General features: G+C 53.4%; 46 protein-coding genes and 1 tRNA gene (1 of these 47 only partly in view). 28 read left to right on the top strand and 19 right to left on the bottom strand.

The genetic code is table 11. The features are described from left to right. Positions 1 to 141: 141 nt before the first annotated feature. From JQC75_RS09610 to dnaQ, 3 genes are all read right to left on the bottom strand, one after another. Positions 142 to 218: transfer RNA gene (locus JQC75_RS09610), tRNA-Asp, on the bottom strand. Positions 219 to 329: 111 nt separating this feature from the next. Beyond that, positions 330 to 1,571, bottom strand: coding sequence for a TIGR03503 family protein (locus tag JQC75_RS09615; protein WP_239002144.1), 1,242 nt, complete (start codon positions 1,569 to 1,571; stop codon positions 330 to 332). Between the two features lie 59 nt (positions 1,572 to 1,630). Further along, positions 1,631 to 2,359 (bottom strand): DNA polymerase III subunit epsilon, encoded by a 729-nt coding sequence (dnaQ, locus tag JQC75_RS09620; RefSeq protein WP_203323910.1) that lies wholly within the window; start codon positions 2,357 to 2,359, stop codon positions 1,631 to 1,633. 71 nt (positions 2,360 to 2,430) lie between these two features. Here dnaQ and rnhA point away from each other — a divergent pair, with 71 nt between their 5' ends. Next, a complete protein-coding gene (gene rnhA, locus JQC75_RS09625) occupies positions 2,431 to 2,901 on the top strand; it encodes a ribonuclease HI (RefSeq protein WP_203323911.1) in 471 nt (156 codons plus the stop codon). Between the two features lie 41 nt (positions 2,902 to 2,942). On the opposite strand, the gene JQC75_RS09630 is transcribed toward rnhA, so the two are convergent. Next, entirely contained in the window at positions 2,943 to 3,851 is a 909-nt protein-coding gene (locus tag JQC75_RS09630; protein ID WP_203323912.1) for a LysR family transcriptional regulator, read from the bottom strand. Beyond that, a complete protein-coding gene (locus JQC75_RS09635) occupies positions 3,848 to 4,570 on the bottom strand; it encodes a class I SAM-dependent methyltransferase (RefSeq protein WP_203323913.1) in 723 nt (240 codons plus the stop codon). The genes JQC75_RS09630 and JQC75_RS09635 overlap by 4 nt, the downstream gene beginning before the upstream one ends. 181 nt (positions 4,571 to 4,751) lie before the next feature. On the opposite strand from JQC75_RS09635, the gene gloB reads away from it, so the two are divergent. Together gloB and JQC75_RS09645 are read left to right on the top strand one after the other, a co-directional pair. After that, entirely contained in the window at positions 4,752 to 5,528 is a 777-nt protein-coding gene (gene gloB / locus JQC75_RS09640; RefSeq protein ID WP_203323914.1) for a hydroxyacylglutathione hydrolase, read from the top strand. A 131-nt stretch (positions 5,529 to 5,659) separates the two neighbouring features. Continuing rightward, positions 5,660 to 7,147 (top strand): lytic transglycosylase, encoded by a 1,488-nt coding sequence (locus JQC75_RS09645; RefSeq protein WP_203323915.1) that lies wholly within the window; start codon positions 5,660 to 5,662, stop codon positions 7,145 to 7,147. A gap of 532 nt (positions 7,148 to 7,679) precedes the next feature. Here JQC75_RS09645 and JQC75_RS09650 read toward each other — a convergent pair. The 3 genes from JQC75_RS09650 to JQC75_RS09660 are packed head-to-tail and all read right to left on the bottom strand — an operon-like array spanning position 7,680 to position 10,525. Next, positions 7,680 to 8,207 (bottom strand): BsuPI-related putative proteinase inhibitor, encoded by a 528-nt coding sequence (locus JQC75_RS09650; RefSeq protein WP_203323916.1) that lies wholly within the window; start codon positions 8,205 to 8,207, stop codon positions 7,680 to 7,682. Next, the gene (locus JQC75_RS09655) at positions 8,204 to 10,018 is read right to left on the bottom strand and encodes an AsmA family protein (protein ID WP_203323917.1); all 1,815 of its coding nucleotides are present in this window, start codon (positions 10,016 to 10,018) and stop codon (positions 8,204 to 8,206) included. Before JQC75_RS09655 ends, JQC75_RS09650 begins: the two co-directional genes overlap by 4 nt. Positions 10,019 to 10,030: 12 nt before the next feature. Then, positions 10,031 to 10,525, bottom strand: a complete 495-nt coding sequence (locus JQC75_RS09660) for a putative 4-hydroxy-4-methyl-2-oxoglutarate aldolase (RefSeq protein ID WP_203323918.1) — start codon at positions 10,523 to 10,525, stop codon at positions 10,031 to 10,033. Positions 10,526 to 10,696: 171 nt separating this feature from the next. On the opposite strand from JQC75_RS09660, the gene JQC75_RS09665 reads away from it, so the two are divergent. From JQC75_RS09665 to JQC75_RS09675, 3 genes are all read left to right on the top strand, one after another. Continuing rightward, a complete protein-coding gene (locus JQC75_RS09665) occupies positions 10,697 to 11,017 on the top strand; it encodes a hypothetical protein (RefSeq protein ID WP_203323919.1) in 321 nt (106 codons plus the stop codon). Positions 11,018 to 11,518: 501 nt separating this feature from the next. Beyond that, complete coding sequence (locus tag JQC75_RS09670) at positions 11,519 to 12,517, top strand: ABC transporter substrate-binding protein (RefSeq protein WP_203323920.1); 999 nt, start codon at positions 11,519 to 11,521, stop codon at positions 12,515 to 12,517. Further along, complete coding sequence (locus JQC75_RS09675; RefSeq protein ID WP_203323921.1) at positions 12,514 to 13,821, top strand: diguanylate cyclase domain-containing protein; 1,308 nt, start codon at positions 12,514 to 12,516, stop codon at positions 13,819 to 13,821. The genes JQC75_RS09670 and JQC75_RS09675 overlap by 4 nt, the downstream gene beginning before the upstream one ends. Here the strand turns inward: JQC75_RS09675 and msrQ are convergent. Then, positions 13,774 to 14,400: a protein-methionine-sulfoxide reductase heme-binding subunit MsrQ gene (gene msrQ / locus JQC75_RS09680; RefSeq protein ID WP_203323922.1), complete on the bottom strand. Its 627-nt coding sequence runs from the start codon at positions 14,398 to 14,400 to the stop codon at positions 13,774 to 13,776. The two genes, JQC75_RS09675 and msrQ, sit on opposite strands and share 48 nt — an antisense overlap. Then, a complete protein-coding gene (gene msrP / locus JQC75_RS09685; RefSeq protein ID WP_239002145.1) occupies positions 14,400 to 15,383 on the bottom strand; it encodes a protein-methionine-sulfoxide reductase catalytic subunit MsrP in 984 nt (327 codons plus the stop codon). The genes msrQ and msrP overlap by 1 nt, the downstream gene beginning before the upstream one ends. 210 nt (positions 15,384 to 15,593) lie before the next feature. Here msrP and rmuC point away from each other — a divergent pair, with 210 nt between their 5' ends. The 11 genes from rmuC (at position 15,594) to JQC75_RS09740 (ending at position 36,328) form a co-directional block, all read left to right on the top strand. Beyond that, positions 15,594 to 17,156 carry a DNA recombination protein RmuC gene (rmuC, locus tag JQC75_RS09690; RefSeq protein WP_203323923.1) on the top strand — a complete coding sequence of 521 codons (1,563 nt, stop codon included), beginning with the start codon at positions 15,594 to 15,596 and terminating at the stop codon, positions 17,154 to 17,156. Positions 17,157 to 17,175: 19 nt separating this feature from the next. Beyond that, positions 17,176 to 19,095 (top strand): transglycosylase SLT domain-containing protein, encoded by a 1,920-nt coding sequence (locus JQC75_RS09695; RefSeq protein WP_203323924.1) that lies wholly within the window; start codon positions 17,176 to 17,178, stop codon positions 19,093 to 19,095. Between the two features lie 147 nt (positions 19,096 to 19,242). After that, positions 19,243 to 20,031 (top strand): EAL domain-containing protein, encoded by a 789-nt coding sequence (locus JQC75_RS09700; RefSeq protein ID WP_203323925.1) that lies wholly within the window; start codon positions 19,243 to 19,245, stop codon positions 20,029 to 20,031. Positions 20,032 to 20,067: 36 nt separating this feature from the next. Next, positions 20,068 to 20,997 (top strand): AAA family ATPase, encoded by a 930-nt coding sequence (locus JQC75_RS09705; protein ID WP_203323926.1) that lies wholly within the window; start codon positions 20,068 to 20,070, stop codon positions 20,995 to 20,997. Positions 20,998 to 21,008: 11 nt separating this feature from the next. Beyond that, entirely contained in the window at positions 21,009 to 22,028 is a 1,020-nt protein-coding gene (locus JQC75_RS09710; RefSeq protein ID WP_239001990.1) for a DUF58 domain-containing protein, read from the top strand. Continuing rightward, positions 22,028 to 24,091 (top strand): transglutaminase TgpA family protein, encoded by a 2,064-nt coding sequence (locus tag JQC75_RS09715; protein WP_239001991.1) that lies wholly within the window; start codon positions 22,028 to 22,030, stop codon positions 24,089 to 24,091. The genes JQC75_RS09710 and JQC75_RS09715 overlap by 1 nt, the downstream gene beginning before the upstream one ends. Before the next feature lie 92 nt (positions 24,092 to 24,183). After that, entirely contained in the window at positions 24,184 to 27,681 is a 3,498-nt protein-coding gene (gene recC, locus JQC75_RS09720; protein ID WP_203323929.1) for an exodeoxyribonuclease V subunit gamma, read from the top strand. A gap of 1 nt (position 27,682) precedes the next feature. Further along, on the top strand, positions 27,683 to 31,348 hold the full coding sequence (recB, locus tag JQC75_RS09725; RefSeq protein ID WP_203323930.1) for an exodeoxyribonuclease V subunit beta: 3,666 nt from the start codon (positions 27,683 to 27,685) through the stop codon (positions 31,346 to 31,348). Further along, entirely contained in the window at positions 31,345 to 33,240 is a 1,896-nt protein-coding gene (gene recD / locus JQC75_RS09730) for an exodeoxyribonuclease V subunit alpha (RefSeq protein ID WP_203323931.1), read from the top strand. Before recB ends, recD begins: the two co-directional genes overlap by 4 nt. 99 nt (positions 33,241 to 33,339) lie before the next feature. Continuing rightward, positions 33,340 to 34,350, top strand: coding sequence for a D-alanine--D-alanine ligase (locus JQC75_RS09735; protein ID WP_203323932.1), 1,011 nt, complete (start codon positions 33,340 to 33,342; stop codon positions 34,348 to 34,350). A 256-nt stretch (positions 34,351 to 34,606) separates the two neighbouring features. Then, complete coding sequence (locus tag JQC75_RS09740; protein WP_203323933.1) at positions 34,607 to 36,328, top strand: AMP-binding protein; 1,722 nt, start codon at positions 34,607 to 34,609, stop codon at positions 36,326 to 36,328. 111 nt (positions 36,329 to 36,439) lie between these two features. Here JQC75_RS09740 and JQC75_RS09745 read toward each other — a convergent pair whose 3' ends face one another. From JQC75_RS09745 to dapA, 4 genes are all read right to left on the bottom strand, one after another. Next, on the bottom strand, positions 36,440 to 39,544 hold the full coding sequence (locus JQC75_RS09745) for an efflux RND transporter permease subunit (RefSeq protein ID WP_203323934.1): 3,105 nt from the start codon (positions 39,542 to 39,544) through the stop codon (positions 36,440 to 36,442). Then, a complete protein-coding gene (locus tag JQC75_RS09750) occupies positions 39,541 to 40,626 on the bottom strand; it encodes an efflux RND transporter periplasmic adaptor subunit (protein WP_203323935.1) in 1,086 nt (361 codons plus the stop codon). Before JQC75_RS09750 ends, JQC75_RS09745 begins: the two co-directional genes overlap by 4 nt. A 385-nt stretch (positions 40,627 to 41,011) precedes the next feature. Next, a complete protein-coding gene (gene bamC / locus JQC75_RS09755) occupies positions 41,012 to 42,076 on the bottom strand; it encodes an outer membrane protein assembly factor BamC (protein ID WP_203327190.1) in 1,065 nt (354 codons plus the stop codon). Positions 42,077 to 42,118: 42 nt separating this feature from the next. Continuing rightward, positions 42,119 to 43,000, bottom strand: coding sequence for a 4-hydroxy-tetrahydrodipicolinate synthase (dapA, locus tag JQC75_RS09760; RefSeq protein WP_203323936.1), 882 nt, complete (start codon positions 42,998 to 43,000; stop codon positions 42,119 to 42,121). 172 nt (positions 43,001 to 43,172) lie between these two features. On the opposite strand from dapA, the gene JQC75_RS09765 reads away from it, so the two are divergent. Both JQC75_RS09765 and bcp read left to right on the top strand, forming a co-directional pair. Then, positions 43,173 to 43,700, top strand: coding sequence for a glycine cleavage system transcriptional repressor (locus tag JQC75_RS09765; RefSeq protein ID WP_203323937.1), 528 nt, complete (start codon positions 43,173 to 43,175; stop codon positions 43,698 to 43,700). Positions 43,701 to 43,726: 26 nt separating this feature from the next. Then, complete coding sequence (gene bcp / locus JQC75_RS09770; protein ID WP_203323938.1) at positions 43,727 to 44,191, top strand: thioredoxin-dependent thiol peroxidase; 465 nt, start codon at positions 43,727 to 43,729, stop codon at positions 44,189 to 44,191. Positions 44,192 to 44,273: 82 nt separating this feature from the next. On the opposite strand, the gene JQC75_RS09775 is transcribed toward bcp, so the two are convergent. Then, entirely contained in the window at positions 44,274 to 45,392 is a 1,119-nt protein-coding gene (locus JQC75_RS09775) for an AI-2E family transporter (RefSeq protein WP_203323939.1), read from the bottom strand. Positions 45,393 to 45,436: 44 nt separating this feature from the next. After that, positions 45,437 to 45,667, bottom strand: a complete 231-nt coding sequence (locus tag JQC75_RS09780) for a sulfurtransferase TusA family protein (protein WP_203323940.1) — start codon at positions 45,665 to 45,667, stop codon at positions 45,437 to 45,439. A gap of 103 nt (positions 45,668 to 45,770) precedes the next feature. Here JQC75_RS09780 and bepA point away from each other — a divergent pair, with 103 nt between their 5' ends. The 3 genes from bepA (at position 45,771) to JQC75_RS09795 (ending at position 48,072) form a co-directional block, all read left to right on the top strand. Beyond that, positions 45,771 to 47,240: a beta-barrel assembly-enhancing protease gene (gene bepA, locus JQC75_RS09785; protein WP_380798283.1), complete on the top strand. Its 1,470-nt coding sequence runs from the start codon at positions 45,771 to 45,773 to the stop codon at positions 47,238 to 47,240. Between the two features lie 92 nt (positions 47,241 to 47,332). Further along, the gene (arsC, locus tag JQC75_RS09790) at positions 47,333 to 47,683 is read left to right on the top strand and encodes an arsenate reductase (glutaredoxin) (protein ID WP_203323942.1); all 351 of its coding nucleotides are present in this window, start codon (positions 47,333 to 47,335) and stop codon (positions 47,681 to 47,683) included. 8 nt (positions 47,684 to 47,691) lie between these two features. After that, on the top strand, positions 47,692 to 48,072 hold the full coding sequence (locus JQC75_RS09795) for a DUF2069 domain-containing protein (protein WP_203323943.1): 381 nt from the start codon (positions 47,692 to 47,694) through the stop codon (positions 48,070 to 48,072). Positions 48,073 to 48,222: 150 nt separating this feature from the next. Here JQC75_RS09795 and hda read toward each other — a convergent pair whose 3' ends face one another. After that, entirely contained in the window at positions 48,223 to 48,933 is a 711-nt protein-coding gene (hda, locus tag JQC75_RS09800; protein ID WP_203323944.1) for a DnaA inactivator Hda, read from the bottom strand. 87 nt (positions 48,934 to 49,020) lie between these two features. Then, positions 49,021 to 50,172: a DUF2066 domain-containing protein gene (locus JQC75_RS09805; protein WP_203323945.1), complete on the bottom strand. Its 1,152-nt coding sequence runs from the start codon at positions 50,170 to 50,172 to the stop codon at positions 49,021 to 49,023. Between JQC75_RS09805 and JQC75_RS09810 the strand changes: the two genes are divergently transcribed. Continuing rightward, entirely contained in the window at positions 50,171 to 50,344 is a 174-nt protein-coding gene (locus JQC75_RS09810; protein WP_203323946.1) for a hypothetical protein, read from the top strand. The two genes, JQC75_RS09805 and JQC75_RS09810, sit on opposite strands and share 2 nt — an antisense overlap. Before the next feature lie 36 nt (positions 50,345 to 50,380). Continuing rightward, entirely contained in the window at positions 50,381 to 51,610 is a 1,230-nt protein-coding gene (locus tag JQC75_RS09815; protein ID WP_203323947.1) for a uracil-xanthine permease family protein, read from the top strand. Positions 51,611 to 51,710: 100 nt separating this feature from the next. Here JQC75_RS09815 and grxD read toward each other — a convergent pair whose 3' ends face one another. After that, entirely contained in the window at positions 51,711 to 52,043 is a 333-nt protein-coding gene (grxD, locus tag JQC75_RS09820) for a Grx4 family monothiol glutaredoxin (protein ID WP_011760032.1), read from the bottom strand. Positions 52,044 to 52,285: 242 nt separating this feature from the next. On the opposite strand from grxD, the gene sodB reads away from it, so the two are divergent. The 4 genes from sodB to JQC75_RS09840 all read left to right on the top strand — a co-directional run. Beyond that, positions 52,286 to 52,870, top strand: a complete 585-nt coding sequence (gene sodB / locus JQC75_RS09825) for a superoxide dismutase [Fe] (protein ID WP_203323948.1) — start codon at positions 52,286 to 52,288, stop codon at positions 52,868 to 52,870. Positions 52,871 to 53,123: 253 nt separating this feature from the next. After that, positions 53,124 to 55,058, top strand: coding sequence for a PrkA family serine protein kinase (locus tag JQC75_RS09830; protein WP_203323949.1), 1,935 nt, complete (start codon positions 53,124 to 53,126; stop codon positions 55,056 to 55,058). A 51-nt stretch (positions 55,059 to 55,109) separates the two neighbouring features. Next, positions 55,110 to 56,381: a YeaH/YhbH family protein gene (locus tag JQC75_RS09835; protein ID WP_203323950.1), complete on the top strand. Its 1,272-nt coding sequence runs from the start codon at positions 55,110 to 55,112 to the stop codon at positions 56,379 to 56,381. A gap of 9 nt (positions 56,382 to 56,390) precedes the next feature. Further along, positions 56,391 to 57,671, top strand: partial view of a SpoVR family protein gene (locus JQC75_RS09840; RefSeq protein WP_203323951.1) — the 5' portion only. The gene runs 243 nt beyond the window's last position; 1,281 of the gene's 1,524 nt are visible here — the first part of the coding sequence; its start codon is at positions 56,391 to 56,393; the stop codon falls past the right edge of the window.

Here is a 57,671-nt window from a genome sequence, read left to right on the forward strand (position 1 = left end):
ACACTGAGAGGCAGCGATTAAAGCGTGGGTTTGAGTCACCCACTGGTCACGAGATGGTCACGGTCACGGACCGTGATATTAAAAGTATGAGACGTAAAAACAAAAAAGCCCCGCTATTTCTAGCGAAGCTTCTTCTGACATTGGCGGAGCGGACGGGACTCGAACCCGCGACCCCCGGCGTGACAGGCCGGTATTCTAACCAACTGAACTACCGCTCCCCAATTGATGCGCGAATCATACCCGCAACATTTTAGCTTGGTCAATAGATCTGCTTTTCACTTCAAACCATTAGCTCAAATTTCAACCAGTGCTATTGCCACGCTTCACCCTTAGTCTTCTGGCAGGGTCAAGTCGATGTCGTCCAAGGTTTCTTTCATGGATTTGGATGATTTGTCCTGATTGGCGGCCTCAAGAGCTGCTGCCTCAAGGGCTTTTTTCAATGCCTGACGTTTACGCCAGAAAATGATTGCGACTATGCCCAGCAGCAGTAACACCAGGTTAACGCCAATGATGACCATCATGGCACTTTCTTTGGCCTTGGCCTCCTCGGCAGCGGCAATTGCCGCTTCCCGGGCAGCAATTTCCTCCGGATTGGGAGGCGGAGCTGGTGGCTCGATGAGATTAAAGAATTTTTCCGGCAAACTCAGGACAATCTCACGGCCGGTCACAGTGGTAGAAAACGCTTCACCTTTAATGCGATAGCTGCCGAACTCATGTACTTCCGGGAGCAAAAATTCATTTTGCCCTTCTGTGAGTCCTGAAAACGTAATTGGCAGCTGGAGTCCCGCAGGGCCAACCAATTCCAGCTCAAGATGGGTTTCAGCAAGTTGCAGTGATTCGGCATCGATGCTGACACTCATACGATAGGGCGACGTGAGCGGGTCATCCGGTTCAATAAGCTGAAGACTGATCGGATGTTTGGAGAGGATGACCGCCATTTCTTCTTCACGTTCGAAGACATTGTTTCGAGCCTGAACAGTGAACTTGTAATGGCCCCAGGGTTGATTCAGGTTAATGGTGCCGGTAAATATGCCGTCATCGGGCCTTTCATCCAAACCTTCACCGTCATCTTTGTAGCTGCCCACAGTCAAAGTACCGGCGGCAAAGTTTTCATCCCCTGGCTGATGATCGCTCACAAATCGGGCCACCCACTCTACCAGATAATCCAAACCCGGCATTCTGATACGCTGTTCATCTCCCATGAGTCGGGCGGTGATTTTTATGCGTTCCCCCTGAAACAGGGGCTGTGGTAAGGGGTCTATCTCCACCGAGAGCTTACTTAACATGTACAGCGTTGAGCCCTTGGACACCTTACCCACCAACTGCCAGGGGCCGGGCTGCGGATTCTCGATGGAAATAATGTCGCCGGTCACCCCGTCGGTCCATTTAACTGTTTCTGGGTGCCTGGAGGCGTACCATTTACTGCCATCGGGCAACACAATCACCACGGGTGCACTGCCGTAGTCACGCTGAATCACCAGCGTCAGACTCTCCACCATATGGTCGATGCGAAAACGGTTTTTAAGCTCCCGCGCCTGCTCTTTAGGCACGACATCAGCAAGCACGGGCATGGCCTGTACACAGGCCAGCACAAACAACAGTAACAGTTGCAAGGCTTTCAACAAGGTGATTATCCCCGCCAGAGGCATTTGCCCGATTTGCCTACCAAATCAAGCCGTTTTTCATGGTTACCCAGTTCATCGGCCGTGGCTCTGACAACTTTAAGGCTGGGGCGATTGGTATCCAGTCGGATAATCCCCCCCTGCTCCTGAGAACCTTCATCGGCGTTCAAATTAAACTTGGTCTGGCCGCCCGTCATCACCAGATAGACATCAGCCAGGATCTCGGCATCGAGCAAAGCGCCGTGGTAAGTCCGGCGGGTGTTGTCGATACCGTAGCGCTTACAGAGCGCATCGAGGTTGTTTTTCTGCCCCGGGTGCAGATACTTGGCAATGGCAAGGGAGTCAAGCACGGTGCAGATGTCTTCAACTTTGGGTCCCTGAGGCACCAACATCGAAAACTCATGATTGATAAAGCTCATATCGAACGAGGCGTTATGCGCCACCAGTTCGGCCCCACGGATAAATTCCAGAAACCCGCCAACGATTTCATGGAATCGGGGTTCGCCTGCCACCCGTTCGTTGGTAATGCCGTGCACCGCGATGGCTTCTTCATCAATCGCCTGACCTGGATTGATATATTGATGGAAGGTGCGCCCGGTTAAGCGTCGGTTGACCACTTCCACACAGCCAATTTCGATGATCCTGTGGCCGAGATAAACGGCACCGGCGCCCTGATTCATACCTGTGGTTTCGGTATCGAGGATGATCTGCCTTTCGGCGTTTGAAATGATATTCATAGGTAATTCTGGCCTTTAGGAGGCAAAAAACGGTTATACTCGCCGGGAATTCTGACTATGGTAACAACTTGATGAGCGAACTGAAACAGATCCGCATCTACACCGACGGCTCCTGTCTGGGTAACCCCGGTCCCGGTGGATACGGCGTGGTCATGATCTATAAGCAGCACCGCAAGGAACTGGCGGATGGTTTTGCCCTGACAACCAACAACCGCATGGAGCTGCTGGCCCCCATAGTGGCATTGGAAAGTCTTAAAGAGCCCTGCAATGTGATCCTCACCAGCGACAGCCAGTATATGCGTCAGGGTATTACCGAATGGATCCATGGCTGGAAAAAAAAGGGGTGGGTAACTGCCAGTAAAACACCGGTCAAGAACGTGGATCTGTGGCAACGCCTCGACGCTGCCGCGGCCAAACACAATGTGGATTGGCGCTGGGTAAAGGGCCACGCGGGCCACACTGAAAACGAACGCTGCGATACCCTGGCCCGGGAAGCGGCCGAAGCCAAGCCCACCCAAATCGACGAGGGCTATCAGCCCTGAAACTCAGTTGTCATACCCATGGGCTCGGCGGCGCGTAGCCGCTATCCCTCCGGCCTGTCCTGAATGTTGAAAAAATTCCGGCAAAACGTCACAAATGCATTGGCAAGCGCCGTGGGTTGACGGCTTTTGTGGCGGATTAAAAAGAAAGGCCGGGTGATGGAAAGTCCGGCAACCTCAATCAAAGCCAGCTCTCGGCGTACCAGTTCCCGTTCAAGCGCTAGCTCAGATAATACGCCAAGTCCGGCGCCCTGTTTTACCGCCAGTTTGATGGCGTCGGCGGTGGAAAAACAAAACCGCGCCTCGGGATGCAGCCCAAGTGCATGGGCCGCATTGACGAAATGTTCCCGGGTCCCTGAGCCTTCTTCCCTCAGCACCCAGTGCTGCTGCCTGAGTTCATCCACCGAAACCCTGGTGCCCGCAAGAGGGTGCGCCGGATGACAAAACACACACAAGTGATCCTGATGCCAGGCACTGACATCCAGTCTGCGATCCACACAATGCCCTTCAATGAAGCCAAGCTCCACCTCAAAGTTAGCGACCTGCTCTATAACAGCAGAGGTATTGTGGATTGACACGTCCACCAGAGCATCCAGATGTTGCTGACCGAAAGCCACCGCGGCTTTGGCCAACAAAAAATTGCCAATGGTGGTACTGGCACCGACTTTAAGCTCACCGGCAAGTACGGTTCCGCTGGCACTAAACAAGGTTTCAACCCTTGATGCCTGGGCCAGAAGCTCGGTGGCCAGTGGCAGCAATTGTGCGCCCTGAGCGTTGAGTCTGAGGCGGTTGCCGACACGTTCAAAGAGTCTCACTGAAAGCTGTTTTTCAAGCTCAGAAAGCGCCATAGAGGCCGCGGGTCCCGTCATCCCAAGCCATTGGGCGGCTTTACTCACCTGCCCCGCACGGGCAATGGCTTCAAAGACCTCAAGCTGCCTGAGGGTCATTTTCATTGCTCGTTCGCTCCGGCAACCCGGCCAGCACGCCCTGCTGTGGCCGCGGTAGACCACTTGGGTTGGGTGACTTTCCACTTATTCGCAACTGGTGTCAGGGGGATATCCACCTTACGTGCCACAAGCACATAAAGGCTGCCGGCGCCGGGAAGCCAGGCGCGAAGAACATCCTGCCAAAACCCGAATCTGTTCGGATCGCCGATTAACGGGTGATAGAAAAAGCGCTCATCACTTATCACCTGATAACCAAGAACGCTGAGCCAGTCCCGAACCCGTGAAGGCAGAAAGAAATGACCATGCCAGGGGGCCCGCTGTCGAAAAGAGGGCAATAATTTCCCCAGAAACAGGCTGCTCAAGGGGTTAAAACCGACAATAAATAAATAGCCGCCGCTGATGAGTACCCGGTCTGCTTCACGCAATATCCGGTAAGGGTCCTCTTCAAATTCCAAAAGCAAACTCATGAGCACGGCATCAATACAGGCGTTTTGAAAGGGCAACTGATGGAAATCCGCCTGCACACCTGCGCCGGGGGCGCTGTCCAGGGAGATTTGATGGCTGATATTGCAGCCTCTGCTGTCGACTGCCGATGAAAAAGCACCGAGTTTCAGTAAATGATAGCCAAACACCTTTGGCCACCAGGCATTCAGGTTGTTTTCAACAGCCGCCTGCAGCTGAGGATGGGCTGGTAAGGCCTGCCAAGGGGTCGGCGTAACTGTCATGGGCGCTCGATAAAAAGCCTAAACATGGCAGTAGCATACCTTAAATCATTTACCCATTGCACCAAAGGTCTCCCCAATACAGGGCTCATCTCACCCTCATCCATTAATGGATTTTCACTGTACTTTAATTACGCCGACGTGACACACTCACGCCAGCATTTTTCACCCCAAGAGCCAAAGCATGTTGAATATTCGCCCCATTCCCGCTTTTGCGGACAACTACATTTGGATGATTGAACTGCCAGATGGCGGTGCGGTTGTGGTCGACCCTGGTGAAGCCGGGCCTGTGATAAACACGCTCCAACGCTTGAACCTCTCGTTAACTGCAGTGCTTTTGACCCATCACCACGGCGATCACAATGGTGGCATCAGTGAGCTGAGGGATTGGGCCAGGGCGAATGGGCAAGATTTTACCGTCTACGGCGCTGTGACCTCCCTCTACAGTGACATTCCCTGCCGGGACGGCGACACGGTCGAGATCTCCGGTCTGTCCAGCCCCATCAGGGTATTGTCGGTACCAGGCCACACCCTGGACCACCTCGCCTTTGTGGTCGACAACGCCCTGTTTTGTGGAGATACCCTGTTCAGCGGCGGATGTGGCCGATTGTTTGAGGGTGATGCGAGTCAGCTTTACGACTCGTTGGCGAAATTATCTGCCCTTTCAGATGACACGCGGGTTTATTGTGCCCACGAGTATACGCTCTCCAACCTGCGCTTTGCGCTGGCAGTGGAACCACACAACCAGTGCCTTCATGACTACGTCGAGCAGATTAAGGGACTCCGTGAAGCCAACCAGCCTTCGCTGCCGAGCACGCTTGGGACAGAGAAGGCAATCAACCCTTTTCTGAGGGTGAACCAGGCAGCGGTAAAGACCGCCGTAGCACAACATGCAGGACAAAAAGTCGCGGATGAGGTGACTTGCCTCGCCCTTTTGCGCCGTTGGAAAGACAATTTTTAACTTTTGCGCTACTATGTCGGCCATTTTGCTAATGACATGGAATGACTGCGTCGCCTCCCCGGCGAATGTGCGCCCGAACAACTGCGGGAACGGCATAAAACATAAAAAATAACGAGGGTTTGCCTGTTTTCATGCGAAACATTAATTACTTTTTTGCCGGCAGCTTACTGCTGCTTTCCGGCTGTCAGCTGATCTCCAATGGGGACGCACCAACCGACGACGAGACTAACATCCATTCGATCTCCGAAATCGTCGCCAAACCCGATCCCACGCCTCAGGAGCAGGTCGTTGAAGTGCGGGATCTGTGGCAACGTTTACAGGAAGGTATGCTCTGGGATGCCCCAAATGAAGCCTACGTCGCGCCTTTCCGACAGAAGCTGCTGGCGAATCCACGGCACCTTGAGCAGGTGTTCAGTCGAGCCGAGCCATTCCTGTACCTGATAGTCGATGAACTCGACCGACGCGGATTGCCGCTGGAACTGGCACTGTTGCCCGCCATCGAAAGTGCCTTTGATGCTGACGCCATATCCCACGCCAGTGCGTCTGGCTTATGGCAGTTAACTCCACCCATGGCCCGATATTTCGGGCTCAAGATGAACTGGTGGTATGACGGCCGCAACGATGTGGTAGCTTCCACTAAAGCGGCAGCCGATTTTCTGGAGTACCTGTACGATCGCACCGGCAACAACTGGCACTATGCCATTGCAGCCTATAACAGCGGCGAAGGCCGGGTATTGAGTGCGGTACGGCATAATGAAAAAGTGGGCAAGCCCACTGACATCTGGGCATTAAAGCTGCCTCGGGAAACCCGTAATTATGTTCCCAATCTGCTGGCGCTTGCCGATGTGGTAAAGCACGCCGATAAATATGGCGTAGCCCTACCTACTATCAAAAACGAACCTGTTATCGACGTGGTAGAAATAGGCAGCCAGATTGAACTTGCCTTGGCCGCTGATCTGGCAGGATTGAGTATCAGTGAACTTAAGGCATTGAACCCCGGATTCAAGCAATGGGCCACGGCTCCCAAAGGTCCCCACCGCTTGGTTGTGCCTGTTTCCATGGCGCCGGATTTTGTCGTGGCACTGGCGCAAACCCCACAGGATCAGCGAGTGCAATGGGCCAGATACCAGATCAAGCGCGGCGATAGCCTGAGCGTGATTGCCCGCCAGTTCGGTACAACACCTCAGGTGCTAAAGCAGGTGAATCAGATGAAGAACAATCAGCTGATTGCCGGCAAGGAACTGGTGGTCCCCGCCAATGGTCGCACAAGCTCTGCAGTGCAAGTGGCATCGGTAACCCCAAAACAACGCTATAAAGTGAAACCCGGCGACAGTCTGTGGAAAATCGCCCAGGCCCACGGTGTCAGCGTGGATGATTTGCAAAAATGGAATGCTCTGGGTCAAAAAGCCGTTATCCGCAATGGGCAGGTGCTCACTGTATGGCCGGGCTCCAAAGCGGTCGCGAACACGCGTTCGACCACATATAAAGTAAAACGCGGCGACTCTCTGTCGTTGATTGCCCAAAAGTTTAAGGTAAAAATCTCCGAGTTGATGAGCTGGAATCAACTCTCGAGCAGTGCCCTGCAGCCCGGACAGACCCTGACTGTGATGCTGCAGTAATCCATGCCTTCCCAATAAAAAAGCAGCCACTGGCTGCTTTTTTATTGGTCGTGATAAACAGCATCCGAACAATTTATAGCGCTAACCAAGTGAGCCCTTTAGCCGTCCTGAACCAGGGGGTTGCAGCTTGTCTGGCTGCGTACTCTAATCCTGCCTCTCCATAAACGAAGGTACGCAAGCCAAAGCGCTTCGGTACATGGGCAAAAATGAAGTATGAAAATTCAGCTGCATGCCCGCCAACGACATATGCCATATACAGCGACACAGGCACTTATGGTAAAGGTGTTGAGTTAACGCGAAAATGACTTGCCAACCCGCTCTTTATGGCAAGAAGACTGATTGGGATAAATTGGCTATTTGAAAGGAATAAACATCATTAATGATAACCACATAATCAAGCCGGTGGTTTATGGCTGAAAGCTTAAGACTGGAAGTCTTATGACTGAAAGCTTATTGCTGAAAATATAAAGGAGCGACTCGGTCGCTCCTTTTTACCAATTAAATATGACTTAGTTAAAGCCGCTGACGCCCATCATTGGCGTGGGAGTATAACTGGCACCGCCAATCCTGACACATCCATAACGACAGGCGCCATCAGTGGGGTGCGTCCAGCCGTAGTCCCGGCAAAGATGGCCTCGAATCGACAGGGGCCCAGACAGCTGGACAACGCTGGCTGTGGAACAGCAAACTTATAGGTCAACACCTGACCGGGGAAGATCTGGGTTTCTCTCAACGCCTGAGTAAACATCATCTCCTGCGACCAGGCCCACACTCTGCGATTATCCCTATCTTTAAGCCAAAGATCGGCCCCCATTCCTGAAGTAAAATGGGCGGTAATTTCACTTTGACCTTGATGAGTCACAGTGAGAGCAACCGTCAGCTTACCGCGCTTATCCGTCCCTTCTATGCTCAATTCACCCGTGAGTGGCATGTTCATGGCGTGTTCCTTTAGCCCGTTTGGCTGGTGACTTAGGTTGGCATTCGCATTGGCCGGCGTAACAACCGCTTCGGCGCAACCAGCGCCAAACAGCAAGCTCAGAATCAACAGTGGCAGCTTCATTGATTACCTCCAAGCTTTTTGAACAAAGAGTCTTTCAGTTTGTCTTTGAGCTTATCGGTCTCACCTTTCAGCTGTCCTTTCAGCAAAGCCTCTGTATCAAGGGCAAACTTGGGCTCGGTAAAGCTGCCGGTAATCGCCAGCGGGATTTCGATGCCCGCCAACGCCGTGTCGCCACCCTGCCCCTCGAGAGACCCCACTACCTTGGTCGCCAACTTATAGTCGAGGGTTTCGGCCATCAGATCTGCACCGCCCTGCCCCGAAATGCGAAGCAATGGAGACAACATCAGCAAATCGGGATTGTTGGCTTTGCCTGCTGCAATAGTTAATGAGCCAGTCAGGCTGGAGAAGTCGGTTTTCTTCTCTTCACCACCAGCGGCGGCATTCAAGTCACCTTTTAGCTTGGCCTGCGCATCACGGATCATCTGTGGCACGTTCACACCATAGAGTGCGCCGTCGGCCACTTCAAACTTACCGTTGGCGTTGAGGTTGCGCTTGATACTGTCTGCCAGTAAGCCCGCGCCCTTACCCTGAATATCGAAGTTGGCAGTACCTGCGAGGAGGTCGACGTCTGCAGCATCTTTAAGCAGCGGCAATATCTGTACCCCGGTAATGGCTTTGTTAAAGCTATAAACAGCGGGGACTTTACGACCGTCGAGTGTTGCGCTGGCGCCAACCTTGCCACCATAGAGGGATGCCTTAAGTTCATCGACCTTCAGAACCCCACCGGAAAGATTGGCTCTCAGTGCCCAGTCAGCGGTGGAAAGGCCAGCCACTTTCACGGCAGCAATGTCCAGCTTGAGTTTGGCATCAACCGAATTCAGCCCGGACAAATCCGGCTCTTTCTGCGCTGCGGCCGGTGCAGCCGTTTCGGCCTTGGCATCGGAGTTATCGGTGCCAAGAATGGCGTCTACATCGATGGCGCCAAAGGCAAGCTCAACATCCACAAAGGGGACTTTTTTGCCGTAATTGGCCGAGATGGCGCCTTTACCTTCTATATCCAGCACAGAAAGCTTCTCAACACTGAGTTTGGCGGTTTTGGCTTCCAGTGCCACATCAACGCCACCGGCAAACGCCACTGTGACTGTGCCCTTTGGCAGCGAGTCGCCTTGGGCCTTTACCTCCAAATTCAATCCGGCAAGCGACAAGGCATTGAGAGCTTCACTCACCGTCAGCGTCGCTTCACCTTCACCGTTCACCTTCATGTCAGGCAAATCGGCGCCAAAGGCAAAAGCCAAAGGAGCGGCTTTGCCGGGGGTAAACTCTCCCAGCGTCAATGATGCCAGGGTAAAGGTTTGGCTGCTGCCTGCGGCTTCATCAATCAGAGTAATGCTGGTATCGCTGATGTTAATGCCACCAATGCTGATGGTATTAAGCCCGGCGCCCTGTTTGGGATCGGCCGGTTTATCCGCTGATGCGGCTTTTCCGGTGAGCCCATCGAGGCTTGATTTGCCCTGCTTGGTGGTGACCAGGGTTAACTTGGCTCCATCCAGGCTCAACTGATCTATTTGCACATCCCGGCTAAGCAGAGGCAAGAGTTTAACCTCGGCAATCACCTCTTTCACCGCCACCATGTGGGCTTCTTTAAAGCCTTCAGGATTGGACAGACTCACACCGGCCAGACGTATGCCGATTGAGGGGAAAAACTGCCATGACAGCGGTTCTTCGATAACCAAATCCCTGCCAGTCTGCTTTTTCACCGCATCCACCAGCATGGGCTTAAAATCGTTGGGGTCAAATATCAGGGTAATGTAGAGCACTACTAAGACGGCAATCGCAGCGATGCCAGCGAAGATCCATTTGATCAATTTCATCCTGGTTTTCCTTTAATCCTGTTCAATAATGGGCAAGGCCTCACGGGAAATGGCGATGCCATTGTCGTCGGCATAAATCCAGTCACCGGGATTGACGGTGACGCCGACCAGATTAAGTGTAACACCTGTGTCCCCCAAACCACGACGTTCGGTTTTAACAGGCACGGTACCCAAGGCTTGAATACCTAAATTCAGGGTGGCGAGGGTGCCGGCATCCCGGATGGCACCATGGACAACAATGCCCGCCCAGCCATTATCGAGTGCAGACTGCGCTATCAGGTCACCCACCAGAGCTTTGCGCTGAGAGCCGCCGCCATCAACCACCAGCACCCTGCCCATACCGGGCGTTGCCAGCAACTCCTTCACACGGGAGTTATCTTCAAAGCAACTGACAGTCACCACCTGTCCATAAAAGATCCGTTTCGCACCAAACTGGCGCCAAGGCGCCGCCAGCAAGGTGAGGTGTTCGGCAAATTCATCAAACAAATCAGGTAACAGGTCGAGCATGTCCTTACTCCCATTTCATTTCCTCTCGGCACATGGATTACTCTAGCGTGATGAATATTCACACTCAAGCAATCAACGTGGCTTTATCTCAATTGCACTTTTCTTTATAATCAATCGCCTTAATATTGCCTGCACCCGGGCATCAGAGCATTTACAGAAAGCGACGCTAAGATGACAACCGATATAGATTTGCAACGTGCTATTGCCGCGCTGGATGAATACGGCTACGAAAAAAAGCTTTCAACGGATCTTGAGCAAGCTAGAAATAAACAACAGATGCGCAAATATCTGGACTCACTGGACTACAGTCTGCGCCGTATGGAACTGTTGCAGGAAACAGTAAACGAATGGGTTGCTGAACGTAAAGCACTGTTAGCCCAGCAAGAAAACATTCAAACTTATAAAACCAAAATTATTAACCTCTCCAAAGAATTGGATCTTTCCTATAACGAAGTGTTGGAGATAATGAGCAAGCTGGACAATAAAAATTAATATCAAGGCCTTGATTAAAGGCCTTGTCATTTTCCGCCCTATATATTCGGGCGTCTATGGTCCGTTCAAATATACCGTCACTTGTCTTAAATAGCGATTTGGCTGGGTTTCAATCCGCACTATCCATCACATTGCTCGTCACTCTTTACTATCACTCTTCGCTGTTCGGCTTAACATAAATTGTTCAGGCAGCCATTTTAACCACTGCAAACACCCGGCATCAGCAACCCATCCGCCATCAACTTATCAATACTGCACGGGCTTATCCCCTGGGTTCAGCTTAATGCACCCGAATCTCACACGACCGGATTTCTGTCAGATTTTTGCCAGCAACAGCAAAGACGTTTGCCGTTGTCAGGGCAGATGAATCCCATTGCCGGTTGCCATGTCCCAGGCCTCATTTTCTTCCTTTCGGGTTTCTGCTGAAAAGCCATCAGGCACCTGTGCGTGCCGGATTAAAGCCAACTACACTCAAATCAGCACGGGGAGGATATCGATAAGATGAAGAAACTGGTCGCAGCCTTGGCAATGTCAATCGCTGTTGTTTGGTATTTGATGGTATCTGTAGACCAGGGATCGGCCAATGCCACCAACTCCCTGACTATTGCCGTGTCCGCTACGCCACTCTCAAGCCCCATCATTCTTGCCGAAAAGAAGGGGTTCTTTAAAAAGCATGGCCTGAAAGTCCAGTTAAAGCTGCTTCAGGGCGGACACAGATGCTTTGACGCCCTGATAAAGAATGAGGCGGATTTAGCCACAAGCTCGGAATCCGTGGTGATGTACAACGCATTTAAACGAAATGATTTCAGTGTGATAGCAAGTTTCACCACCTCAGATAACGACGTTAAAATCATTGTTCGCAAAGACAGCGGTATCACGTCGCTGACGGACATTTCCGGCCACAGTGTGGGTATGGTGAAAGGCACTGCCAGCGAGTATTTTTTTAATTCTGCCTTATTGCTCAATGGGGTGGATAACGCCCTTATCTCTGCCCGTTTTATGGCACCGGAAGAGTTGGGCCAGGCGCTCCTGGATAAGCAGTTGGATGCCGTATCGCTGTGGGAACCCTATGCCAGTGAACTGATGAAATCACTTAACAACAATGGCCACCAGCTCAGCACCAAAGGACTGTACCGTTTGTCCTTTAATTTATTGTCGATGCGGGCCGACGTGCTGGGTAAGCAGGAAACCCATGTTCGGGTGCTTAAAGCCCTGGATGAAGCCGTTGCCAGCATTTTCTCCAATCCCGACGAAGCCCGGCAACTGGTGAGTGACTATCTCAATGTGCCTCTGACCGAAATTGAAGGCTATTGGACCGACTATCACTTCCATTTGGGGCTTGATAAAACATTGCAGCTGGAACTCTTGTCTCAAGCTCACTGGGCAATAGATTCAGGTTATGTGGACCAGTCTCAAGCACCTGACTTCAGGGATTTTATCGATAAATCTGCGCTCAACCAGATCCGGGATACGTTTCGCACACATGGAGGTGAACCATGACACTGTCCAAACGACTCAAGCTCAGTGTGGTGATTTCGGGGCTTTTGCTGTTTCTACTCATGGGCGTTTTGCTCTATCTGGTCGGAATGGACGTGCGCGGCTATCGCCACAGCTATTCCTATCAGCAGGCCCAGGTCACCCTGTCACGCCTGTCCGGTGAATTGTGGCAACTTAATCGCTATGAAGATTTGCAGGCCCTGGACAAGGCGAGAGAACTCACCCAATTGCTGGATGAGCAAATCGGCTTTCTCGAAAAAGACACCCAGTATAATCCTCTGCTCACTCACATCAAAAAGACCAATCAAAACCTGAAAGTGTTGATGCAGTTGTATCCTTCAAATCCGGGAGAAAATATAGAAACCCGCGCCATGCTCAATGCCAGATTCAATACCTTGCAGCTGACAATGCAAGACGAAATGGGCGAAATACGCCATCGTTTGGTAGAAGAGCAATTTTATTCCAAGCAGTATCTGCTGCTATTGATTGCTGTCATGCTTTTTTTGTCGATGTCGGCAGTCATTCTTTTTAATCTCAACACCATGTCCGTATTTAAACGGGGTATGCTTTCTCTGGAATCGGGGATAAAAGATCTCGCCAAAGGCAATTTGGAAACGCGGGTGTGTGAAGATTCGGGTTCAGAGTTTACTGAATTATCCAAACACTTTAATTGGATGAAACAAGAACTCCAGCAAATTACTGTCAGTCGAGATAAGCTGCAGGATGAAGTCAATAAACGCACCGAAGTTCTGCAACTGCAAAAAGATAAATTAAAGTACGAAGCCGAGCATGACTCTCTCACCCGGGTGTACAGTCGCTATGCGTTTAATCGATTACTGGAGCAAAGTCTGAAACGCCTTGCCCGCACCAATGGCACTGGCGCCCTGCTCTTTATCGATATTGATAAATTCAAACCCATCAATGATAACTACGGCCACAGTATTGGCGACCATGTACTGGTCACTGTTGCACAGCGTATCTCCCACACCCTTCGCGAATCGGATATGGTTGCCCGCATCGGCGGTGATGAATTTATTGTTTGGCTTGAACCCATAGAGCATGCGTTGCAGCTGGAAGTCGTTATCAAAAAGTTGCTCGATAAGCTCCATCTGGACATCAACTTTGAGAATGTTCATCTGCTCATCGATGTCAGTATAGGGGCGGCCTGCTATCCTCAGGATGGTACTACCATAGAGGCGCTTATCAACGTTGCCGACCGCAATATGTATGCCTGTAAACGCGGCGATCGAGACACCCGTTCAGCTCGACTGGGGAGCGAAAACCTTGCGGATAAAGGCAGCCTTTAATAACTTGTCTCGCCGCAGCCACAGTAACCACAGGCAGCACAGTAAATAAAGGCTGGGTTCGATAAGCTCAGATTTTACTGACCAAAGGTAATGGACGGGGGCAAGCAAGGCGACTAAATACACCCAGTTGTGCAGCCTTTGCCAGTGTGCCCCCAAGCGCCGCTGAATAGACTTCAATGAGGTCAGTGCCAGCGCCGTTAGAATCAGTAATCCCGCCATACCAAGTAATAAATACGGACGCTTTAGAACTTCCGTCAGCAACATGCTCCAGGCAAACAGTAAGTCCAGGCTGACAAAGGCCAGCAGATGCAGCACGGCATAGCTGAATGTCCATAATCCAACCAAACGGCGGGTTTGCATTAATGGCCCCATTTTCAAGCCCTTTGACAGCGGACTAATCAACAGAGTCAACATAAGCCCGTGAAGCGTACCCTTACCGGTAAAATGAATAATGTACTGCACCGGATCGCCGCCCAGTTGGTTAACGGCAACGCCCCATACCAACCAAAATAAAGGCAAGATGAACCCCGTATGCAGCGCACACTTGAGCCAAAACAGTCGTCCCGGGGTCAATCGCATTAAAAGTACCTTTTCAAATCCAAGTCTTTATAGAGATGTGCCACCTGCTCTTGATACCCGTTGAACGGGCGTGTCGCGATACGCTCGGCTGAGAAAAGCCCGCCCGGCCCTATTCTGCGCTCAGAGGCCTGAGACCACCTGGGATGATCCACATTGGGATTCACGTTGGCATAGAACCCATACTCATGGGGAGCGAGCTGATTCCAGCTCGTGGGTGGCTGCTTGTTCATCACCCGGATCTTCACAATTGATTTGATACTCTTAAAGCCATATTTCCAGGGCACCACCAAGCGAACCGGCGCACCATTTTGTGGTGGCAAGGTCTTACCATAGAGTCCCACACTGATGAGTGACAACTCGTTCATGGCTTCTGCCAATGTCAGCCCTTCCACGTAGGGATAATGAATGCCGCCGCCCACGTACGCATTTTTTTGTCCCGGCATAGATGCCGGATCGAACAGGGTTTCAAAGGCCACGTGGGTAGCACCCGCTTTAACACCCGCCTTCTTTAACAGGGCCGCCAACGGAAACCCAACCCAGGGGACCACCATTGACCAGGCTTCTACGCAGCGCAGTCGATAAATACGCTCTTCCAGGGCAAAGCTGTGCAGCAAATCGTCATAATCCAGCTGCAAGGGTCTGTCTACCATTCCTTCCACCGACAACAGCCAGGGGTTGACCTTAAACGACTGCGCGTTTTCGAAAGGATCCGTTTTGGCAGTACCAAACTCATAAAAGTTGTTGTGGCTGATAACCTTATTTTCAGGTGTCAGAGGCTCCGACATATCCTGATATGCATCAGGCTTACTGGCAGACAAAGGGGCTTGAATAAAAACCGGCTTGGGCGATTTTGAAAACACATCAAAGATACTGGCATGGACGGCACCGGGAAGGCTTGCACCAATGGCCCCCAACCCCAGTGCCTTTACGATGGCACGGCGGTCTCTGAACAAAGACTCCGGCGTGACCTCAGACTCAGACATTTGCCACGATGGGCGCGTCACTGTGCGTCTTTTCACCTAAGACTCCTTATAAATTCGACGGCTGCTGATAAACAAGACAGCGGGAAGGTCGGACTTCTTTCAGTAATACGTGATTTTTTCTTCAGGTGACCAATTATCATTCTTACGCCCCTTGAAGGCGATATTCGACCATGCCAAGCTTAGCGCCATCAGTCCGGTTTAAGGAATACCATGACGCCGCTTGACCTTTTCTCACTTCCCCAATGGATAGTCATCTCCGCCCTTTGTTTTCTTTTTCTGATGATCGGGGCACTGATTAATCAAATTCTCACCCGTAAGCGCTGGGAAAGCCTCGATGCACTCCGCATTGAGCAACATCAAGCCGCCATCAGCGCCCTGGAAGCACAGCTGGACGAACAAAAAAATCAGGTCGACGACAGAGACGACAGGCTGAGCTTTTTTCAAACCCGCATCGAAGAAGTCAGCCAACGCTACGGCGAAGCCAGAGCCGAAGCCCAGCGTTTACCCGAGCTTGAACAGAAGCTGGCAGACACCCATCGCCAACTGATGGAGGCAAAGCTCGAAACTGCCAAAGCCCACGCCATGCAGCAGAGCATCAGTGCCAAGTTTGATGCCGAGCGCCAGGCATTTGAAGAAAAGCTGGCCTTGCTGGAATCGGCAGAAGCCCGGTTAAAGCTGCAATTTGAAAACCTTGCCAACAAAATTTTTGAACAAAGATCAGAGCAGCTAAAAGGACAGAATTTAATGCAGCTGGACGCAGTTATTGGTCCTTTAAAACAGCAGATTGACGGGTTCAGAAAGCAGGTCAATGAATCCTATTCAATCGAGCAGGCTGAGCGCAGCAGCCTCAAACATCAGCTCGAACAACTGGCGTCCCTGAATCTTAAGATGAGCCAGGATGCCATTAACCTGACCAACGCCCTCAAAGGCGACAACAAGCAGCAAGGCAATTGGGGCGAGGTGATTCTGGAGCGCGTGCTCAGTGAAAGTGGCCTGCGCGAAGGGCACGAATATCACACCCAGCAAGAGCTGAAGGCTGACAATGGGCAAAAATTCAAACCCGATGTTATCGTCCACTTGCCCGGTGATAAAGATGTTGTGATTGACGCCAAAATGTCACTCACCGCCTATGAGCGCTACTTCAACGCCACCGACGATGCAGACAAGGCACAGGCTCTCAAGGAACATGTGCTCTCGGTCAGAAGCCATATCAAGCTGCTGTCGCAAAAGGATTATCAGCACCTTCACGGCCTCAAAACCCTGGATTATGTGCTGATGTTTATCCCGGTAGAGCCGGCGTTTTTACTGGCGCTCGAGCAGGATCCCGCTCTGGTGGGCTATGCCCTCGAGCACAACATCATGCTGGCCAGCCCGACCAATTTACTGGTCGCCCTGCGCACCATTCACAATATTTGGCGTTACGAATATCAGAATCAGCACGCCCAGCACATCGCCAGGGCGGCGGGTAAAATCTACGATAAGCTGTGTATCTATGTGGACGAAATGGACAAATTGGGTCGCGCTCTGGACACCGCACAAAAGAGTTATCAATCTGCCATGGGTAAGCTTACCACCGGCAGAGGCAACCTTATCCGTCAGGCCCATCAGATGCGACAGCTTGGGGTTGAAAGCAGCAAACAGCTCGATAAGCAACTGCTTGATGCCGCCCTCGATGACAGCCAGGAGCCGGATCAGGACGACGACGCATTGACAGATGGACTCCCGGGCAAAGGCATAACGCAAATGCCGCATTTGACTAACCAGAGACAGTAATCACAGAGGACGTTTCACCATGCTGAAGCAGTTTTACGGCATTTGTCTCACTTCACTGATGTTCATCAGCCCGCTGGTGTCCGCCGATATCAAGGATGACCGGCAACAGTTTCTCAAGGCAGAAAAAGCCTTACGGGAAGGTAATGCAGCGCAGTACGCCAAGTTGAGAAAGGGCCTTGATGACTACCCCCTTGCCCTTTATCTCGATTTTGACGCCCAAATCGACACCCTGGTGATGCTGCCCGGCAACAAGGCCAAGACTGCCATTCTGGCGTTTCAAAACACGCCACTTTACGGTAATGCCCGCTATCGTTACCTGCTTGCGGCCGCCAGGGGGGCTCGCTGGAAGGATTTTCTGACCATCAGCCCCGATACGCCAAAAGATACAGTGCTGCAATGCCACTACTATCACGCGTTACTGGCTGAGGGGGATAAATCACGCGCTTTTGAGGGTGCCCGCCGCTTATGGCTTAACGGCAGCTCAATGCCGGATGCCTGTGATCCCCTGTTTACAAAATGGGCCAAAGCTGGCCATCGCAGTCAGGAGCTTATTTGGAGCCGTATGTTCCTCGCCTTCGAAGCCCGGGAAGCGTCACTCTTGAGCTATCTGGCCCAAAAGGTCACCAACTACCCGAAAGAAGCCCAAAAATTGCTTGCCTTGTATAAAGATCCCCGAAACCTCAGGCACATGGACAGGTACAAGGCCAAGGCCCCTGTGATGGCCGAAATGGTAGAGTTAGGGCTTAAAGCGCTGGCACGCAAGGATTTAAAAGAAGCCGTTGCCCTGCTTGGTAAATACGAAAAATCCGGCCGGTTTACCAAGGTGCAGGCACAAAGCCTGCACTCCTTTATGGTTCGTCGCGTGTTACTGAGACAGGAAGAGTCGCTGCGAAGCTATGCCGACAGGCATTTACCAGTGCTCGCATCGGACGACCTGACAGAGCTTCGCCTCCGCTGGGCCATACGGGATGCCGACGACAAAGCCATCAGGCAATTTTTGCCGCTCCTGAGCACGGATACTGCGGCCAAAGATCGCTGGCAATATTGGCGCCTCAAGTACGAAAATGACCCCAGCGTCATCGACTCCCTCTCTGCGCAGCTGGCAGCCGATAGAAGTTTCTACGGATTTCATACTGCGCAATCCCAGAGTAAGAGCCCATCCCTCAATGAGGTTAAGACTGCTGTCGATGCAGCCCCTTCTCCCCATGTTGATAAGACAGATGGAGCAGATCCCGCATTAGCCAGGGTGACGGAGCTCCTCGCGCTTGAGCGGCCACGTCAGGCCCGTGTGGAGTGGCTCGGACTCTTGGGTCGGGAAGATGCAGCCGGCAAGGCAAAATATGGCCATTGGGCAGTGGAAAACGGCCTCTATGCCCTCGCCGTCGATGCCTCCATCCAGGGTAAGTTCTGGGATGATTTGGGCATGCGCTTCCCTCCCGCGGAAGAGCAGAGCTTTGCCAAGGCCAGTAAACGCCATAAGCTCAATGCTGAAGAGCTCAGGGCCATCGCCCGTCGTGAGAGCGCCTTTAACCCTGTTGCGCAATCGGGCGTGGGTGCGCGGGGGTTGATGCAGCTGATGCCGGCAACAGCGAAACAAACCGCCAAAAAACAAGGCATAAAATACAGCGGCGAGGCATCACTGTATGAACCAGCCCTGAATATTCAGCTGGGCAGCGCCTATTACGCGAGCTTGCTGGAGCGATATAACAATAACCGGGTGCTGGCAACGGCGGCCTATAACGCCGGGCCGTCGCGGGTCAATGCCTGGCTGGCACGCAGCGAGGGCAAGTTGGATGTGATGGCCTTTATTGAATCCATTCCTTTTACCGAAACCCGCGAGTATGTGCAGGCCGTATTCAGCTATCGCTTAATTTATGAACATCGCAAAGGAGCGCCCCAGCCCCTTTTCAGCGAGGCAGAGCTTAAGTTCAAATACTGAAACACGCTAATCATCTATCGGGGGCCAATGGCCCCCTGAATATATTTACGGCATACGGCTCACAAAGTGGGACTAAAGGTTATTTCCGGGTTGCAATATCCACGCAAATGCGATTTATTTGCATTACCTTTATTCCCGATGTGTACCATGACGCCATCTTCTGACGCTTGCCCCCGACCTATTCTGATGGGCTGTGAATACCAACCCTTAGTCTGCCTGGCCACCGGCAACACTGTCGCCTATGAAGCCTTGTCTCGATTTTACAGTACTGACGGCCAGCCAATTGCCCCCAACAGGGTATTTGAAGTGCTCCATGCTCACCCACAAGCGCTGGCAGAGCTTGAACTGGCGGCAAAAGCGTTTCAGCTGCACCATGCACCCGCTGACATGCCACTCTACCTTAACCTGGATCCCCACAGCCTGGCGTCCAATAGTCCATTCGCTGACGCACTGGCACGCTTGCTTATCCAACCGCTTCATCCTCGAAACCTGGTTATTGAGCTCATTGAAAATACCTGCATTAACGATGCCTTGATGGCCTCCCAACTGCTTCTTACTCTGCAAGGCGCCGGGCTGCAGGTGGCGCTGGATGATGTGGGTGCTCCCCACGCCATGTTATCGCTGGAGTTGGTTTCACGTGTCGATTGGCTCAAGTTTGACCGCCATTGGCTAAGCAGAATCCCAGAGTCAGCAGACGCCCATTTACTTGAATCCCTGGTGTCCTATGCCATAGCTTCCGCCAAAGGCACTGTCATTGAAGGCATAGAAACCGAAGAGCAACGCCAACTTGCCGCAAAGCTTGGGATTGGGTTGGCTCAGGGGTTTCTATTTCGCGATAAGTTCCTACAACCGGATGAAAAATCGCCAATTTCGGCATCAATTTTGCGGGCATTTGACGTCTGTAAAGCTGGATCCCCCGTCGAAAATTGCGCATAGTTAGGCTTTGAGTTACCCGCACCTGAGGATGAAAGGATGCAGGAAAATACCGCAGCCCAAAATGCCACCGAACTGGAAAACCTGATTGCCCAACTACAACGGGTCCTGCTGGGTAAACCCAAACAAATCCGCCTGGCCCTCTGTTGTGTACTGGCCCGCGGACATCTGCTGATAGAAGACTTGCCCGGCATGGGCAAAACCAGTCTGAGTCAGGCCATGGCCAAGAGCCTTGGCCTCAGCTATCAAAGGGTTCAATTTACCAGCGACATGTTGCCAGCCGATATTCTCGGGGTATCGATTTACGATAAAACAATGAACCAGTTTGTATTTCATCCAGGTCCCCTGTTCAGGCAGATGGTACTCGCCGATGAAATCAACCGCGCAAGCCCCAAGACCCAAAGTGCGCTGCTTGAGGCCATGGCCGAAGGGCAGATCACCGTCGATGGTGTTACCCATCCGCTGCCCAAGCCCTTTTTCGTGATTGCAACCCAAAACCCTACCGATCAATCCGGTACCTTTCCCCTGCCCGAGTCTCAACTTGACAGGTTCATGATGCGACTATCCCTGGGTTACCCCAGCAAGGAAGCCGAGCTTGCCATGCTCAAAGGGCAAGGGGAAAACCCGGCCTCGGCGCTTCCCCAATGCATCAGTCCACTGGGGCTGATGCAACTTCAGGCTGACGTTGACAAAATCACCTGCTCCGATGCCGTGCTGCACTACTTGCTGGCATTGGTAGAAGAAACCCGCACTCAGGGTGAAGGCTACGGCCTGTCGCCCAGGGCTACCAAGGCGCTGCTGGCCTGTGGCAAATCCTGGGCGTTCCTCAGTGGCCGCCAGTTTATGGTGCCCGAAGATCTGCAGGCGGTGTTTGTTGCGGTCGCGCAGCACAGGCTGAGGGCCAGCAGCCAACATCAGGGCCAGAGCCTGGCCGAACGTGTCCTTGGCGCTGTGAATCCCATCCGCTGATGGCAAAGGGCATGTCTGTCAGGCTTGAGCCATTCCTTGCCAGGCGTTTACCGCCCGCGCGGGAGCAAACCCTCAGCCACAAGGGGATATTCATTTTACCCAGTGGCTTTGGCCTAGCCTGGCTGGTGTTAACGGCCTTGCTGTATCTTTTGGGCACCAACTATCAAAACAACCTGATAATCGGCATCAGTCTGCTGCTCGTCAGCCTGTTTGTCAGCTGTATTATTTACAGCTACCGCAATCTCGAAGGCCTTACCTTAAAGCGTTTAACGCTGCCACCCATCTACGCCGGCGAAACCCTCGCCATGCCATTACAGCTCAGCACCCAAAGGGATGCCCATCAAATCGCTATGGCCTATCCAGGCATCAAACCTGTGTACGCGTCGGCCAATACCACGCCCACGGAGGTACTCATCCCGATCCCGACAGTCAAACGCGGCATATTAACGCCCGGACGGCTTAAGGTTGAGTCCCGCTTCCCACTGGGATTGATGCGCACCTGGACCTGGGTTGACCTCGACATAGCCCACCCCGTGTTTGCTGTCCACAAGATGGATACCCTTATCCAAACACCCCAGTCTGAAGGCGATACCCATGAACAGGGGTCTTTGGTCAGCGGCATGGATGAGTATCAGGGATTGAAGAGCTATATACCGGGGGAGTCGCTCAAACAGGTCGCGTGGAAACAATTGGCACAGGGACGGGGCATGTTATCCAAAGATTTTGCCATGCCCCAGGGCGCGCCCCGCTGGCTGAGTTTACCGGGGCAGATGCCCGAAGGGCGGGAACACTGGCTCTCTGTGCTGTCATACTGGGTGGATGAACTGAGCAGTCGGCAACAGATCTTCGGGCTACGTTTACCCGGGATAAAAATCGCGCCTTCAAGTGGCGATGCCCATCGGCTGGCCTGTCAGGTGGCTATCGCCACCTTCGATTCTGCACCAGTCAGTCTTGATGCAGCCGGGACTGAGCCTGAACCTGGCGCGAAAGCCCAAACCCAAGCGCAACCTCACATGGAAGGACATGATTGATGGGACCTTCCAGTAAACATCACGCAGAAATTATTGGCCGCAGCACACTCTTTTGGTTGCTGCTCACGCACTTCGCCCTGATAGCCCCGCTGGCCGATAAATCGACCCCGTGGACCCTTGCCATCAGTGCCATCTGCCTGGTGTGGCGGGTTGGGATTTTCTACGGCCGGGTCGCGCGGCCACCGCGCCTCTTGGTAACCGGTCTTGGCATCGCCTCCGCCGTCACCCTGGCGTTGGTCGGCAAACAGATAGGTCTTCTCAATGCCTTAATGAACCTGCTTATCCTGGGTTACTCACTCAAAACCATCGAAATTTTGGGTAAACGAGACGTGCGCACCGTGATTTTGGTGGGCTACTTCCTGATTGCCATCAACCTTATCGACAACCAGGGGATAGGTGCCATGGCACTGGCGCTGGCACTCTTCTGGCTTAACACCCAGTCCCTGCTGACGCTTTATCGAGACCCCGGCGTCAAACGCGATGCCCTCGCAATCAAACTGGTTTTACAAAGTTTACCATTGGCCATATTGCTTTTTTTGGTGCTGCCAAGACTGCCACCGCTGTGGATGGTGCCCAGCCTCAAAAGCAGTGTCACGGGGCTGGGCAGCGAATTGGGATTTGGTGATATCAGTAAACTGACCCAGTCGGATGAACTGGCATTCAGAGCCAGATTCGATGGTAAGGTTCCGGCCAATCCGGAGCTTTATTGGCGCGCGCTGGTGATGGAAGACTACGATGGCGCCCATTGGCGCCAACACAGTGGGATTAAACGGCTCGAGCGGGAAGCATTTTTACTGGGCAGTGGCCGCAGCGAACCCGTCTCTGACCCACAGCTGAACTCAACAACGACCAAGGCGCCGTTGAGTTACGAGGTCATAGCCGAGCCAAGCGGTCAGCGATGGCTATTTGGTTTGGATGTGGCCTTTTCCGATACTCAGGGCGTGGTCAACCTTCCCGACTATCGCCTTTTTGCATTAAGACCTCTGGATGGACGCTTTCAGTACCGTGCCCGAGCATATGACACCCGGATGGACGTAAGGCTTTCTGACAGCGTTAGGCGCCTGAATCTCGCCCTGCCCGATGGCATTAATCCCCGCACCCGTGAGCTGGTCAGTAAACTCAAGGCCGAAAGCAGTTCACCGAAAGAATTTATTCAAACGCTGATGACAAGATTCAGCACAGAAGCCTATTACTACACCCTGTCACCGCCACCGGTGGGCAAGGCCCAGATAGATGATTTTTTGTTTGATAACAAACAAGGCTTTTGTGTGCATTACGCCACCGCCCTGACCTTTATGGCCAGGGCTGCAGGAATCCCGGCACGCCTGGTTTCGGGTTATCAGGGCGGCGAGCTCAACCCAAGAGCCGGTTATGTCAGCGTTTACCAGTATATGGCCCACGCCTGGAGTGAAGTTTGGTTTGAGGATCAGGGTTGGGTACGGGTAGATCCCACCGCCATGATTGCTCCCTCTCGCATCCTCGACGGCTTTGATGCCACTTTCGACCCGGATGAGAGTTACCTGGCGCAAAACCCTTTCAGTGGTCACAGATTTAAGGAAATCTCTTGGCTGAATAATCTCAGGCTACAACTGGCCAGTATCGATTATTACTGGAGTGTCTGGGTTCTCGGTTTTGACAATGAGCGAAGGGAAGGTTTGCTCAAAGGTCTGCTTGGCGGCCTTAAACCCACCCGCCTCATCCTGTTTGTTCTTGGGATAAGTGCCGCCATTTTACTGTTTGTGGCCTGGCAAGCGGGCATATTGAGGCTGCCGAGCAAACAAGCGCCGCTGCTGGTAGCGTTCAGGCGGGTGGAAAAGTCCCTGGCGGCTATGGGTCTGCCACGGGAACTTGCCGAAGGCCCGGGAGATTATGCCGTACGGGTGGGCGCAGCGATGCCGCTACTGGCGGCCGACCTAATCCGCTGGGCCCAGCAGTTCAGCCACCTGAGATATAGCAGTGAAAAGCCTAGCCCGAGGGCACTGAAACGCTTTGTGAAAGAAAGCCGTGTCCTTGCCGGCCGTATCCGTAAACAAGGCAAAATTCCAGCCGCCACGCCTGACTGAGTTGAATGGCCTAAGTCAGTCTCATACAATGAGTTTTCTTTGCTCCAGGTAGCAGGGCCCTTTCTTGGGGACGCATTTTTCTAAGGGATAGCATGTTCACTCTCGTTCAGTCCAACCGTATGGAACGTCTGGCACAACGCCTGGCCGGCGAACTTAATCAGGCATCGACCAATGTGCTGGCATCCGAACAGATTTTGGTGCAAAGCCCGGGTATGGCGACCTGGCTCAGATTGGAAATTGCTGCCCACAATGGCATCGCCGCCGCCCTGGACTTCCCCCTGCCATCCAATTTTATCTGGTCGCTCTGTTATGCCTTGCTGCCGGGAGTGCCCAGGGAAAACGCCTTTACCAAAGATGCCATGACCTGGAAGTTAATGGCTCTGCTGCCAAGACTGATTGAAACGCCCCATTTCGAGCCACTGCGGGACTATTTGAGCGGCGACTCTCCGCTGAAACTGTTTCAACTGGCCAGCCGGGTCGCGGACATTTTTGACCAGTATCTGGTGTACCGCCCCGATTGGATAGTGGCATGGGAACAGGGTGAAAACGGCCTGAGCCCAATTGGCAGTCCCCTGACGCAAGGCGCTGCCCTCCCCGATAATTGCCTGTGGCAACCCCTGCTTTGGCGTGCCTTGGTGCAATACAACCAGGATGAACTTGGGCAAAGCCACTGGCATCGCGCCAATTTACATCAGGCACTGGTGGCTTCGCTTACCAATCCTGCCACCGATATCAGCGCCCTGCCCAAACGGCTCTATGTCATTGGTATTTCGTCATTACCGCCCCAAACCCTGGAAGTGCTTTACGCCCTTGGCAGCCGCATTCCTGTGACTATGCTCAGCCTGAGTCCCTGCCGTCAGTACTGGGGGGACATAGTCGACAGCAAACTCAGGGCCAAACTGGCGCTGAGATACAAGGCCGACAAGATGCTGCCGGAGCATTGGGAAGAAACCCTCGAAGTGGGCAATCCCCTGCTCGCCGCCAACGGCAAGATGGGGCGCGAGCTGCTTGATCTGGTGTTGTCGCTGCCGCCGGAGCATTTCACATTGGACGACAGTGGCTACGAAGCCAATGATGACACCCATCTTTTGGGCAGGCTGCAAAACGACATTCTGGATATGGAGGTAGCGGGCGCGCCACTTTGTGCCGATCTTGCCCGTTATCAGTCCCATGAGGGTAAGTTTCTGTTGCAGGAGCAGGATAACAGCCTGGTTCTGAGAAGTTGTCACAGCCCGCTTCGGGAAGTCGAAACCCTGCATGATCATCTCCTTGGCCTGCTGTCAGACAGTCAGGGCGCGCTGTCGGCCAAAGACATAGTGGTGATGCTGCCCGACGTTGCAGCCTATGCGCCCTTTATTGATGCCGTGTTTGCCTCCCGCCGCGGCGAACACTTCATCCCCTATGCCATCGCCGACCGGGGTGCAGTGCAGGAGTCACCCCTTATCCATGGTTTTTTAACCTTGCTGGACATCAACCACAGCCGTTTTGGTTTGTCGGAAATACTCGGACTGCTTGAAATTCCGGCAGTGATGGCAAGATTCAAGCTGGATGAAGAAGAGCTTTCACGCCTTGGCAGCTGGCTCAGTGAAGCCGGTGTGCGTTGGGGCCGTGATGCCCAAAGCAGGGAAAGACTTGGCTTGCCCGCCTTTGACAAGCATTCCTGGGCCTTTGGCATTCGTCGCTTACTGTTGGGCTTTTCCCTGGGCGATGAGGGGGATTTTTATCAGGGCACTCTGCCATTTGCCGGCGTTGAGGGCCAGCAGGCCCAGTGCATAGGTAAATTGCTGGACTTTATTGAACATCTTGATGAGTTTGCCACCCGGTTTGCCGCTGCCGACAGCCTGGCTCGCAAGTTTGCTGAAATCACCTATCTCACCGACACCCTGTTTTCGCCACTGCCTGAATATCAGGAAGAACTGAATCTTATCCGTGAAACCCTCTGTGACACCCAAAAAGCACTGCAATCATCGGCAAGCAGCGAAAGCCATCTCAGTGACATATCACTGGACGTTATCCGCCAGACCCTAGGCAGCAAACTGACCGATGCCCGGGTCGGCCAGCGCTTTTTGGCAGGCTCAGTGAACTTCTGTACCCTGATGCCCATGCGTTCCATCCCCTTTAAGGTCGTGTGTTTACTTGGTATGAACGAAGGCGTCTACCCCAGGGTGCAGCACCCCGTGGGCTTCGATTTAATGGCTAAAACGCCTGCTCGCCGGGGCGATCGTTCACGACGTCTCGATGACAGGTATCTGTTCCTTGAGGCACTGCTGTCCGCAAGGGAGCAGCTTTACATCAGCTTTATAGGCCGCAGCGAACGGGACGACAGCGAACGCCTGCCCTCCATGCTGGTCAGCGAACTGCTGGACTGCTGTGAACTGAGCGCCTGTGTTCCCCAAGGCAGCCTGGTTAAACGTCTGGTTAAGCAGCAGCCACTGCAGCCCTTCGACCCTAAGCTATACCTGCCCCATCAGGACATCACCCCAAGTTATGCCGCCCAGTGGTGCCCCCAGGAAACCCACCCGCCGCGTCCCTTTATTGATGACGCGCTGGACGGGGTGGATGAAGATGAGCAAACCCTGCTGGAGCTTGCCTCCCTTATCCGGTTTTACCGCGACCCCGCACGCTTTTTCTGCCAGCGCCGCCTCAGACTCGATTTAAGCCACAGACTCGATATTCTGGACGACTGCGAGCCCTTTGATGTGGATGCCCTTGGCCGCTACCAGCTTCAGCATCAGATGCTCAATGCCGCGCTGGAAGCCGATGAAGTCAGGCAACAGCAGGCCATGGATAGCCTGTGTGACAGACTTGCCGGAGCCGGGGCCTTACCCATGGCACCGTTCGACAAGCTGCTTTTTGGTAGCTACCGGCGGGATCTGGCGCCCATTCTCGACCGGTGCCGCTTTATCATGGGAGAGACCGAAGGACAAAGCCTGAAGGTATCTCTGGAGCTGGATAAGGGACGTAAACTGGTTGGCACCATAGACAAGGTCTTTGCCAAGGGGTTGTTGGTGGCAAGACCCGGCACTGCCAAGGCCAAAGATGTGCTGGCGCTGTATCTGCGCCACCTGTGTCTGTGCGCATCAGGCTACCGTCAAACGAGTTTTTTGTTGGATGTGGGTAACTTTCATGCCTTTTTACCCCTTACCCCCGACAGCGCGCTGGCAAGCCTTAAGGATGTTGTCAGCCACTACTTCGAGGCAGTGCATACCCCTTCGCCACTCATTCCATCGCTTGCCATGGTCTATGTAGAGGCCCTGGCCAGTGGTGCCAGCCAGGAAGAGTCGTTGGCAGAAATCAGTGCCAAATGGGATGACGGAAACGGTATGGGCGAAATCACTGAACCCCACAATGAGCGCCTGTTTGAGTTTCCGGCAAGCTTTGCCACCTCAGAGTTTGGCGCCTTGGCAGCGCGCCTGTGGCGACCACTTCTTGGCAATTGCTACAAGGGGAAACTCGCCGAGCTTGCCGACTTTGTCAGCAATCCATCGTCGATATCACCCATATTGCCCCGCGATTTCGAAGACAATGAGTCCGCCGCCAACACCGACATAGATGCCAATAACCCCAAGCACCGGGGAGAGGGACAATAAGATGCAGACCTCAACCCCTTTGGATGCCTTTACCCTGCCGTTCAGCGGTGCGCGCCTGATTGAGGCCAGCGCCGGCACAGGTAAAACCTACACCATCGCCAACCTGTATTTGCGTCTCCTGCTTGGCATTGGCGAGCAGCGCCCCTTCAAAGTCGAAGAAATTCTGGTGGTAACCTTCACCAATGCCGCCACCAGTGAGCTTAGAGACAGGATCCGGCGCCGGATTCAGGACGGCTTTCGCCTCTGCCTTGGCGAGCCCAGCGAAGACTCGTTCCTCACCCGACTTCTTGAAGCCATTTCCGACAGGCAACTGGCCCTAAGACAGCTTGACCTGGCATTAAAGACGTTGGATGAAGCGGCCATCTACACCATCCACGGCTTTTGCCAACGGGTTCTGTCGGATATGGCCTTCGAGTCGGCCCTCCTGTTTGAAAGCGAATTTACCCTCGACGACAGCGAGCTTTTGGCCATGGCGGCCGCGGATTTCTGGCGCGCGCACTGCTACCCCTTAAGTGCGGATATTGCCGCCCTGATACAGGAAAAATTTGCCTCGCCCAAAGCGCTGGAGCGGGAGCTTAAGTCGCTGCTGGGCGCAAGAGACGCCGCCGTCGATATTCGGGTGGATGATTTCAATGAGCTTGCCAGCGGCTTTAGCGCTCGCATCGCAAGGCTTCGCCTGGCCTGGCAACGACAGGCTGAAGAAACCCTCGCCGCACTCAGTCAATTGCCCCTTAATGGCGTGAGCTACGGCAAGGCCGCCGATGGATTCCCCAAACTCAGGAACCACTGGGATGCCATGGAAGCCTGGGTGCTTCGCGGCGACGGCATGCCACCTGAAAAGTCCATGCAAGCCCTTGCCTACGGCAATATCAAACTGAATAAAGGGGGGCAGCTGCCCGCCCCTGAAGCCCTTTCGCTGCTGGTACACATTGAAGCTTTGCTGCAGGCCCAGGAAAATCTGCTGCCCGCATTCCTGGTGCTCGCCAGAGATGAGATACGTGAAAGATTCGATACCCTCAAGGCCGAGCGAAACCTCATGGCACCGGATGACCTCCTGAAGCATCTGGCCAAAGCCCTTGGTGTCCATGGGGCGAGTTCCGATTGCGGCCCCGTATCCGACATCGATAGGGATATCGCCCTCAGGTTATCCCGGGAAGTGGCGAGCCGCTTCCCCATGGCGCTGATTGATGAATTTCAGGACACAGATCCGCTGCAATTTGCCATCTTCAGCGCCCTGTACCGTCAGCAGCCGAAGGCGCAGGGGCTGTTGATGATTGGCGACCCCAAACAAGCCATTTACGCCTTCCGTGGCGGCGATATTCACACCTACCTGGGTGCCAGACGCGCCGCTTCCGCCCACTACAGTCTGGGCACCAATTACCGTTCATCCAGCGCCATGGTTAAGGCTGTCAATGCCGTTTTCAGCGCCCGGGAGCGGGTGTTTTTAAGTGATGAAATCCCTTTCGAGGCGGTTGAGGCATCTGATAAAGGCACTAAACGCCTGTTAATTGATGGTAAACCCCAGGGGCCGGCACTTGAAATCGCACTGCTTGGCGAAGATCCCGACAAAGGATTGAATAAGCAAACGGCCAGAACCCTGCTTGCAGAAGATGCAGCCGCCCACATAGGCCAGCTCCTCAGTCTTGCCGCCGAGGGGCGCGCGGTGCTTACCGACCGGCAAAGGCCGCTATTGGCAAAAGACATTGCCGTGCTGGTCAGAGACAGAAACGAAGCGGCGTTCATTAAAGACGCCCTGACCCGGCGAAATATCGGCGCTGTATTTTTGTCCCGTGACAATGTGTTTGCCACCAAAGAAGCCTCGGAGCTGCTGCATGTGCTGGCCGCGCTTGCCCAGCCTCGGGATGAAAAGCGCCTTCGCGCAGCCATGGCCACCCGGCTGATGGGCTGGAACCTCAGCCAGATAGCGGCCTTCAATCAGGACGAAGACGCAAGGCGTCAGGCACTGGAGTGCTTTGAGCGCTGGCATCAGCGCTGGCAAAGGCAAGGCGTCATGCCGGCCTTAATGGCCTTTGCCGACGACACCCGATTACTTCAGCGCCTTGGTGGCGAAAACGATGCCGACAGGCGCCTGACTGACTTTCGTCACCTGTGTGAATTGCTCGAGCAGGCCGCGGCCTCCCTCGATGGGATAAGTGCGCTTGTCGGTTGGTTTGAGCAGGCGCTGCTGGATCCCGGCAGTGACGAAGCCATGCAGCTGAGGCTTGAGAGCGAACAAAACCTGGTACAGATAGTCACCATCCACAAAAGCAAGGGGCTGGAATACGGCCTTTGCTATATCCCCTTTCTGAGTCTGGCCAGAGACAGTCGCGGAAAACCCTCACCGCTGCTTTACCACAAAGACGAGCGTCTGGTGTGGGATCTGCTGCAATCCGACGACGGCGTCGAATGCTTCGATACTGAGCACCTGGGTGAAGATCTGCGCCTGCTGTATGTGGCGCTCACCCGCCCTGTCTATGGTTGCCGCCTGGGACTTGCCAATCACAGTCGTATGCTCAAAGCCGGGATAAGCAGTGAGGTGCATAAGACAGCGCTGGGCTTTGTGCTTGGTATCGACAGCAAGGATTGCGACTTTGCCGCACTGCGCCAGGCCGCAGAGCGCGTCTGCAGTCATGCAAATGGTAGCGATATCATGGGTGTGGTGGACATTATCCAAAATGACCTGACGCCGCTGGAAAGTGCAGAGCCCCCAAGCGAAGTGCCACCAAGCCCGCGTACCCCAAACCGCATCGGCGAAGAAAGCTGGCGCGTCGGCAGTTATTCTGCGCTGATAGCCCAGGGCGCTGGCCATACAGAACACCATGGGGATGCCCTGTGGGCCAACACAGAAATCACTATGCCCGCCATCCCCGGGGCTGCCGATGAGTCGTTTTCGCCCCAGGAGCTGCCGCTGCACGGCGAAGAGTCAGAGCCTGAACTCACGCCGGCACTGAGTCGCTTTTCTTTTCCCCGTGGCGCCAATGCCGGCAGCTTTATGCATCAGGTACTGGAGCTTATCCGCTTTGATGCGGTGGCCCAGACTCTGCCCGAGGTGCTGCCCGATGCCATGGCCCATTTTGGTATCGAAACCCTGTGGCAACCCGTGCTGGAAGCCTGGTATGAGGACCTGATGCAGGCACAGCTTGATGATGGCAGCAGCCAATTTTCACTGGGCGCGCTGGCCCCCGCCAATCTGCTGGTGGAAATGGAGTTTTATCTGCCCGTGAGTCGGCTCAAGCCCGGCGCCCTTGGCGATCTGCTGGCGCTCTATGGTTATCGCAGTGACTTTGGTTTCGACACCCTGAATGGCATGCTCAAAGGCTTTATCGATCTCTGCTTCAGCCATAACGGTCGCTTTTACATCGCCGACTACAAATCCAATCATCTGGGCGATACCCTCGGCCACTATCACAGGGACGCCATGCACAGCGCCATTCAAGACCACCACTACGATTTGCAGTACCTGCTTTATACCCTGGCGCTGCACCGACTGCTGAGAAGCCGTCTGGCACACTACGACTATGACAAGGATATTGGTGGCTGTTTTTACCTGTTTTTGAGGGGGATGTCGGCGTCAGTTCCCGGCAGCGGGGTATTTTTTGACAAGCCGCCCAAACTCTTGATTGAGGCACTGGACGCCTTGTTTGAAGGCCAGGAGATACGGTTATGATCCAACTTTCAGGCAAGGCGTGCAGCAGCGATGCGCTCAAACAACAACTAAAGCTGTGGCAGGCACAGGGCGAGCTGTCGTCACTGGATCGCCATTTTGCCCTGCAAATGGCTGAGCTTCACAATGACGATTCGCCGCTGATGTTGCTGATGTGTGTTTTGGTGTCACGGCAGCTTTCCCGTCAGCATCCCTGTCTTGACCTGAGCGCACTGGTACTTGCCAACCCTCTGGGTACCCGTCAGGCGCAGCTCAGTATTCAGGCCGATTATGCAGCGCTGCTGAATGCCATCGCGGCGCTCGATGCCGTTGGCACCCCGAATGACAACAAACCGCTGATACTGGAGGGTAAACGACTCTACCTTAAACGCTATCAGGGTTTTGAGAGCCGGGTTGCAGCGCGGCTTAACCTCATGGCCGCCAGGGAGCTGGACACCCACCCGCACACCGCAGCACTGCTCGAGGCACTCTTTCCCGCAGGTCATGACACCATCGACTGGCAGAAAATCGCGGTGGCAACCGCCGCCGGGAAGCAACTGACCGTCATTACCGGTGGCCCCGGCACGGGCAAAACCACCACGGTCACCAAGTTGCTGTTGCTTTTGTCGCTGTCGTCTTCATTGAATATCCGCATGGTGGCCCCCACGGGCAAGGCCGCGGCCAGGCTGTCGGAGTCCATTAAAGCCAGCAAGCAGCGCCTGGCACATGAGTTGACCTCGCCCCTTATCTCGCCAGTCGCCATTGAAAGCTTGCCGGAAGATGCCTCAACCCTTCACCGCTTGCTTGGTTATCAGCCGGGTAACCACAAATTCCGTCATCACAGGGACAATCCGCTGGATGTAGATTTATTGCTGGTGGATGAAGCCTCCATGGTGGATTTGCCCATGATGGACCGCCTGCTTGATGCCCTGCCAGGCCACGCCAGGTTAATTTTGCTTGGCGATCAGGACCAGCTTGCCTCGGTAGAAGCCGGCGCTGTGCTTGCCGACATCTGTGAAGGGGCACGCCATGGCTACCGTTACAGTGCAGCGCAAACCGAACGGATAGCCGCATTGACCGGCACCCGGCTTAGCCCAAGCACAAGCACACCGGGGCTTGGCGACAACCTGTGTCGACTGTTTCACAGCCACAGGTTTGCCGAAGATGCCGGTATTGGTCAGCTCGCCATGGCGGTTAATCAGGGTGATAAGGCCAGGGTCGCTTTCGTGTGGCAACAAGCCTACCCCGAGCTTTGCTGGATCCCGGGCGACAACAGCGACGGGCTTACGGCTCTGGTTCAGCTCGCCAAAACCGCCTACAGCGACTATTTACAGGCAATGAAACAGCAGGCTGAGCCGAAAATCATCCTTCAAAAATACAATGATTTTCGCGTGCTCTGTGCCATGAAAACCGGTGAATATGGCGTTGAAGGTATCAACAGGGCCGTTACCGCCGCCCTTGCCAAAGCCGGGCTCATACAGCCCACTCAGGAGTTTTACGCCGGTCGTCCGGTCATGATCCAAAGCAACGATTACAGTCTTGGACTATTTAACGGCGACATTGGCATACTGCTGCCGGTAGAAGGGGATAATCAGCGCCTGATGGCCCATTTTATTCAAAGCGATGGCCAAGTTCTTAAGGTGTTGCCAGCGAGGCTCCCGGGGCACGACACCTGCTACGCCATGACAGTGCACAAGAGTCAGGGCAGTGAGTTTGCCTCGGTGGCGCTCTCTTTACCGCCCACCCCCTCACCGTCACAGCAAAGTTTGATTGGCCGAGAGCTGATTTACACTGCCATTACCCGTGCCAAGGCAAAGTTTACCTGCCTCGGGACACAGGCTCTGTTTGACGCCGCAACTGAGCGTCGTACCGAGCGGGCATCGGGTTTGGCTGAGCGCTTGTGGCATGAGTATTAAATCTCTGTCATCTTCCTTGCGCCCCCTACGCGGGCTCATTACACTGCTCCTTTTGCCGGGAAAAGTCTTTACGCCGGTTTGACGTCTTTTGGAGACAAAATGAACAAATACAATCTGGTGCTGCTCTGTGGTGGCGGTGGCAGCGAACACGACATCTCTTTACTTTCGGCCAAATACTTCGAGTCGTGTCTGGCAACTCTGCCCCGTTTCAATACCCTGAGGCTTGAGCTCACCGCTGAAGGCCAATACCGCACCCGCGAAGGCGAGATTGTAGAGCTGACCAATCGCCGGGAAATTCGTTTTGCCGACGAAGCCAAGGCGCCGTGGCCGGTGGATTACGTCATCCCCTGCATCCACGGTTACCCCGGCGAAACCGGCGATATTCAGTCCTGGTTCAACCTTATCCGCCTGCCCTATTTTGGTTGTGGCTCAGAGGCCTCAAGTAACTGTTTTAACAAGATCACCGCCAAAATGTGGTTCAGTGCCCTCGGCATTCCCAACACCCCTTACCTGTACCTCGATGAGCCAAGCGATGACGCCATCGCCCGGGTGGAAGCGGCGTTTGATGAATGGGGCAGCGTATTTATCAAGGCCGCGAGTCAGGGCTCGTCAGTGGGCTGCTTCCCTGCCCATCGCCGTGAGGATATTCCAGGGCTTGTCCGTAAGGCCTTCGAATACGCCCCCTTCGTCGTAGTGGAGAAAACCATCAAGCCCAGAGAGCTGGAAGTGGCTGTGTATGAGTATCAGGGTGAAATCGTGGCGACCCGCCCCGGCGAAATCGTCTGTGCCGCCAACACCTTCTACAGCTTTGAAGAGAAATACGATACCAAGAGTCAGGCGGTCACCCATGTGGAAGCACCAAACGTAGACGAAGACACGGTTGCCGCCATTCGTGACTATGCGCTGCGGGCGTTTAAAGGCATGAAACTGCGCCATCTATCGCGCATCGATTTCTTCCTCACCGAAGATAATCAAATCCTGCTGAACGAGATCAATACCTTCCCGGGCCTTACCCAGATTTCCATGTTCCCCAAGATGCTGGCCCATCACGGCCATGATTTTGCGACCTTCCTGGAGCAGGCCATATTGGCAGAGCTCGAAGGGCGCTGATACCAAAGCCTTGATTACAAGCCAGCAGATTTGCTGGCTTTTTTATTGCGTATCGCACCTAAATTGGCATTTTTCACACAAGATCATTGTATTAGCCTTTAGTATAAAGCGGCATTGTGGCGCTTGTCCTTGGCATCACCTTTTGGCTAGAGTCAGAGTTCACCGGTTTGGCTGCTCAGGAATGGGCGGCAAACCGGCACAACTGGAATAACGACAACAATAACGACAAATCAACAAGCAACGCCATGGAGGCTTTATGCACATGTCCTCAGACCACACAGCGCCCGCCCCTTTTCCCCTTACCCAGAGTCATTATCGAGGCAGCGACACCCCTGAGCTTATTCAGGACACCATTGGCCGCTACCTTGAAAACATGGCCAATCGCTACCCTGATCACGATGCCATCGTTATGCATCATCAGAACATCCGCTGGAGCTATAGAAAGTACCTGACCGAAATCGACCGGTTGGCAACGGGCCTGTTGGCACTTGGCATAGGTCCGGGTGATAGGGTCGGGATATGGTCCCCAAACAATATTGAATGGTGCCTCACCCAGTTCGCCACCGCCCGCATCGGTGCCATCATGGTGTGTATCAATCCCGCATACCGCCCGGAGGAGCTGGAATACGCCCTGGTCAACGTGGGCTGCAAGGCCCTTATCACCCACGACAAATTTAAAAGCAGTGATTATCTGGCGATGCTGCAATCACTGGCGCCGGAGCTGGCCCACTGCGAAGCAGGCCAACTGCAATCGAGCCGCTTGCCGGACCTCAGGTTGGTCATTCGCACGGGCACACAGGCAACGCCGGGCATGCTGAACTTTGATAAGGTATGTGGCCTCGGCAGCGATACCGAATATGCCGACCTTGCCGGAATAAGTGAAAAACTCTCCCCCTTTGACCCCATCAACATCCAATTTACCTCTGGCACCACCGGCAATCCCAAGGGCGCGACTCTCTCCCACCATAACATTCTCAATAACGGCATGCTGGTGGCCCAAGGAATGCGCTTCAGTCATCTGGACAGGCTCTGTATTCCGGTGCCGCTTTATCACTGCTTTGGCATGGTGCTGGGTAACCTGGTGTGTGTTGCCACCGGTGCCACAGCGGTTTTCCCCGGCGATGCCTTTGACCCGGCCACCACGCTCGCGGTAGTGGAAAAAGAGCGCTGCACCGCGCTCCACGGCGTGCCTACCATGTTTATCGCGGAGCTGGAGCTCGCCAACTTTAACGGGTATGACCTTTCCAGCCTGCGTACCGGCGTGATGGCCGGCGCCACCTGCCCGGAAGAAGTGATGAAGCGGGTGCAGAGCCTGATGCACATGGAGGAAGTGGTTATAGGCTACGGACAGACAGAATGCAGCCCCATCAACAATCTCACCGAAATCGATTCTTCACTGGAACTCAGGGTGACCACTGTGGGCCGTGCCCTCGCCCACACCGAAGTGAAAATCGTCGATGTGTTTGGCAAAACCCAACCCATTGGTGAGCCGGGCGATGTGTGCAGCCGGGGGTATTGTGTGATGCTGGGATATTGGAACGATGAAGCCAAGACCCGCGATACCATAGACAACGAAGGCTGGCTGCACTCAGGCGACCTCGGCGTGATGGATGAGCACGGCTATGTGCGCATTGTCGGGCGCATTAAAGACATGATCATCCGCGGCGGGGAAAACATCTACCCACGGGAGATTGAAGAAAAGCTCTACAGCCATCCACAGGTGCAGGATGCCGCGGTATTTGGCGTGCAAAGCGACAAATATGGCGAAGAAGTCTGTGCATGGATAAAACTGCGCCCCGGAGCCAATATAGACGAGCAGGAAATTCGCCACTTCCTGACCGAAAAAGTGGCCTACTTCAAGGTGCCAAGGTACATCAAATTCGTGGATTCTTACCCCATGACAGTTACAGGTAAGCTGCAAAAATTCCGTATGCGGGAACTGATGTACGAAGAGCTTTATCAGGATATCAATCGCTAATCTGATTATGCCGATCGCAATAAAAAGGCCTGAACCACGTTCAGGCCTTTTTGCAGTCATTTAAGCTCAATGCTTGTGAGCTCAGTACTTTAAAGCTCAGTGCTTATAAGCTCAGTGTTTGGCTTTGCCCGCAAGCTCAGCTTCCAGCTTTTGCGCCACCGCATCGGGCGAGCCCGAATGTCTGGCAAAGAGGGCGTAAGCTGTTGGAATGACCATCAGGGTAAAGATGGTGGCCAGTATGATGCCAGACAGCACCACCACACCTATCACAAAGCGGGTTTCAGCACCGGCGCCCTGTGCCATCACCAGTGGCACAGCACCGGCAGCCGTGGTAATACCCGTCATCAGAATAGGTCTTAAGCGCTGGGTGGATGCGGTCAGCAGTGCCTCGATAAAATCAACGCCCCTGTCACGCAGCTGGTTGGCAAACTCTACGATAAGAATGCCGTTTTTCGCCGCAAGGCCCACCAACATGATAATACCTATCTGGCTGTAAATATTGATGGTTTGCCCAGTGAGCCACAGGCCTATCAAGGCGCCGAGGGTCGCGAGCGGTACTGTGAGCATAATCACCGCCGGGTGAATATAACTCTCAAACTGAGCGGCCAACACCAGGAATACCACGCCGAGGGCCAGCACAAACACAAAGTACATGGAGTTGCCGGACTCCTGATAGTCAAGGGACTGGCCCTTGTAGCTCACTACCGCCTCGGCAGGCAGATAAGTGCGTACTATGTCGTTCAGGTAATCCAGCGCCTCACCCAGGCTATAGCCATCCGCGAGGTTGGCTTCGATGGTGATGGCCCGCATACGGTTATAGCGGTTCAGACTGGAAGCGTCGGCAAACTCCTCCACATGCACCAGGTTCGAAAGCGGAATAAGCTCGCGGCTTCTCTCTGAGCGAACATAGATGTTCGACAGATCCTGCGCCGTATTCTGCTTTGCCCTGTCGCCTTCGATGATGACGTCATACTCTTCACCGTCACGCATAAAGGTCGTCACCAGGCGCGACCCCAGCATGGACTCCAGCGTACGGCCGATGTGGGAGATGGATACGCCCAGATCGGCGGCTCTGTCCCGGTCAATAACTACACGGAACTGCGGTTTGGTTTCCTTGTAGTCGTGATCCAGCGCCAGCAGTTTGGGGTTTTCCGCGGCCTTGGCCAACAGAATATCCCGCCACTGGGCGAGCTCCTCATAGCTTGGGCCACCAAGCACAAACTGCACGGGTTTACCCACACCGCGGCCAAAACCCTGACGCATGATGGGAAATGCCTGCACACCGGCCAGATCAGCGAGCTTACCGCGTATGTCGTTCATAATTTCGAAGGCATTACGGCGTGTTGACCAATCCTCAAGCACGATAATGGCCATACCATTGGAGAAATCAGCAGAACGTCCAAAACCACGGGGAGCACGAATAAGCAAACGCTTGATTTCGCCACTTTCAACCATGGGCATCAGGCGCTCCTCCACTTCGTTCATGTACTTTTCAATGTACTCGTAGCTCGCGCCCTGAGGACCATTGACCATGAGGAACATGGAGCCCCTGTCTTCACGGGGAGCAAACTCCTGGGGCACCTTTTGCATCATCCACACACTGAGCCCGAGGGCAGCAATGACGGTGAGGCTCACGGCCAGTGGATGGCGAATGGTGCGCTCAAGGGAGCTGCGATAGGTGTGTTCGAGCCAGTCCATGCCCTTATCAACTTTTTTCACCAACCAGGAGCTTTCACTGGTCGGGCGCAGCAGCTTGGAGCACATCATGGGGCTCAGGCTCAGTGCCACCAGACTGGAGAACATCACCGCGGCGCTCATGGTCACCGCAAACTCCTTAAAGAGCTTGCCCAAATCGCCTTCGAGGAAGGTGATCGGCATAAACACCGCCACCAGCACCAGGGTGGTCGCCACCACGGCAAAGGCCACTTCGCGGGCACCGAGGAATGATGCAACCAGCGGGCTTTCACCTTCTTCGATACGGCGGTGAATGTTTTCCAGCATCACAATGGCATCGTCCACCACCATACCGATGGCAAGGATCATCGCCAGCAGCGTCAACAGGTTGATGGTGTAGCCAAGGGTATAAAGTACGATAAAGGTTCCCAGCAGTGACACAGGTACAGTAACCGCAGGGATAAGCATGGCGTGAACACTGCCAAGAAACAGGTAAATCACAAGGATAACCAGGATCATAGCAATCATCAGGGTGGTGTATACCTCTTTAATGGAGGCTTCGATAAACACCGAGCTGTCGTAGCTGCGCTTGATTTCCATGCCAGGTGGCAGGGTCGGATTAATTTGGTCGACCAGCTTGTTAACCGCTCTTGCCACCTCGAGGGTGTTGGCGGTGGACTGCTTGGTCACCCCAAGGCCAATCATGGACTCGCGGTTGCCGCGGAACATGATGCGCTCTTCCTCTGAGCCCAACTCAATCGTGGCCACATCACCCAGTTTTACCAGATAGCCGTCATCGCCCTGTGCCAAGACCAGATTGGCAAAGTCTTCCGAGGTTCTGAAGGTACGTTCGAGACGCACGGTAAAGTGGCGTTCTTTGGACTCAACCGAGCCTGCCGGCAGCTCCACGTTTTCTGAGCGCAGTTTGGACTCGATATCGGCGACAGTCAGATTCCGCGCCGCCAGCGCCTGACGGTCAACCCAAATTCGCAGCGCATACACCTTGCCGCCGCCGAGGCGCAGCATGGCCACCCCATCCACCGCCGAGAATCGGTCGGCCAGATAGCGGTTGGCATAATCGGTGAGCTCCAGGGTGTTCATGCTGTCCGACACCAGGTTGAGCCACATGATCACTTCATCGCCGCCGTTGGCTTTACGGATCTCCGGTGGGTCAGCCTCTTCGGGCAAGTTGTTGAGCATGCTCGAAACCCGGTCCCGGATATCGTTGGCGGCCGCTTCGATGTCGCGGTTGATGTTAAATTCCAGGGTCACGGACGAACGACCGTCACTGGAAGATGAACTGATGTGGCGAATGCCCTCTACCCCGCTGACGCGGTCTTCCACCAACTGGGTAATGCGGCTTTCCACAACAGAGGCACTGGCGCCGCGGTAATTGGTTTCGATGGACACCACGGGTGGGTCGATATGGGGGTATTCCCGCAGTGGCAACTTGTCAAAGGCCACCAGACCAAAGGCAATCAGCAATAAGCTTATGACCGAGGCGAATACCGGGCGTTTAACAGAGAGATCTGTCAGGATCATGCAGCGTTCTCCTCATCGGAGGTCACGGATGCACTGAAGTGTTCTTTAAGCTCGGGTGTAACCTTGTCGCCGGGGCGTACCTTGAGGATCCCGCGGATCATGATGGTTTCCCCCAGATTCAATCCATCGACAATCTCAGCCCAGCCGCGCTTGCGAAGGCCCAGGGTCACTTCACGACGTTCCACCTTGTTGTCGGCATCCACCATGTACACATAGTGACGGTTTTGCAGGGGAATAATCGCCGATTCCGGCACCATAATGGCCTCACGACTGGTTTTGATGAGGCGGATTTTCATCAGCATCCCCGGCAGCAACTTGGCGTCCGGGTTAGGGATTTCGGCGCGCACAGTGACCGCGCGGGTAGAAGGATTCACCCGGCTGTCGATGGATGTCACCTTACCGGTAAAAAGCTGCCCCTCGTAGGCTACGGCCTGAGCTTCAACCGCCTTGCCGGGGTGCAGCTGAGGTAAAAAACGCTCTGGAACAGCAAAGTCCAGCTTGATGGTGGAAATATCATCCAGGGTTGTGACGGCGGTGCCGGGCGTTACCAGCGCGCCGGGACTGACCTGACGAAGTCCAAGACGGCCGGCAAAGGGCGCTGTGATGGCGCGGTCACGCAGTGCGGACTCGGCCTGCTCCAGCTCGGCGCGGCTGGTATCTATCAGGGTTTGCAGCCGATCGCGCTCAAGTTCGGCCACCGTTTGGCTGGTCACCAGCGAGCGGATACGGTCAAATTCGCGCTGATTATCAGTCACTTTCACTTTGGCTACCTGCACCCGGGCGCGCTGCTCGGCATCCTGAAGCTGCACCAATAACTGTCCCTGGCGGACGATATCGCCATCGCTGAAATTCACCTTGATGGCAACATCGGTAACCTTGGCAGTAATGGTGACGGACTCATTGGCGTGGGTTGTGCCAAGGGCTTCAACCTCATCACGTACTTCCTGAGTGGCTACCTTGGTCACGACGACATTGGGCACAGGGCGAGGACGAACGGGCCCGCTTGTGGACTCATCCAGAGAATACAGATACCAGGCACCCGCACCCCCAATAAGGGCTAAAAGAAAAGCTAACTTTTTCATGTGACTTCCGAAGTTCTGGCTGTGTTATCGTTATCGCCCACCAACAGGCAGGCGCCGGTTTTCCGGTTAGAGGCTAGTTTACCTGCGAGCAACCGGGCTTCAACACGTTTTACTTTTCCTTACAAAATACGCTTTTATGACACTTTTGGTTCAAAAGTACGTCGTGCGGTGCCATCTGGCTACTGAAGTGACTTGTGCTTGATGGGAAGGTGACTTCAGAGTATCACCCTGCAGCATAGCCAGAGACAAGCCAAATGACCACGGCAGCGGGAAACCTGTATAACCCCAATAAAAAAGAGGCCTTATGGCCTCTTTTTCATCCGCTGCGTTAAACGCAACCTGACTGATACAACCTGGATTGCCAAGCTGAATTACACATGGCTTATCAGCGGACTTTCCTGTCTTCTTTCATCAGTTCGGCAAGCGCGCGGTAAATCTGAGCGACTTTTTCGTCGGCAAGTGGGCTGTCTTCCTTATCGAGGATATGCAGCTCGCTGGTGCCCTTGGTTTCACCGTCTTTTAACTTGAGCTTATAAGTACCCTTATCGAGCTCGAGTTTGGCATCGCCCCACAGCGAACTCCAGAATCCGGAATTGTCGTTGTAGTTCAGGAAGTAAATTCCTTTACTGCTATCCATATCGGCAATTTCAAAGCCCATTTCGGGCAGCACCAGACGCAGACGACTCCATACCTGGTTAAAATCACCCTGGGCCAAATAGAAGGCATCACCCTCTTCAGCACCATCCATCAGCTCTACACCAATGCCCAGACTTTCGCGAAGGCGCTTGGCCTTGATAGCCTGCTCACGTTTCACCGCCATGTAGGCGATGGAGCTGTTAAGCATATCGATGGTGTAGCGACGCTTGTCATGACCGGACAAGGCCGTCTGCAGCTCATCACCGTCATAGCTTTCCTGATGGTCAATCAGGTTGATGCTGACAGAACCGGTGCGGCCATGTGGGCGAACTTCAACCTGGTAGCGATAACGCTGCTTCAGGGTAAAGACCTTATCTGAACCCCAGAGACTGGACTCCAGTACTTCCTGAGTTTCAATCCAGCCGGTTTCCAACGTGCCGGTAGCAAAGTCTTCGTTAACGATTTCAATGTTACGGCTTTGCAGGTGATCTTTAATCAGACCAAAAATTTCCTGCTTCAGATCCAGGCTGTTGTCGAACGACTCAACAATGACCTTTACGTTGTCTGAACCTTCTTCCACCCGGGTGCCTTCTGCCATTGGCAGAACCTGCAGGGGTGGGCGAATGTCGAGGTTTTTGCCAACCAATTCGCGATTGGCCTTGGCACCCAGATTGGGAATATCGTATTCGCGGCTATAGTTGGGGGACTTGAGTCCTTCGGGCACCTTCAGCGGCGCCATGGTTTGTGCGTTCACATACTCATCATTCCCATTGGCCTGACGGCGCTCCATTGGCGTGGTACAACCTGCCGCCATGGCAACGAGAACGAATGGGGTAATTTGTTTCAACTTCAAGACTTAGACCTCCAGTCCAGCTTTTTTCATGGCATCGAGCAATAGACCATGGCAGGACTCAGAAAGTTCAGTCAGTGGTAAACGAATAAAACCCTCCTTGATGAGTCCCATACGATGGGCAGCCCATTTCACCGGGATAGGGTTGGCTTCGCAAAAGAGAGTGCTGTATAGACCACGCATAGGTTCGTCGGCTACAAGCGAGCCTTCGATATCACCGGCCAGCGCCAGCGCGCACATCTTTTTGAATTGGGCGGGCACTATGTTGTTGGCAACCGAAATCACGCCATCACCACCGGCCAGCAAAAATTCACGGGCAGTGGCATCATCGCCGCTGTACAGCAAAAAGTCGGGGCCACACAGCTCGCGAAGGCGAGCAACGCGGCTGACATCACCGGTGGCTTCTTTAATGCCGATGATGTTGGCCACATCGCAAAGCTCTGCCACGGTTTCAGGTTTCATATCCAGCGCAGTACGGCCGGGCACGTTATACAGAATTTGTGGGATGTCAGTGGCAGCAGCCACGGCTTTGTAGTGGGCAACCAGACCTTTGGGCGTGGGTTTGTTGTAGTAAGGCGTCACGCCGAGCATGGCCGCAACACCGGTTGCAGACAACCCCCGGGTCAGTTCAATCGCCTCGGCAGTGGCATTGGCGCCGTTGCCACCAATAACCGGAATACGGCCTTTGGCATACTCAACGGTTTTGGCCACCACATTGATGTGCTCTTTCATGGGCAGAGTGGCCGATTCGCCTGTGGTCCCCACGGCCACAATGGCATCGGTGCCATTGGCGATATGAAACTCGACTAAACTCTCAAGACTTGCAAAATCCACTGAGCCATCACTGTTCATAGGCGTGATTAAGGCTACGATGCTTCCATTTATCATCTGACTTCCCCAAGGTTGCAGGATTCGCTATGGTACTGACCCCTATGGCGATTGACAAGCCATTTACAGGGCTCTCAAAAGGATTTGTTTGTGGTAGCATTGGCGCGCGTCAAAACCACTGCCGATGTGGTTAAAAAGACGCCAAAACAACGACACAAAAAGAGGAACCTACATGACCAATTACCTGGTCGTCACCGCCATGGGATCCGATCGTCCCGGTATCGTCAGCAAGCTCGCCCGTCTGGCCAGTGACTGCGACTGTGATATCGTCGACAGCCGTATGGCGCTTTTCGGCAATGAATTCACCTTGATCATGATGGTGTCAGGCTCCTGGACCGCTATCACCAAGATTGAAACCGCCCTGCCCCAATTGTCGGTGGAAATGGAACTGCTGACCGTGATGAAGCGCACTTCGCGCCACACCCCGCAAAATTATGTGTCGCGGATTGAGGTAGAGTTCCACGGAAAAGATCAGCGCGGTACCATGAAGCGTATTACCCAATTTTTGGCCGACCGCTCTCTGGATTTGGCAGCCGTGCGCTCAAACGCCGAGGAAACTGAAGCCGGAGACTCCATCCAGCACGTGTTCCTCGCCATCAATATTCCTGAAAAAGTTGAACTGGATAAGCTTGAAAAGAGTATTCATGAACTGGCAAGCGAGATGTCGCTGGCATGCCAGATCAAAAGAATGCAAAGCTAACCCGGTGTTAACCAAAAGGACGACCAATGAATACCTTGAAAGCAGGCGATAAGGCCCCGCACTTTACTTTGCCCAATCAAAACGGCGAGATGATTTCCCTGGCAGAGTGCCTCAAAACCGGCCCTGTGCTGGTGTATTTTTATCCCAAGGCGCTGACACCGGGCTGTACCGACCAGGCCTGTGGTCTGCGCGACAGCAAGCCGCAGCTGGATGCCAAGGGCGTCACTGTGTTTGGCATCAGCCCCGATCCCGTGGCCAAACTGAAAAAGTTTGAAGAAAAGCACGGCCTGAATTTCCATTTGCTGTCTGACGAAGACCACGCCGTGGCCGATGCCTTTGGTGTCTGGGGCGAGAAGAAGTTCATGGGCAAGGTGTATGACGGCATTCACCGCTTGAGCTTTATCGTTGGCACCGATGGCACCATCAGCCAGGATCTGACCAAGTTCAAAACCAAGACCCACCACGAAACTGTGCTGGAAGCCCTTGGCTGAGCCAACTGGTGATAAAATAAAGACATTAAAAAAGGCCCTGATGGGCCTTTTTTAATATTATGCAACGCATACATCTGCCAGCTTATTCGCTGACGGCTTTATCGGGTATGCCGCTACCTGCGCTGCTGTCACCATCTGATTTATCCACCGGATGATTGCGTGGCCAGACGTTGACCACCGCTTTGACCAAAGAGGCCAAAGGAATGGCAAAAAACACGCCCCAAAAGCCCCATAGTCCACCAAAGACCAACACGGCAGCGATAATGATAACCGGGTGCAGGTCCACCGCATCAGAGAACAGCAGCGGTACCAGCACGTTGCCATCCAGCGCCTGAATAATGCCGTAGCCCAGCATCAGATAACCAAATTCCGGTGAGAATCCCCACTGAAAAAAGCCAACCAGCGCAATGGGCAGGGTCACCAGGGTGGCACCCACGTAGGGGATCAGCACAGACAAACCGGTCAGCACGCCCAGCAGCGCTGAGTATCTTAGCCCCATCAAGGCAAAGAACACGTAGCTCACGGCGCCAACAATAATGATCTCAATCACCTTGCCACGGATATAGTTGAAAATCTGCTGGTTCATCTCGCCCCACACTTTGCGGGCAAGTTCGCGGTTTGTAGGGAAAAATCGTTTACTGCCGCGGATAAGCTCTTCCTTGTCTTTCAGAAAGAAAAACACCAGCAGCGGGACCAAAATGGTGTACACCATCAGCACCAGCAGCGATGCCGAGAAGCCCAAAATCTGCTTGCCAATATCGAGCAGATGCTGAGTATCGAGCATGCGCTTAAGCTCGGTTTCCATGGCAATCACCTGGTCTGCACTCACATACTGAGGGTATTTCTGGGTCAGCTCCTGAAGGTAGCCCATGCCCTTATCCAGCATGGCGGGCAGCTCGGTCAAGAGCGACATGCCCTGCTTCCAGAGACTCGGAACCAAACCAAACACCATCAAAAGCACGATGCCGGCAAAGAGCACCAACATCAGTGAAGCGCCGGTGGTGCGGTTTACACCAATGCGTGACATTTGGGCCACCGGCCACTCGAGCAAAAAGGCCAATACCAGCGCCACCAACAAGGGCGCCAGCAAACCACCGGCAAAATAAATCAGTGCCCAGAGGCCAATAAGAATAAACAGCAGGGTCACTGCCTGGGGGTCACTGAACTTGTCCTTGTACCAGCGAGTCACGAATTCGAGCATTGGGGCTCCTTACAGATAAGATCGCTATGGTTACTGAATATGGGTTACTGAGTATGGGGCACTTGGCTGATAAGAAGTTTAAGGCAAGCGTTATCGTCCTGGGTACGCTGCACCCCGTAGCCCTGTTTTTCCAAAAATGCGGGAACATCACGGCGGGATGCATTGTCCAATAAAGCAACTTCAAGTGTTTCACCGGCCGGTAATTTTTTTAACGCCAGCTTCACCTGCACCAGAGGCACAGGACATCGAAATGCTGTTAAATCGATAAAAACCATAATGAACTTGCCTTCGCTAAACCGGGGCTATTATCCTTGCTTGCACGCTAAACCACAAGCGACTTGCCCAAGGCCGGACACCAACACAGGGATCTTCAACCTCTTGCGTAATTTGACACTTTCCAGAATGACAAAGACACTCGCTGCGGCGGGTTTATCCATACTGCTCACCTTACCTGCGGCCAAGAGTTTTGCGAACAACGATTTGCCTGATCTTGGCACTGCGGCAGTTAACACCTTCAGTCTGGAAAAGGAAATGATCTACGGGGACGCCTATATGCGGGTGATCCGCTCGTCGGCGCCGCTGTTGAACGACCCGGTACTGAGCCAATACCTTACAGAACTTGGCAACAAGCTCGTCGCTAACGCCACCGGTGTAAAAACCCCTTTTTACTTTTTCTTGCTGCGTAACGACGAAATCAACGCCTTCGCGTTTTTCGGTGGCCACGTGGGCGTGCATACGGGGCTGTTTTTAAATGCCGATACCGAGAGTGAACTTGCATCGGTACTGGCACACGAAATCACCCACGTCACACAGCGCCACCTGGCGCGCTCGCTGGAAGCCCAGCAAAAAGCCGGCCCCGCGACTATTGCCGGTCTTCTGGGCGCCATTTTGCTCACCATTGCCGCGCCCCAGGCCGGTATGGCGGCGCTCGCCACCACTCAGGCGCTCGCTACTCAGTCCAAAATCAACTACACCCGCCAACATGAAAAGGAAGCCGATCGTATCGGCATGCAAATTCTGGTGGATGCCGGATTCGACCCCGAAGCGGCGGCAGATTTTTTCGGTAAGATAGCCAGCCGTTACCGCTTCACCACCAAGCCGCCGCAAATGCTGCTCACTCACCCCTTGCCTGAATCGCGCATCAGTGAAGCCCGTACCCGGGCGACCCAATACCCCCACAGGTATGTGCCAGACAGTTTGAACTACCATCTGGCCCGTGCCAGGGTGCAGGTCAGGTTCTCCAGTTACAGTGAAGAAGCCGCGCTGAATCTGTTTGAGAAACAGCTGTCACGCCACAGTTATGCCATTGAGAGCGCAGCCCTTTATGGCAAGGCTCTGGCGCTGTTTCGCCTTAAACGCTTCGAGGAATCTGAAGCCATCATCGACAAACTGCTTGCCCGCGATGACAACAACCTGTTTTATCTCGATACCAAAACCGATTTGCTCGCCGAGCGCAAAGATTTCCAGTCTGCCATCACGCTGCTGGAAGCCAAACGCAAACTTAAACCCACCTCTCAGGTGATCAACGCCAATCTTGCCAATGTGTATATCGAAGCCGATGAGAGCCCAAAGGCGATTCCACTGCTGGAAGACATGGTATTTCTCGACAGGCAAAATCCTCTGCCCTACCAGTTGATGACCCAGGCCTACCGAAAAGACGGCAATAAGGCGCTGGAGCACTTTGCCACCGCCGAAACGCTGGCGCTCGCGGCAGACTACAAGGGCGCAGTGGATCAGCTTAACTTCGCCTACCGCTACACCAAGGATGATGCGTTGCAACTGGCGCGAATCGAAGCCCGCATTCGCCAGTTTAAAGACGCCGAAAAAGCCCTGGACGAACTCAAGTAGCCGGGTTGTTCAACAGGCTCCGCCGCTGACGGGGCCTGTTTTTTTTGATATCATCTGCGCCAATTTTTATGGCATAAAAATCGGAACCCGTAATGACAAAAGCCGTTATTTTGCATAATCCACGCTGCTCAAAAAGCCGCGAAACCCTGGCGCTGCTCGGTGAACAAGGTGTTGAGATTGAAGTGGTGGAATACCTTAAAGACACGCCGGATGCCGCCGAAATTGCCCGCATCTTATCTCTGCTCGGCATGGGGGCACGGGAACTGATGCGCACCAAGGAAGATGAATACAAGGCCCTTGGGTTGGATAACCCGGATTTGGATGAGGCCGCGTTAATCGACGCCATGGTCGCCCATCCAAAACTGATTGAGCGCCCTGTGGTGCTGGCCAATGGCAAGGCTGCCATCGGCAGACCACCCGCCAACGTACTAGAAATCCTTTGAGGTGTCGTGTGCTGTCAAACACCGCGTTACTGTTAACAATCAACCGTGTGGGGTATCTCGCCCTGCTGCTGGTTATGGCCTTCTGGTTTGTGCTTGGCCCCAACAGCCGGGAATATTCCCTCATCTTTAACCTGCTGTGGCTGGTACCCCTGCTGCTTCCGCTCCCCGGGTTGATGAAGGGCAATCCCTACACCCATGCCTGGGCAAGCTTTGTCCTCTGCCTGTATCTGCTGCACGCGCTGACGCTGGTGTATATCGCCGGCGACTGGCTGTGGTTCGCCTGCCTCGAACTCGCCCTCTTGGTGCTTCTGTCAGTCACTTTCCCGTTTTACGCCCGCCATCGCGGCCGTGAACTGGGCCTTGGGCTCAAGAAAAAGTCGAAGGAATAATGTTGCATTGAGCAGATGAGTGAATCTCCAATAAACAAAAAGCGCTGCCATGGCAGCGCTTTTTTATGAACAAAACTGACTGTTAAATCTATTTATATTCAATGCAATAAATACTTTCATGCTATAAACCATGAAGTAGCCATGAAAAAATCAGAGCCTCAGCATCTCTTTCACAAAGGGTATGGTCAGCTTGCGTTGATGCACCATGGATGCCTTGTCCAAGCGGTCCAGCACATCAAACAGCGTACGTAAATCTCTCGCCATACGATTGAGCAGAAAACGCCCCACGTCCTCCGGCAGTTGCAGTCCGCGCATGGCCGCACGGCGCTGCAGTGCCGCGAGCTTCTCATCGTCCATCATTGGCTGCAACTGGTAGGTCAGCCCCCAATGCATTCTGGACACCAGATCCGGCAGCACAAAACCTGCCTCCATGGGCGAGGCACTGGCACTGACTATCAAACTGCCACGTTTTTGCTCCGCCACCCGGTTATAGAGATCGAATATCGCCTCTTCCCACAGGGGATGACCAGCTACCGCGTCCACATCATCGATACAGATGAGGTCAAACTGCTCAAGCCCCTCCAACAAGGCGGTGGAGATACTGGCATGAATACCCAGGGGAATATAAAAGCTGCGACGCTCCAGCTCATTGGCCCTGGCACAGGCGGCATGAATAAGATGGGTGCGTCCCGATTTGACCGGTCCCCACAGATAAATAGCCTGAACCCCGTCGCCACCTGCCGCCGATTTCAGCGCGCCGATAAGCTCGTCATTACCCGCCGCAGGGTAATAACTGGTGAACGTCTCATCATCTGGCAAATGTACAGGCAGGGACAACTGCAATGGGGGATGTTGTGTCACTCGGTTACTTCTCAATCTATCTTGTGGCACCTGAAGAAAAACGGCGCCAGTGTATCATGGACGCCGTTAAATTCCGAGCCGGACGGCTTACTGGCCCCGCCATTGGTAGCGGTTTGGCTGCGCCGGAACACCGGGCACTTCCAGAATCTCCCCGGGCTGCACCGCGGTGGCGAAAGGGTCCACAATAACGCCACCCTGTTGAGTGCCTTGTTCGGCTCCGCCAAGGGGCTGCAGCCGCGGCTCCAGGGCCAGGGTGCGTCTGAGTTCATCCTCGCTGCCAAAGAGTGCCAAAGCAAAACGCAGTGAGTCCCCTTCGATACTGACCAAACGGGCAGATTTAACCATGGAGAGCTGGCCTAAGTAGGTCTCTATATCCACCACCGCTTTAAGGCTACCCACACCGGTAAACACCAGCTCGGTTTCACTTTCCTGACTGGTTCCGGTAACCGCGTATCGGGAGACATAAAAGGAGCTCATACCGGACAGGATCGCGCTGATGGCGCTGTCCAGACTCTCGGCGCTGCCCTCAACCTGATTAACAGATTGAAGCGGTGTTGTGATATCGGTTTGAGCTTGCCGCGGATAAAGCGCCAAGCGATATTCGAAGCCGGTGCCCGCCGCTTCCAGGGTGGCCAGAGCAAAAAAGTCCGATTGATAACGGCGTGAAGCCAGTGCCACTTCGTCAGCAAAAAAACCTCTGACGGAATTGATATTGGCCGCCATCATGTCGTCCAAATCCAGCAGCGGAAACAATAGCGGTACGCCTGCCTGTGCGCTGGCATCATTAAACTGGCTGCGAAGAGCCAAATCTGATTGGTCGCCCAGCAGCACCTTCTCACCATCACCGTCGGTGGCAAGCCACAACAGGGTCAGCGGGCGCTGTTTACCCCACACTGGCAACTGAGCACTGCGAAGGGTGGAGGTCACCCGGGCGCTATCGAAGCTGGCCCGAACGTACAGGCGGCCATTGTTTTCAACATAGCCATATTGGCTGAGGGCCGAGCGGGCCTGTGCTATCAGTGACTGAACCTGGGGATTGGCCAGTGTTTCAGTACTGCCACTGTTTTTGACCAACACCTTGGCCATGGCATCTTTGATAGCTTGTTCAAGCTCTTCACTGCTTCTTGAATTAACTGGTACATCGGCTTCGTTCAGCCGACTGACCTGCACCGCCTCAGCGCTGATATGCCCAAACAGCAGTCCCAGTCCTAATGCAACTTTGAGAAAGGATTTCATCATGAAAAATGGTCTGTTCCCAACAATGATTGAGCGGCAGTGTAACATACTTACAGCACGGCAACACAGCGACAAAATGATGGAGCCGGACCTGAAATTGTCCAATTTTGTCCTTGTACGCCAAGGAGTTCACAAAAAAGCGATCCTGACTTATCAAAATGCCAACAACTGGTAGAATGGGAAGATTTTTAACCCTACAGGATATAACAAAATGAATAGACTCCTGCTTCCCCTGCAGGGCGCACAGATGTTATTTGTGGCCTTTGGGGCACTGGTGTTGATGCCGCTGTTGACGGGCTTGGATACCAGTGTTGCGCTCTTCACCGCCGGTATAGGCACCTTGTTGTTTCAGCTTATCACCCGCCGTCAGGTACCGATATTCCTCGCATCTTCCTTCGCCTTTATCGCTCCCATCATGTACTCAGTGCAAATGTGGGGCGTGGCCGCAACCATGGGAGGACTGGTGGCAGCCGGGTGCGTGTATCTGGTGCTGTCCACGCTGGTAAAACTCAGAGGGGTTGGCTTTATTCATCGCCTGTTACCCCCCGTGGTTGTGGGCCCAGTGATCATTATCATCGGCTTGGGCCTTGCCCCCGTGGCGGTGAATATGGCGCTCGGTAAAAGTGGTGATGGCAGCCTGGTACTGGTTGAAGGAAACACCGCCCTTATCATCTCGTTGCTATCCCTTATCACCACAGTACTGGTTGCCGTGCTGGCAAAAGGCTTACTTAAACTGATGCCCATCCTTGCCGGTATTTTGGTGGGTTATGTGGCCAGCCTGTTCTTTGGCGTGGTGAGCTTTGATGCCATGACCAACGCGCCCTGGTTTGCCATGCCGAGTTTTACCACACCGGAATTCCATTGGCAGGCTATTCTCTTTATGATCCCGGTGGCCATTGCCCCTGCCGTAGAGCACATAGGCGACATATTGGCTATCTCCAATGTCACCCGTAAAGACTTTATGAAAGACCCCGGTCTGCACCGTACACTCGCAGGCGACGGCGTTGCTACCATTGCCGCTGCGGCCTTTGGCGGCCCGCCAAATACCACCTACTCAGAGGTAACGGGTGCGGTTACTTTAACCCGCAACTTTGACCCCAAAATCATGACCTGGGCCGCGGTAGTCGCCATTCTGCTTGCCTTTGTTGGCAAACTGGGCGCCCTGATGCAAACCATACCTGTACCTGTGATGGGTGGCATCATGTGCTTGCTGTTTGGCTCTATTGCCTCAGTGGGTCTGAACACCCTTATTCGCAATCAGGTAAACCTGGCCTGCCCGCGCAACCTGGCCATTGTGGGTGTGACCCTGGTATTCGGCATCGGCGGTATGGCCTTTGGTATTGGCTCATTCAGCCTCACCGGCATCAGTCTGTGCGGTATTGTGGCGATTTTGATGAATCTGGTGTTGCCACCTTCAGCGCCTGAACCAGAAAGCCCATGATTGGTGAAACTCAGTGTGCGGGAGTTCGGCCGCACTGAATAAGAGTCACAAAAAAGCCCCGCTTGGCGGGGCTTTTCGTACAAGGCCAAAAACCTGAAGCTTATTCTTCAGTTTTGTATTTGGCGGCCACTTCTTTAATGAGCGGCTGCAGTTCGCCTTTCTGGAACATCTCGGTCAGGATGTCACAACCGCCAATCAGCTCGCCTTCGACCCACAGCTGTGGGAAAGTTGGCCAGTTGGCATACTTGGGCAGCTCAGCACGGATATCCGGATGTTGCAGGATGTCCACATAGGCAAACTGCTCACCGATGTTAATCATCATCTCAGCAACGCGGGCAGAGAAACCACAGCTTGGCAGCTTTGGAGAACCCTTCATGTAGACAATGATTGGGTTTTCAGCAATTTGCTGCTTGATTCTTTCTACTGTTTCCATTTTGATTCCTGACTTGGCATCCCCATTGGGGCATTGATGTCTCACACGTGGCCTTTATTGTACGTCAGTGGACGCCGGAACAAAATCCCACAGTTTATAAGGTTATGTCATTATTTGATTTTTCGATGAGCACTATCGGCCGAAAACCCCAAAGAATGATTCACATCACAGATTTTCCGAGTACAATATTGGCCAGTGAGCAAGAACGTGAAAAACGTATAATCGTCCATGGAGAGATACTAATGGCTTTCGAATTACCCCCGCTGCCATACGCAAAGAACGCACTGGAACCCCATATTTCCCAGGAAACCATCGAGTACCACTACGGCAAGCACCACAACACCTACGTGGTTAAGCTGAACGGCCTGATCCCAGGTACCGAGTTCGAAGGCAAGACCCTGGAAGAGATCGTAAAGACCTCCACCGGTGGTGTGTTCAACAACGCTGCTCAGGTTTGGAACCACACCTTCTACTGGAACTGTCTGGCCCCTAACGGCGGTGGCGCAGCCACTGGCCCGGTTGCCGATGCTATCAACGCCGCTTTCGGTTCTTTCGAAGAATTCAAAGCCAAGTTCACCGACGCTGCGGTAAACAACTTCGGTAGCGCCTGGACCTGGTTGGTTAAAAAGGCTGACGGCACCGTTGCCATTGTAAACACCAGCAACGCCGCTACGCCGCTGACCGATGATTCTGTTACCCCAATCCTGACCGTGGATGTGTGGGAACACGCTTATTACATCGATTATCGCAACGTGCGTCCTGACTACCTGGCCCACTTCTGGGAACTGGTAAACTGGGACTTCGTAAACCAGAACTTCGCTGGTTAATACAAGCCTTTGCCTTAATGAAAAGGAGCCTTGATGGCTCCTTTTTTGTTGTGATTTTTCCTTATCGAATCGCCCTACATCCCCTATTACCTCGAATCAACGCACTTGCAACTGTTGCTTTTGCAACTATTTATCATTGTTTTTTCAGGATTTTTTTGACACAGCTCAAGATTTTGTGTCTAAGATTACAGGTAGGGAGCAAAATCAAATCACCGCTCCTTGCATCACATCAATGGCGTTTCAGGGGGTTATCATGGGCATCTTTGAACATTACCAACAGCGCTATGAAAAGAAACTCGAAGAAGAATATACATTGCAAGAGTTTCTTGAAATCTGTAAGCAGGATAAAAGCGCATACGCTACCGCAGCCGAACGTTTACTGTTGGCTATAGGTGAGCCCGAACTTATCGACACTTCAAAAAATTCAGTATTGAGCCGGATCTTCTCAAACCGGCTGATTTCTCGCTATCCGGCCTTCAAAGACTTTTTCGGCATGGAAGACGCCATAGAGCAGATAGTGGCTTACCTTAAACACTCTGCCCAAGGGCTTGAAGAATCCAAGCAGATCCTCTATTTGCTGGGCCCCGTGGGAGGCGGTAAATCTTCTCTGGCAGAAAAACTCAAGGCGCTGATGCAAAAAGTGCCTGTGTATATGCTCAGTGCCGACGGCGTGCGCAGTCCGGTGAACGATCACCCATTTTGCCTGTTCGATGCCGACGAAGACGGCAAGCTGTTGCAGGAAGAATACGATATTCCCACCCGTTACCTGCGCACCATCATGTCCCCTTGGGCCGTTAAACGCCTGCACGATTTTGGTGGCGATATCAGTCGCTTTAAAGTCGTCAAAGTTTTCCCGTCTGTACTTGATCAAATCGCCGTGGCAAAAACCGAACCCGGTGATGAAAACAACCAGGATATTTCTTCGCTGGTGGGGAAAGTGGATATCCGCCAGTTGGAACACTTCGCTCAAAACGATGCTGACGCCTATTCATACTCTGGCGCCCTGTGTCGTGCAAATCAGGGGTTAATGGAGTTTGTAGAGATGTTCAAGGCGCCAATCAAGGTGCTGCACCCTCTGCTTACTGCCACTCAGGAAGGGAACTACAACGGTACCGAAGGACTGTCGGCCCTGCCTTTCAGTGGCATTATTCTCGCACACTCCAATGAGTCCGAATGGTCAAGCTTCAAGAACAACAAAAACAACGAAGCCTTTCTCGACAGGGTTTATATCGTCAAGGTGCCCTACTGTCTGCGGGTATCGGAAGAAATTCAAATCTACAAAAAGCTGATTATCAATTCAGAGTTGTCCGAAGCGCCCTGTGCCCCCGGCACCCTGGAAACACTGGCTCAGTTCAGCGTCCTTTCGCGGCTTAAAGTCCCTGAAAACTCTTCCATTTACTCCAAAATGCGGGTCTATGATGGCGAGAGCCTCAAGGATACGGATCCCAAGGCCAAGTCTTATCAGGAGTACCGAGATTACGCGGGTGTCGACGAAGGCATGAACGGACTGTCAACCCGCTTTGCCTTTAAAATCCTCTCCAAGGTCTTTAACTTTGACCATACCGAAATTGCAGCCAACCCAGTGCATCTCTTCTATGTTTTGGAACGGCAAATTGAGGCCGAGCAGTTCCCCGGTGAAACCGCAGAGCGCTACCTTGAGTTCCTCAAAGGGTATCTCATCCCCAAGTACGTAGAATTTATTGGTAAAGAAATTCAGACTGCTTATTTGGAGTCTTACTCAGAGTACGGTCAAAACATTTTCGACCGTTATGTCACCTATGCCGACTTCTGGATCCAGGATCAGGAATACCGGGATCCCGAAACCGGTCAGCTGTTTGACCGCTCGGCCCTCAATGCGGAACTTGAGAAAATCGAAAAGCCCGCCGGGATCTCCAATCCCAAAGATTTCCGCAATGAAATCGTTAACTTCGTACTGCGGGCCCGTGCCAACAACGAAGGTAAAAACCCCACCTGGACCAGCTATGAAAAACTCAGAACTGTCATCGAGAAGAAGATGTTCTCCAACACAGAAGATCTGTTGCCGGTGATTTCATTCAATGCCAAAACCTCCACCGATGACCAACGTAAACACGATGACTTTGTCAATCGCATGATGGAAAAAGGCTACACCAAGAAACAAGTACGTCTGTTGTCTGAGTGGTATCTGCGAGTTCGTAAATCGTCTTGATGCCGAGGCTCGCCTGCTTGCAGGCGAGCCGCTGGATTTGGGGAGGTGCGTATGGCGAACTTTATCGACAGGCGGCTCAATGCCAAGGGTAAGAGTACCGTTAACCGTCAGCGTTTTATTAACAGATACAAAAAGCAGATAAAAAAGGCGGTCAGTGATGCGGTCACACGCCGCAGCGTGACCGATGTAGACAAGGGTGAGCAAATCAGTATTCCCACCCGGGATATCTCAGAGCCCATGTTTCATCAGGGACGGGGCGGCTACCGTGAACGTGTCCACCCGGGTAATGATCAGTTTACCCGCGGTGACCGGATAGATAGACCCCCTCAGGGAGGTAGCGGCCAGGGCAGTGGTCAGGGCGATGCCTCTGATTCCGGCGAAGGGCAGGACGATTTTGTATTCCAGATCTCCAAAGATGAATATCTGGAACTGCTGTTTGAGGATTTGGAGCTTCCCAATCTGCAGCGTAATCGATTGAATAAATTGGTCGAGTATCAAGTTCAAAGAGCGGGTTACACCAATGATGGTGTACCGGCCAATATCAGTATTGTGCGTTCACTGCGCTCATCCCTCGCCCGCCGGACTGCCATGACAGCAGCAAAGAAACGGCACCTTAAAACACTTGAAGCTGAACTTGAGGAGCTTGAAAACACCCCGGGCGCCAACGCAGACCGCATCCTGGCCCTTAAAACCGAGATAGAGGCCCTTCGCAAAAAAATCGATGCCGTGCCCTTTATTGACACCTTCGATCTTAGATACAACAACTTTACCAAGCGGGAAGTACCCTCCAGCCAGGCGGTCATGTTCTGCCTAATGGACGTATCCGGCTCCATGGATCAGGCCACAAAGGATATGGCCAAGCGCTTTTATATCCTGCTGTATCTCTTTCTCACCCGTACCTATAAAAACCTGGAAGTGGTGTACATACGTCACCATACCCAGGCCAAAGAGGTGGACGAACACGAGTTTTTCTATTCTCAGGAAACCGGCGGCACTATCGTTTCCAGTGCCCTCAAATTGATGGTCGATATTCAAAAAGAACGTTACCCGGCAGATGAATGGAACATCTATGCAGCCCAGGCCTCGGATGGCGATAATTGGGCCGATGATTCCCCCACCTGCAGGCAAATTCTGGAGAAACAAATACTGCCAACAGTGCGCTACTTCAGCTACATAGAAATCACCAACCGCGCCCATCAAACCCTGTGGCGCGAATATGACTCCCTCAGACAACTATTTGACAACATGGCCGTACAGCACATTCGCCAGGCAGAAGATATCTATCCTGTGTTCCGAGAGCTGTTCAAGAAGCAGGCGGTATAAGGGGGCTTTATGGGGAAACGCAAACCTTTAAGCGACGGACCGGATTGGACCTTTGAGTTGTTGGAAGAATACCAAAGTGAAATTGAACGCGTAGCCGCGCACTACCGGCTCAGCACTTATCCCAATCAAATAGAGGTGATCACTGCTGAGCAGATGATGGACGCCTATGCGGGCATCGGCATGCCCATAGGCTATACCCACTGGTCATTTGGCAAACGTTTTATTCAAACAGAACAAAGCTATAAGCGCGGCCAGATGGGCCTCGCCTATGAAATCGTCATCAACTCCAACCCTTGCATTGCTTACCTGATGGAGGAAAACACCATTACCATGCAGGCCCTGGTAATGGCCCACGCCTGTTATGGCCATAACAGTTTTTTTAAAGGCAATTACCTGTTCAAAACCTGGACCGATGCCAGCTCCATTATTGACTATCTGGTCTTTGCCAAAAATTACATCGCTGAGTGTGAACTGCGCAACGGTGTGGATGCCGTTGAAAATGTGCTCGATTCTTGCCATGCGTTAATGAATTACGGTGTTGACCGCTATAAACGGCCATCAGAAATTTCATTCCGTGAAGAAAAAGCACGCCAGAAAGAGCGTGAAGAATACCTGCAAAGTCAGGTGAATGACCTTTGGCGCACCATTCCGGTCAGCCAGGTCGAAAAAGTCCAGCCCAAAAAACGTTTTCCCGCTGAGCCCCAGGAAAACATTCTCTATTTCATTGAGAAGCACGCGCCACTGCTTGAGCCATGGCAAAGGGAAATCGTACGCATTGTCCGCAAGATGGGGCAATATTTTTACCCCCAAAAGCAAACCCAGGTAATGAATGAGGGCTGGGCCACCTTCTGGCATTACACCATACTTAATCACCTCTACGATGAGGGGCTGGTTACCGACCGCTTTATGTTGGAGTTTTTACAAAGCCACACCGGCGTCGTCGCACAGCCTGCCTACAATAGCCGCTACTACTCGGGCATCAATCCCTATGCACTGGGGTTTAACATGTTCAGTGACATTCGCAGAATATGCGAAAATCCCACCGATGAAGACAAAGCCTGGTTCCCTGAGATTGCGGGCAGCAATTGGCTCGATACCCTGCACTTTGCCATGGAGAACTTTAAAGATGAGAGTTTTATCAGTCAGTATCTGTCACCGGCGATGATCAGGCAGTTTAAACTCTTTGGCATTGTGGATGACGAGCGCAAAAACTATCTCTCTATTTCGGCCATTCATGACGAGATTGGCTACCGGGAGATCCGTAATATGATGTCGCAGCAATACAACCTG

Origin of the sequence: Shewanella litorisediminis (genome assembly GCF_016834455.1) — a bacterium.
Lineage (GTDB): Bacteria > Pseudomonadota > Gammaproteobacteria > Enterobacterales > Shewanellaceae > Shewanella > Shewanella litorisediminis.

What these genes read in the sequence shown, in the direction of transcription:
- JQC75_RS09615 (WP_239002144.1), bottom strand. Translation starts at nt 1,571, where the DNA reads ATGCCCGTGCTTGCTGATGTCGTGCCTAAAGAGCAGGCGCGGGAGCTT.
- dnaQ (WP_203323910.1), bottom strand. Translation starts at nt 2,359, where the DNA reads ATGAATATCATTTCAAACGCCGAAAGGCAGATCATCCTCGATACCGAA.
- rnhA (WP_203323911.1), top strand. Translation starts at nt 2,431, where the DNA reads ATGAGCGAACTGAAACAGATCCGCATCTACACCGACGGCTCCTGTCTG.
- JQC75_RS09630 (WP_203323912.1), bottom strand. Translation starts at nt 3,851, where the DNA reads ATGAAAATGACCCTCAGGCAGCTTGAGGTCTTTGAAGCCATTGCCCGT.
- JQC75_RS09635 (WP_203323913.1), bottom strand. Translation starts at nt 4,570, where the DNA reads ATGACAGTTACGCCGACCCCTTGGCAGGCCTTACCAGCCCATCCTCAG.
- gloB (WP_203323914.1), top strand. Translation starts at nt 4,752, where the DNA reads ATGTTGAATATTCGCCCCATTCCCGCTTTTGCGGACAACTACATTTGG.
- JQC75_RS09645 (WP_203323915.1), top strand. Translation starts at nt 5,660, where the DNA reads ATGCGAAACATTAATTACTTTTTTGCCGGCAGCTTACTGCTGCTTTCC.
- JQC75_RS09650 (WP_203323916.1), bottom strand. Translation starts at nt 8,207, where the DNA reads ATGAAGCTGCCACTGTTGATTCTGAGCTTGCTGTTTGGCGCTGGTTGC.
- JQC75_RS09655 (WP_203323917.1), bottom strand. Translation starts at nt 10,018, where the DNA reads ATGAAATTGATCAAATGGATCTTCGCTGGCATCGCTGCGATTGCCGTC.
- JQC75_RS09660 (WP_203323918.1), bottom strand. Translation starts at nt 10,525, where the DNA reads ATGCTCGACCTGTTACCTGATTTGTTTGATGAATTTGCCGAACACCTC.
- JQC75_RS09665 (WP_203323919.1), top strand. Translation starts at nt 10,697, where the DNA reads ATGACAACCGATATAGATTTGCAACGTGCTATTGCCGCGCTGGATGAA.
- JQC75_RS09670 (WP_203323920.1), top strand. Translation starts at nt 11,519, where the DNA reads ATGAAGAAACTGGTCGCAGCCTTGGCAATGTCAATCGCTGTTGTTTGG.
- JQC75_RS09675 (WP_203323921.1), top strand. Translation starts at nt 12,514, where the DNA reads ATGACACTGTCCAAACGACTCAAGCTCAGTGTGGTGATTTCGGGGCTT.
- msrQ (WP_203323922.1), bottom strand. Translation starts at nt 14,400, where the DNA reads ATGCGATTGACCCCGGGACGACTGTTTTGGCTCAAGTGTGCGCTGCAT.
- msrP (WP_239002145.1), bottom strand. Translation starts at nt 15,383, where the DNA reads ATGTCTGAGTCTGAGGTCACGCCGGAGTCTTTGTTCAGAGACCGCCGT.
- rmuC (WP_203323923.1), top strand. Translation starts at nt 15,594, where the DNA reads ATGACGCCGCTTGACCTTTTCTCACTTCCCCAATGGATAGTCATCTCC.
- JQC75_RS09695 (WP_203323924.1), top strand. Translation starts at nt 17,176, where the DNA reads ATGCTGAAGCAGTTTTACGGCATTTGTCTCACTTCACTGATGTTCATC.
- JQC75_RS09700 (WP_203323925.1), top strand. Translation starts at nt 19,243, where the DNA reads ATGACGCCATCTTCTGACGCTTGCCCCCGACCTATTCTGATGGGCTGT.
- JQC75_RS09705 (WP_203323926.1), top strand. Translation starts at nt 20,068, where the DNA reads ATGCAGGAAAATACCGCAGCCCAAAATGCCACCGAACTGGAAAACCTG.
- JQC75_RS09710 (WP_239001990.1), top strand. Translation starts at nt 21,009, where the DNA reads ATGTCTGTCAGGCTTGAGCCATTCCTTGCCAGGCGTTTACCGCCCGCG.
- JQC75_RS09715 (WP_239001991.1), top strand. Translation starts at nt 22,028, where the DNA reads ATGGGACCTTCCAGTAAACATCACGCAGAAATTATTGGCCGCAGCACA.
- recC (WP_203323929.1), top strand. Translation starts at nt 24,184, where the DNA reads ATGTTCACTCTCGTTCAGTCCAACCGTATGGAACGTCTGGCACAACGC.
- recB (WP_203323930.1), top strand. Translation starts at nt 27,683, where the DNA reads ATGCAGACCTCAACCCCTTTGGATGCCTTTACCCTGCCGTTCAGCGGT.
- recD (WP_203323931.1), top strand. Translation starts at nt 31,345, where the DNA reads ATGATCCAACTTTCAGGCAAGGCGTGCAGCAGCGATGCGCTCAAACAA.
- JQC75_RS09735 (WP_203323932.1), top strand. Translation starts at nt 33,340, where the DNA reads ATGAACAAATACAATCTGGTGCTGCTCTGTGGTGGCGGTGGCAGCGAA.
- JQC75_RS09740 (WP_203323933.1), top strand. Translation starts at nt 34,607, where the DNA reads ATGCACATGTCCTCAGACCACACAGCGCCCGCCCCTTTTCCCCTTACC.
- JQC75_RS09745 (WP_203323934.1), bottom strand. Translation starts at nt 39,544, where the DNA reads ATGATCCTGACAGATCTCTCTGTTAAACGCCCGGTATTCGCCTCGGTC.
- JQC75_RS09750 (WP_203323935.1), bottom strand. Translation starts at nt 40,626, where the DNA reads ATGAAAAAGTTAGCTTTTCTTTTAGCCCTTATTGGGGGTGCGGGTGCC.
- bamC (WP_203327190.1), bottom strand. Translation starts at nt 42,076, where the DNA reads ATGGCGGCAGGTTGTACCACGCCAATGGAGCGCCGTCAGGCCAATGGG.
- dapA (WP_203323936.1), bottom strand. Translation starts at nt 43,000, where the DNA reads ATGATAAATGGAAGCATCGTAGCCTTAATCACGCCTATGAACAGTGAT.
- JQC75_RS09765 (WP_203323937.1), top strand. Translation starts at nt 43,173, where the DNA reads ATGACCAATTACCTGGTCGTCACCGCCATGGGATCCGATCGTCCCGGT.
- bcp (WP_203323938.1), top strand. Translation starts at nt 43,727, where the DNA reads ATGAATACCTTGAAAGCAGGCGATAAGGCCCCGCACTTTACTTTGCCC.
- JQC75_RS09775 (WP_203323939.1), bottom strand. Translation starts at nt 45,392, where the DNA reads ATGCTCGAATTCGTGACTCGCTGGTACAAGGACAAGTTCAGTGACCCC.
- JQC75_RS09780 (WP_203323940.1), bottom strand. Translation starts at nt 45,667, where the DNA reads ATGGTTTTTATCGATTTAACAGCATTTCGATGTCCTGTGCCTCTGGTG.
- arsC (WP_203323942.1), top strand. Translation starts at nt 47,333, where the DNA reads ATGACAAAAGCCGTTATTTTGCATAATCCACGCTGCTCAAAAAGCCGC.
- JQC75_RS09810 (WP_203323946.1), top strand. Translation starts at nt 50,171, where the DNA reads ATGAAAAATGGTCTGTTCCCAACAATGATTGAGCGGCAGTGTAACATA.
- JQC75_RS09805 (WP_203323945.1), bottom strand. Translation starts at nt 50,172, where the DNA reads ATGATGAAATCCTTTCTCAAAGTTGCATTAGGACTGGGACTGCTGTTT.
- JQC75_RS09815 (WP_203323947.1), top strand. Translation starts at nt 50,381, where the DNA reads ATGAATAGACTCCTGCTTCCCCTGCAGGGCGCACAGATGTTATTTGTG.
- grxD (WP_011760032.1), bottom strand. Translation starts at nt 52,043, where the DNA reads ATGGAAACAGTAGAAAGAATCAAGCAGCAAATTGCTGAAAACCCAATC.
- sodB (WP_203323948.1), top strand. Translation starts at nt 52,286, where the DNA reads ATGGCTTTCGAATTACCCCCGCTGCCATACGCAAAGAACGCACTGGAA.
- JQC75_RS09830 (WP_203323949.1), top strand. Translation starts at nt 53,124, where the DNA reads ATGGGCATCTTTGAACATTACCAACAGCGCTATGAAAAGAAACTCGAA.
- JQC75_RS09835 (WP_203323950.1), top strand. Translation starts at nt 55,110, where the DNA reads ATGGCGAACTTTATCGACAGGCGGCTCAATGCCAAGGGTAAGAGTACC.